Below are 56574 nucleotides of genomic sequence, written 5' to 3' on the forward strand. Positions count from 1 at the left end.
CCCGCCGACAGCATCGACGAGTCCGACGTCTCCCGGTACGGCATGGTGCGGCTCACCCCGCTCGGCCTGTACGGCGTCCGGGCCCGCATGCTGGAGGCCGGGGTGGACGCGCCGGCCGTCGGCGACCTCGTCGACAAGGGCGCGGACGTGCTCCTCGGCGCCACGTCCACGTTCCCGCAGGCGGCCGCGCAGGCCGAGATCGAGCAGTGGCTCGCCCGGCGTGAACCGCTGGCCGCCGCACGGGAGTTGCTCGCCGCCGCGCGCGGCGCGGACGAGGGTGCGCCGCTGCGCCGGCTCCGCTGCCAGCAGGCACTCTCGCTGGTCGGCCCGGAAGCCGAACCGGCCCTGCGCGAGGTCCTCGACGACGCCGAACTCGGTGGCCTCGCCCGGGTCTGGCTCGCCGAGCACGGCGCGGCGGACGTGCCCGCGCCCTCGGAGGACCTGGTCTTCTGGCTGACCGTCGACACGATCGCCGCGCAGCTCTCCCTCGAGGGCAACTCGGACGAGTTGCAGGCGCTGGTCGAGGGGCTTGCCGCGCAGCACAGCGGGTTCTTCTCTGCTGCGTGGCGCGTGGAGCACCCCGCCACGGCCGACGTGCTGGAGGCGATGGGCCGCCTGCACCCCGACAAGAAGGTGGCCAAGGAAGCACGTAAGGCAGCCTTCAAGGCCCGTTCGGCGCAGGGCTGACCCACGCGCGCGGATACCGAACTCCCGCTGTTGAAGCGGGAGTTCGGTACCGACTCATGCGTGAGTCAGCACAGGTACCGCGTCGTGTGCTTGAACGAGGACGTCGCCCCGTCGAAGCCGTACGTGCCCCGGTACGCCGGCGGGTTCTGGTACTCGCCGACCACGGTGATCGTGTTGGCGCAGGAACCCTGGCCCGACCGCTTCGCGTCGATGCGGAGCGTGTCGCCGATGAACCCGCCCGTGATGTCCCACGGGGCGCCGCAGATACCGGACGTGATCTGGCCGCCGGTCACCACGTAGGGGTGCGTGTTCGGATTGATCCTCGCCTTGATGGCGAAGGTGATCGAACCGTTGCTGAGCTCCAGCTTGCAGTCGACCGAGACGGCCTCCGCGGACGTGTCCTGCTGCGCGGCGAACGCCTCGTCGCGCGTCTTGACCTCCGCCCCCTGCGGATTGTGGAAGCGGTGCTCGCCGCGGGACTGGCCCTTCTGCTTGCGTGCCTGAGTGGTCATGGACCGGCCTCCCTTCGAAGGTTCGGGTGTCAGGCGAGCTGCTCGGAGAGCTCGACGCGCAGCAACGCGCGGACGTTCTCGACGTGGTTGGAGACCGTGACCTGCGACGAACCGGCGAACAGGAGACCGACCGCGACATCGTCGAGCGAGGTCACCAGGGACCCGGAGTCGCCGCCCGCCGACATGTTCGTGGTGAGGATCTGGTCCTTGAACCGGGCCGTGCCGGCCGTGCCGTAGTTGACGTCGATCGTCGTGTCGACGGCCATGATCCGGCCGAAGGACACGTTCGTCGTACGGCCCGACTTCTTCAACAGGTCGCCGACCGCGACATTCGCCTTACGACGCCAGGCGCGCGGCGCGCCGCTGAAGTACTGCTCGCGGGTCGCGTCCTGGAACTGGACCTCGCCGAGCGCGCAGTCGACCACGTTGTTCTGCTGGTCCAGCGGTGTCTGCGGGGCGAACTGGATGGTGATGAACCGGGACAGCGTCGCGATGCGGTCGGCGGGGTTCGTGCCGCCGTCGAACGTGCCCGGCTGCACGATCACACTGCCCAGCCGCGCCCGGTTGGAGTCGGCGAGGACGTGGTTGTTGGACAGGATGTAGAACTTCGCCGGGGTGCCGAGCCCGGGGCCCGGCGGGTCCACCGTCGCACCCGGCAGGAAGTCGTAGACCACGCTGCCCAGGGTGCCCGCGGTGACGGCCACGTTCCCGACGGAGAAGCCCGAGGGGCACGGCCGCATGCGGCGGACGAGGACCTGGGGCTCGAAGGCCGCCAGTCCGCCGAGCTCCTCGAGGCGCGGCTGGCCGAAGCCGGCGAACTGCTGGGAGGCGCCACCGTCGGGCAGGTAGGTGACGCCTTCCTCGGCGCGCGTGCCGGACGGCCTGGACTGCCGGCGCTGGGCGGAGATCTGGCCGACGGCCACGACGTCGGTCGGGGTGCCGTCATCCATCTGACGTGGAATCACATCCCGTTCGGGCAGCAGTGATTCGGGCACCTTCTGGGTCACGAGGACGAGGACGGCGGGCTCGCCCGTGGGCTCCCCGTCGATCCACTTCACGCCGTGGCCGAAGCCGACCACGTTCGCCAGCGGTGCCTCGCGCCGCAGGAAGTCACTGGTCGCCTGCTGACGGGAGCTGTCGCCGAGCTGGCCGCCGGCGGGTCCTCGCATCAATTCGGGCTGGCTCACGCCAGACCACCTCTTCCCCTGACTTTCGCCTGAGTGCGGGATCCCTACAGCTCGTCGTCCGCGCCGCTGGGGTCCTGCTGGGCGTGGATCCCGCCGATCGCGAGTACGCGTACCGGCACCCCGTCGAGCTCCTCGGGAACCGCGTCGTGTGCGCCGAGCCGGCTCCGGGGCACTTTCCGGGTGACGAAGACGACGATCACGTCCGCGCCCGAGTGCTCGTCCCTCCCGGTGCCGACTCCGGTGACATTGGCCAGCTTCATCAGCCGGCTCTCATGGAGATCGCGTGCCTGGCGTGCGTCCACTCGGCTCGCCACCCCCTTGGCGGGTGATGCGGTGATGCGGTGATGCACGTAGGGCCTTGTCTATTGCCGCGCGGCAGGGTGGTCAAGGCGTTCCGCGTGAAATATCGGTTTTGGTTACGAGGTGTACCTATTGATCTTCTTTACGAAGATTGGCCCGTCGTCTCCCGGCAGCGCTGTCCGGTGCTCTCAGGTGCGCAAGTACGAGGCGCCGTTGAGGTCCAGCACGGTTCCCGAGGCCCACTGTGCCCCGGGCGACGCCAGCCACAGCACGGCACCGGCGATCTCGTCCGCCGAGGCGACCCGGCCGAACGGACTCTGCGCGCGCACCTCGTCGGTGAGTCGGTGCGCCACCCGTTCCGTCTCGATGAACCCGGGCGCCACCGAGGCCACCCCGATCCCGTGCGGCGCGAGGGCGACGGCGAGGGACTGCCCGAGCGCGTGCACGGCGGCCTTCGTCGCCCCATAAGCGGGGTGGTCGGGCTCGCCCTTGAAGGCGCCGCGTGAGCCGACGTTGACGATCCGGCCGCCCGTGCCCTGCTCGATCATGCGGTGTGCGGCCAGGTGACTCAGGTTCGACGTACCGAGCAGATTGACCGCCACGTGCTTCTGCCACAGCTCCGACCACTCCTCGTACGAGGTGGTCGCGGGCGGGTGCGGCAGGTTCACGGCCGCGTTGTTCACGAGGACGTCGATGCCGCCGAGGCCCTCGGCCGCCCGCTCCGCGATGGACGCCGCGCCCGCCGCGTCGGAGACGTCGCCGCCGACCAGGACGTGCCCGTCGCCGTCGAGCGAGCCGAGCGTGGCCCGCGCCTCCTCCTCCCGCGACCCGAAGTGCACGGCGACCCGGTCCCCGTTGGCCGCGAAGGCCCGGGCCAGCGCCCGCCCGAGCCCCCGGGAGGCGCCGCTCACCAGAACCCGGCGGCCGGACTGCGGAAGGTTCACGGAAGTCATGGAAGCGGGCCCCTCGACGTCGGACGGTGTTCAACCGCCGTTTATACGCGAGCGAGAACGTGTGGCCGCAACAGGGTCCGCGACCCCTCCCCACCCGGCCCCGCCTCCGTCACACCGTCAGCAGGAGACAGCCACCATGTCACTCACTCGCAGGGACTTCAGCAGACGCTCCGCGGCCACCGGCGCGGGCATCGCCCTGGCCGGATCCGTCGGCGCCCTCGCCACCGCGCCGGGCGCGCTCGCCGCCACCGACGTCGCCACGGACGCCGCGGAGGACCGGCACGGGCACCACGGCGGACACCACGGCGCCGGCTACGGCCCGCTGAAGTCCGACCCCAAGGGCATCCTCGCGCTGCCCGCCGGATTCTCGTACAAGGTCATCACCTACAGCGGGAAGACCAAGCTGGAGTCCGGCGAGTTCACGCCGTCCAACCACGACGGCACCTCCACCTTCGAGGGCCCGCGCGGCACCACGCTCCTCGTCAACAACCACGAGCTGGCCGGCGCCCGCGCCGACTGGCCGCACCCGGTGCCGCTCACCGAGGGCCTCGTCTACGACCCCATGGCGGCCGGCGGCTGCACGGTCGTCGAGGTGCGCCGCGGCGGCGAGGTCGCCGAATGGGTCGGCATCGCCGGCACCGCCACCAACTGCGCGGGCGGCAACACCCCGTGGGACACCTGGCTGACCTGCGAGGAGACCGAGGACAAGGCCGGAAAGAACGGCTTCACCAAGGACCACGGCTACGTCTTCGAGGTCGACCCCGCCGACCGCCGGGCCAACCGCGCCCCCAAGCCGGTCAAGGCGCTGGGCCGGTACGCCCACGAGGCCGTCGTCGTCGACCCCAAGCGCGGCCACCTCCTGCTCACCGAGGACGCCTCGGGCCCCAACGGCCTGCTCTACCGCTGGGTCCCGCCGCACGGCTTCCACCACGGCCGCGGCAAGCTGCGCACCCTCGCCGACGACGCGGGAGTGCTGCAGGCCTTCAAGTGCTTCGACTCCGGCGGCCGGTTCGTCGACGACCTGTCCCGCGCCACGAAGACCGGCACGGTCTACGGCGTGGACTGGGTGGACGTCCCCGACCGCGACGCCAAGACGGTCTCCACGCGCAAGCAGTTCAAGGACGGCGAGGTCACCCGCGCCCGCAAGCTGGAAGGCATGTGGTGGGCCGACGGCGGCGCCTACGTCGTCGCCTCCTTCGCCCGTGACGAGAGCCCCGTCGCGCACGACGGACAGGTCTGGTTCTACGACCCCAAGCGCCGCACGCTGACCCTGAAGGTCCTCCTCGGCGTCAACGCCGACCCGGACGACGCGTCAGGGGACGGTGCCTTCGACGGACCCGACAACATCACCGTCTCCCCGTACGGCGGTCTGGTCATCGCCGAGGACGGCGAGGGCATCCAGCACCTGTTCGGCGCGACCGAGCGCGGCAACACCTACCCGATCGCGCGCAACGAACTGAACATCGGCACCGCGGAGGACCCTTCGTACAGCGAGTTCACCGGCGTCACGTTCTCGCCCGACGGACACACCCTGTACGCCAACATCCAGACGCCCGGCATCATGCTGGCGATCACCGGGCCCTGGAAGCGCCAGCGCTGACCACCGACGTACTGGGGGCCCTCACTGCCCCCAGTACGTCTTGATCGGCGTGCCCGTGCGCGCCGCCTCGGCCTCCTCCTGCGCCTCCGCGATCCGCTGCCGCACCGACTCCTCGTGCGTGTCGATCAGCGCGCCCGCATCCGGCCCCCGCCACCACGGCCGGTCGGCGGCGCGGGCGCCGCACCAGGCCAGGACATCGGGGACGGTCGGGCGCGCGCCGGGCTCCTTCGCGAGACACAGTGCGAGGAAACCGGCCCACTCCGCGTCCGGCAGGCCGACCAGGTCGGGCTGCTCGTGCAGCGTCCGGTGCACGATCTTCGGCGCGGTGCCCGCGCCGTGCGGGTTGCGGCCCGTCGCCGCGAGCACGAGCAGGGCGCCGAGTGCGAACACGTCGCAGGGGGCGGCGGGCTCGGTCGCGTACGTGATCTGCTCGGGCGCCAGGAACCCGGGGGAGCCGACCAGCTCACCGTGGCCCGGGGCGGGCCTGCCGAAGTCGAGGACGCGGGGGCCCTCCCGGGTGACGAGGACGTTCGCGGGCTTCAGGCCCCGGTGCACCAGACCCGCCGTGTGGATGGCGGTGAGCGCCAGGGCGAGGGCCGCGCCGAGCGCCGCGAGGTCGTCGGACGCGAGCGGGCCGAGACCGGCCACCGCCTCCGAGACGGACGGCCCCGCGCAGTACTCGGCGGCCAGCCACGGCGGCTCCGCGTCCGGGCCGGCGTCGAGCACCGCCGCCGTGAACGGGCCGTGCACGGTGCGCGCCGCCCGCCCCTCGTGCCGCAGCCGCTCCCGGAGCGCGGGCTCGTCGGGGAGCCCGGGGTCCAGCGTCTTCACCACGACGAGGGGCCCCGAGCCCGCGCGCGCCAGGTAGGCCCGGCCCGCGCCGTTCTCCCCGAGCAGCGCGACCGCCCGGTACTCCCCGAACTCGAACCGGTCCATCGAACTCCTCCCGCCGCACGCTCTCGTCCTGATGATCTCCGCGACACGGGCGCGCCGCGCAGGGTTCCGGAGAATCCGACCGGGATCCGCCGAGAGCCAGTGAACAGGATCGCAGGGAGGAGTCACCCCAGCGGGTCCACCGGCGGCGCCTCCCGCTCGGCGGCGATCCGGTGCACCCGGCGCCGGACCACGAGCCAGCCGCCCGCCAGGGCGAGCGCGACGGGCACGAGCAGCAGCACGGTGTCGCGGCCCGCGCCGTCCGTGTCGAACCACATCATCACGATCACCGCGAGCAGGAACGCGATCGTCGTCAGCTCGATCCACGGCGAGGCCCACAGCCGGAACGCGGGCCGCTGGACGAGTCCCTGCTTGGCCCGCCGCACGAACACCAGATGGCAGATCATGATCATGGACCAGGTGGAGATGACGCCGAGGGAGGCGACGTTCGTGACGATCCCGAACGCGTCCTCGGGCAGCCACGCGTTCAGCGCGACGCCGAGCAGCGCCACCGTCGACGTCAACAGGATGCCCGCGTACGGGACATGACTGCGGCTCATCCGCGCGGTGAAGGAGGGCGCCGAGCCCGCCATCGCCATGGAGCGCAGGATGCGGCCGGTCGTGTACAGGCCGGAGTTGAGGGACGACATCGCGGCCGTGAGCACGACCAGGTTCATGATGCCGCCCGCCGCCGGCACCCCGATCTTCGACAGGACCGTCACGAACGGGCTCTGGTCGGCCGAGTACGCCGTCCACGGCAGCAGCAGCGTCAGCATCACGATCGACCCGACGTAGAAGATGCCCACCCGCCACATGATCGAGTTCACGGCCTTCGGCACGACCGTCGCCGGATCGGCCGTCTCGCCCGCCGTCACGCCGACCATCTCCACCGCCGAGTACGCGAAGAGCACCGTCTGCGTGATGAGGACGACGGGCAGCACGCCCATCGGGAACCAGCCCCCGTGGTCGCTGATGAGCGAGGGGCCCGGAGTGAGGCCCGCGATCTCCTCGCGCGAGGCGAGGAAGAAGACGCCGATCAGCAGGAACGCCACGATCGCGGTGACCTTGACGATGGCGAACCAGAACTCCATCTCGCCGAAGCTCTTCACGGAGATCAGGTTCACGGTGAGCACGATCGCGAGCGCGATCGCCGCGAGCACCCACTGCGGGACCGACGAGAACATCGACCAGTAGTGCACGTACAGCGCGATCGCCGTGATGTCGGCCATGCCGGTGGTCGCCCAGTTCAGTACGTACATCCACCCCGCGACGTACGCGCCCTGCTCGCCCAGGAACTCACGCGCGTAGCTCACGAAGGAGCCCGACGAGGGGCGGTGCACGACGAGTTCGCCGAGGGCCCGCACCACGAAGAACGCGAAGACCCCGCACACCGCGTACGCGATCGCCAGCGCGGGACCCGCCTTGGCGAGATTCCCGCCCGCCCCGAGGAAGAGCCCCGTACCGATCGCGCCACCGATCGCGATCATGCTGATGTGACGTGGTTTGAGGGCCTTGCTGTATCCGAGGTCGCCCGCGTCGGCGACGCCCTCGGCGGTCGTGGGATCGTCCGACGGGGAGCCGTTATAGGAGCTTTTGTGCAGGTTCACGCCAGAAACTCTCGCATTGCGTGCCGCCTAACCGGTGGCGCCGCAAGCGAGGCCCGTAAGAAAAAGTCTTGGGTAAGGGAACGGTAAAGCGGAGCCGCTCGTTACCTCTGGCATGACAGCCATGACCCCAGGTTCGAACATCCCGCTCACGGCGCAGCGTGTGGCGGTCGACGTCTCGGCGCCCGTGCGGCTCGACGTATCGGGCCTGCTGCTCACCGCCGACGGCAAGGTGCGCTCGGACGACGACTTCATCTTCTACAACCAGCCCGCGGGACCCGGCGTGACGTACACGTCGGGCGGGGGCGCGAGCCCCGACTCGATCACGGTGGACACGGCTGCCGTGCCGCCGGGCATCGAGAAGATCGTCGTCACGGCGAGCCCGGACGCCGACGGCCAGTCGTTCCAGGGCATCGAGCCCACGGCCACGGTGCGCAACGCGGACGACGGCTCGGTCCTGGCCACGTTCACGCCGCCGCAGCTCGGCACGGAGACGGCGCTGGTCATCATCGAGGTCTACCTGCGCAACGGCGCGTGGAAGGCCCGCGCGGTCGGCCAGGGCTATGCGAACGGGCTGGCCGGTATCGCCACCGACTTCGGCGTCTCGGTCGAGGAACCGGCCGCGCCCGCCGCAGCCCCTGCCGCGCCGCCCGTCGCGGCCCCGGCGGCCACCCCGGCCGCCGCGATGCCCGCGCCCACCACCCCGCCGGTCGACCCGCGCCTCGCCCCGCCCCCGCCGCCGGTCGCGTCCCCGGCCGCCGCTCCGGCGGCGCCCGCGCCCGGCGCCGGAAAGATCAACCTCGACAAGGGCCGCGTCTCCCTCCAGAAGAACCAGACGGTGTCCCTGGTCAAGGGCGGCAAGCCGCTGCTGAGCCAGGTCAAGATGGGTCTCGGCTGGGAGCCCGCCTTCCGCGGCAAGGACATCGACCTGGACGCCTCGGTCATCGCGTACGGGCCGCAGCGCAATCACGTCGACAGCTGCTACTTCGGCAAGCTCTCGATCGTGAACGGCGCGATCAAGCACTCCGGTGACAACCTCACGGGCGAGGGCGCGGGCGACGACGAGGTGATCGTCGTCGACCTGGGCCGCCTGCCGCAGGACGTCACGGGCCTGGTCTTCACGGTGAACTCGTTCTCGGGCCAGAAGTTCACCGAGGTCGCCAAGGCGTACTGCCGCCTCATCGACGCGGCGTCCGGCGAGGAGCTGGTCCGCTTCGACCTGACGAGCGCGGAGCCGCAGACCGGCGTGATGATGGCGAAGCTCATCAAGCAGTTCTCGGGCGAGTGGGAGATGACGGCGCTGGGCGACTTCGTGAAGTCGCGCACGGTACGCGGCATGGTGAAGCCGGCGGCGCAGGCGCTCTGACCCTGCTGCGGCGCTTCGTCAGTGCTGGTTGCGCGGGTGGGCGCGGGCTCGGCGTTCGTTGCCCCGGCGGTAGTTGCCGGTCCAGCGGGCCATGACCAACTGGGCGTCCCCTGACGTCACTTCGGCCAGGAACCGCTCCGCCCGCGCACCCCGCAGCACCCCGGCGTCGCGTCCCGCGTGGCTGATCGTGACGCTGCCGTCGGCGCGCTGCGTGTAACTGAATCCCTGTGGTCTCGGCACGGTCGGGAGAATAGGCCCGACCGTGCCGGGGCCGACACCGAATTACGGCACGACGACGATCTTGCGGCCCACACCGGACGCGAACTGGTCGAGCGCCTCCGGGTACGCGTCCAGAGGCAGCCGGTCGCTGATGAAGACGTCCGGGTCGAGGACCCCGCCCGCGAACAGCTCCGCCGCCCGCTCGTAGCTGTGCAGGACCGCCATCGAACCGGTGATGGTGATCTCCTGGTTGTAGATGCGGTACGGGTCGATCGTCACGCGGGTCGCGTAGTCCGCGACGCCGAACTGCAGGAACGTGCCCGCCTTGGCGACCCGGCCGAGGCCGTCCTGGATCGCCGCCGCGTTGCCCGTCGCGTCGATCACCACGTCCCAGCCCTCGGGGCGGTCGAGCTCGTCCGGCCCGGCGGCGGACGCCGAGACACCCAGGCGCCGGGCCGTCGCGAGGCGCTCCGCGTTCAGGTCCACCACGTCGACGCTCGCCGCGCCGGTGCGCTTGGCCAGCTCCAGCATCATCAGGCCCATCGTCCCCGAGCCGTAGATCAGGACGTGCGAGCCGAGGCGCGACTGCAGCACGTCATAGCCCCGCACCGCGCAGGACAGCGGTTCGATGAGGGCCGCGTCCTGGGTGCGTACGTGGTCGGGGAGGCGGACGCAGTTGGCGACGGGGGCCAGCGCGTACTGGGCCGCGCCGCCCGCCGTGGTCACGCCGATCGCCGCCCAGCGCTCACAGAGGTTGCCGCGTCCGGCGCGGCAGAAGCGGCACTCGTGGCAGTGCAGTGAGGGGTCGACGGCGACACGGTCACCGACCCGCACCTCCGTGACGGCGCTGCCGACCTCGGCCACCGTGCCGGCGAACTCGTGGCCCGGCACCACCGGCAGCGTAGGGGCGAACTCGCCCTGCCGGATGTGCAGATCCGTGCCGCACAGGCCGCAGGCCGCCACCTCCACGACGACGTCCCGGGGGCCCGGCGTGGGGTCGGGCACCTCGCCGACGACGACCTTGCCCACTGACTCGACGATCGCGGCCTTCATTTCACAGCTCCCAACGACAGGCCCTGGACCAGCTTGTCCTGGGCGGCGAACCCTGCGGCGAGCACCGGCAGGGAGATCACGAGCGACGCGGCGCACACCTTCGCCAGGAACAGGCCCTGGCTGGTGATGAAGCCGGTCAGGAAGACGGGCGCGGTCTGGGCGACGACGCCCGTGAGCACCCGCGCGAAGAGGAGTTCGTTCCAGCTGAAGATGAAGCAGATGAGCGCGGTCGCCGCGATGCCGGGCAGCGCGATCGGGGCCACCACCCGGGTGAGGACCGTGGGCAGGCGCGCGCCGTCGATCTGGGCGGCCTCGATGACCGCGATCGGCACCTCCGCGAGGAACGAGTGCATCATCCACACCGCGATCGGCAGGTTCATCGAGGTGTAGAGGATGACGAGCAGCCAGATGTTGTCGAGGAAGTCCGTGTTCTTCGCGAAGAGGTAGATGGGGAGCAGGCCCGCCACCACGGGGAGCATCTTCGTGGAGAGGAAGAAGAACAGGACGTCCGTCCACTTCTTCACCGGGCGGATCGACAGGGCGTACGCCGCCGGGAGGGCGAGGACCAGGACGAAGAGCGTCGAGGCGAGCGAGGCCACCGTCGAGTTGATGAGCGCGGGCCAGGGGCTCGCGCCGCCGCCCGCGCCGAAGAAGTCGCGGTAGCCGTCGAGGGTGAGCGAGGCGGCGAAGGACGGCGGGTTGGTCGCCGCGTCCTCCTCCGAGTGGAAGGACGTCAGCACCATCCACGCGATGGGCAGGAAGAAGACGATGCCGGCCAGCCAGGCGACGAGGCCGAGTCCCTTGCTCTTGAAGAACGCCGAGAGAGTCATCAGCGCGACCCCTCCTCGCGGAACAGTGACGACACGACGCGCAGCGCGAAGGTCGCGATGATGATCGAACCGATGACGACCAGGACGCCGGCGGCCGAGGCGAGGCCGTTCTCGTGGGCCTGGTAGAAGCTCTGGTAGACGGTGTAGGGCAGGTTCGCGGTGCCCAGGCCGCCGGAGGTGAGCGTGAAGACCGCGTCGAAGTTCTGCACGATGTAGATCGAGCCGAGGAGCGCGCCGAGTTCGAGGTAGCGGCGCAGATGCGGCAGCGTGAGGTGGCGGAAGACCTGCCAGGGACCCGCGCCGTCCATCCGGGCCGCCTCGATGAGTTCGGGGGAGCGCGACTGCAGTCCGGCGAGCAGGATCAGCATCATGAACGGGGTCCACTGCCAGATCAGCGCCACCTCGACCGCGATCAGCGGGGTGTTGGAGATCCAGTCGGGCTGCGGACCGCCGACGTAGTGCAACAGGCCGTTGAGAAGGCCGTATTCGGGGTTGTAGAGGACGTGCTTCCAGAGCAGGGCCGCCGCCACCGGTACCACCAGGAACGGCGCGATCAGGAGCGTACGGACCAGGCCGCGCCCCTTGAACTTGCGGTCCAGGAGCAGTGCCAGACCGAGCCCGACGACCAGGCTCACCACGACGACCGTGACGGTCAGGACGATCGTGGTCAGGACGGACTTGCGCAGATCGGGGTCGGTGAGGACCTCCGAGTAGTTCCCGAACCAGGTGAAGTGCCGGGCGTCGGGGTACAGCGCGTTCCAGTCGAAGAGGGAGATCACCAGCGTGGCCACGAACGGCAGTTGGGTCACGATGATCATGAAGACGAGTGCGGGCAGGAGCGGCGCTCTGGTGGCCCAGGCGCGGAGCTTCTGGGGCGCGGGCCGCGAGGCGGGTGCGCGGGTGCGGGCCACGGGGGCCGGGGTGGCGGTCGGTGTGGTCATCGGCCCTCGTACTCCTTCGCGATCTCGGAGGCGAGTTTCTGGGACTTCTTCAGGGCCGAGTCGACGGACTGGCGCCCGGCGACGGCCGCGCTGATCTCCTGGGAGACCTTGGTGCCGAGGTCGGTGAACTCGGGGATGCCGACGAACTGGATGCCGGGCGCGGGCCGTTTCTGCACGCCCGGATCACGCGGCCTGGCACCCTCGATGGCGGTGCGCGTCACGTCCACGAAGGCGGCGGCCTCGGAGCGGTACGCGGGGATCTCGTACGTCGAGGCGCGCTTGCCGGCGGGGACGTCGGACCAGCCGACCTTCTCGCCGACGAGCTTCTCGTACTCCTTGCCCGACGCCCAGGAGATGAACTTCCAGGCGTTGTCGGGGTTGTGGGACGCCTTCTGCAGACCCCACGCCCAGGTGTAGAGCCAGCCGCTGTTCTCCGTCTTCTCGACGGGCGCGGACACATAGCCGATCTTGCCCTTGACCGGGGAGTTGGCGGATTCCAGCGAGCCCGCGGCGGAGGTCGCGTCGTACCACATGGCGGTCTTGCCCTGGGTGAGGTTGTTGAGGCACTCGGCGAAGCCGGACTGGGCGGCGCCCGCCTCGCCGTGCTTGCGGACGAGGTCGACGTAGAACTTCGTGGCGTCCTTGAAGCCCTTGTCGTCGAGGCGCGCGGTCCAGTCCTTGTCGAACCAGGTGCCGCCGAAGGTGTTCACGACGGTCGTCAGCGGCGCCATCAGCTCGCCCCAGCCGGGCAGGCCGCGCAGACAGATGCCCTTCATGCCCGACTGCGCGCCGTCGGCCTTCGCCGCGAGGTCCGCGACCTGCTGCCAGGTCGGGTGCGCGGGCATCTTCAGACCCTTCTTCGCGAACACGTCCTTGCGGTACATGAGGAAGGACGACTCGCCGTAGAAGGGCTCCCCGTAGAGCTTGCCGTCGTCGCCGGTGAGCGATTCCCGCATGGGCTGCAGGATGTCCTGCTGGTCGAAGCCGGTGTCCTTCTTCACGTACGGATCCAGGTCGTGCAGCCAGCCGTTGCGGGCGTAGATCGGTATCTCGTAGTTGCTGAGCGTCGCCACGTCGTACTGGCCCGCCTGGTTGGCGAAGTCCTGGCTGATCTTGTCGCGGACGTCGTTCTCCGGCAGGACGGTGAAGTTCACCTTGATGCCGGTCTCGCGGGTGAAGTAGCGGGCGGTGAGTTTCTGCAACTCGGTCATCTGCGGGTTGTTCACCATCAGTACGTTGATGGCGTCGCCGCCCGTACCGAGCCCGCCCGCGCCGGCCCAGCAGCCGGACAGGAGGGGGATGAGCAGCGTCCCTGCGGCGGCCGTCGCGAGCAGGGCGCCCGGTGGCCTCCGTCGGCTCTGGGTTCGCATGGATGCTCCTGGACTTCTATCGCGTATGGGGATGAAAAGGGCATGCTCGGGCAGGGGAGTGCCCGGCAGGTGGTGCGATGGCGGTGCGGGGTCGGGGGATCAGACGCGGATGACCTGTGGGCCCATCAGCGAGTACCGGTGTGCTTCGGAAGCGGGCAGCTGACTGCCCGTGACGATCGTCTCCAGCGCGCCCACCGGCGCGAACCGGCAGAAGCTGACCGCGCCGAACTTGGTGTGCACGCCCGCGAAGACCGTGCGCCGCGCGGCCCTGATGGCCTGTGCCTTCACCTCGCTGACCGCGGGATCGGGGGTGGTCAGGCCGTGGTCGCGGGAGATGCCGTTCGCGCCGATGTAGGCGAGGTCGAGGACGAAGCCCGCCAGCATCTTCGTCGTCCAGTGGTCGACGGTGGCGAGCGTGCCCGCGCGCACCCGGCCGCCGAGCAGCAGCACGGTGGTGTTGTCGGCCTCGGCGAGCGCGCCTGCCGTGGCCAGCGACGCGGTGACCACGGTCAGCGGCCGGTCACGGGGGAGCGCCTCGGCGATCAGCTGCGGCGTGAACCCCTCGTCGACGAAGACGGTCTCGGCGTCCCCGAGCAGATCCGCGGCGGCCGTGGCGATCCGCCGCTTCTCCGGCACGTGCATCGTCGTACGGAACGCGAGCGTCGTCTCGAACCCGGCGCTCTCCACCGGGTACGCCCCGCCGTGCGTGCGCCGGACCAGCCCGTGGTCCTCCAGGGCGCGCAGATCGCGGCGGACGGTCTCCTTGGCGACGCCCAGCTCGGTCGCTAGTTCCGTGACGTCGACGGATCCGGTGCGGCGTGCCGTGCGCACGATCTCCCGCTGCCGTTCCTCCGCGCTCATCCCGCCACCTCCGCGCCGTGCTGCCCGTTCGGGCCCGGAAGGGCCCGCACCGGAAGTTCTACCGGCGTCGTGCGGCGGTGACCAGGTCTGTTGCGGACTTGATGCTGCCCGTTCATGCCCGTTACGTGAGACGGCCGGCCGCCGTGGACCTGCGAAGGAGCCGGGGAGCATGTGGGTTCGGGCGGCACGGATGCCCGGACAAGAGGGCGGGCGGGCCCGTTCGGTGCCCGCCCGCCGTGTTGACCGTTCGATCAGGCCATGTTCAGTGGGGCCAGATCGGCGGGTCGTTGATGAAGCGGCCGCCCATGTACAGATGGGCGGGGTTCTCGTCGGAGAGGGGGCCGAACTCGGCGAGCAGGTTCGGCGCGTACTCCTCCGAGTTGTCCTGCGGCTCGTAGCCGAGGGCGCGGGCGCTCGACAGGTCCCACCACAGGCGGGTGTTGGCGGAGGATCCGTAGACGACGGTGTGGCCGACGTTCTCGGCGGTCAGCGCCGCGTGGAACAGGCGCGCCCCGTCCGCCGGGCTCATCCACACGGACATCATGCGGACGTCGGTCGGCTCCTTGAAGCAGGACCCGATGCGCACGGACACCGTCTCCTGGCCGTACTTGTCCCAGTAGAACTGCGCGAGGTCCTCGCCGAACGACTTCGACAGGCCGTAGTACGTGTCGGGGCGGCGCAGCGTCTCCACCGGGACCACGGGGGCGCCGTCCTCGGTGTGCGGGCGCGGCGTGAAGCCGATCGCGTGGTTGGACGACGCGAAGACGATGCGGGGGGCGACACCGTCCGGCCGGTTCTCGCCCTCCGCGCGCACCGCCTCATAGAGGTGGTAGGTGCCCTTGATGTTCGAGTCGAGGATCTTCTCGAAGGTCGACTCCAGGGAGATCCCGGCCAGGTGCAGCACTCCGTCGACACCGCGCACCGCTTCACGCAGCGCCTCCGTGTCGTTCAGGTCCGCGACGATCGCGTCCGGCGCGTCCGCGACCGGGCGCACGTCGAGCAGCCGGAGGTCGTAGCCGTGCTCGGGCAGCAGCTCCCGCATCAGGGTGCCGAGTCCGCCGGCGGCGCCGGTGAGCAGGATCGTGCGGGGCCCGGCGGGACCCGACGGTACTGACGGCGATGACGGCGATGACGGTACTGACGGCTCTGGCGGCACTGGCATGCGCGTGATCTCCGTATGTGTGAGCGGCATTCACATTCGTGGACACGCTAAGGAGGGGCGTCGTGCTCCGTCAAGGGTCGCACGGGCCCGTACGGGCGCGCTCGGTGTTATCCGTAAGGGGAAGTTCCGCTAGTTCCGGGCGAGTTCGAGTGCTTGACCGTCCCCTTTGGGGCGGCTTACGGTGAGCGCGTTCAGAAATGTAGACGCGGATCAGAGACATGCACATGTTCAGGGAGAGCCCGTGACGACGCCCGCTTTTGGCCCCCTCGCCGCTCGACTCGGCATCCCCAGTGGGCCGCTGTTCTTCCCCGTCACCGCGTACGGACCGGACGGCGCTGTCGATCTCGACACCTACCGCACCCATGTGCGGCGCGGCGTCGAGGCCGGGGCCGCCGCCGTGTTCGCCTGCTGTGGCACCGGAGAGTTCCATGCGCTCGCCCCCGAGGAGTTCGAGGCCTGCGTCGCGGCCGCGGTCGAGGCGACCGAGGGCCGGGTGCCCGTCATCGCCGGCGCGGGATACGGCACGGCGCTCGCCGTCCAGTACGCGCGCCTGGCCGAACGGGCGGGCGCCGACGGCCTGTTGGCGATGCCGCCCTATCTCGTGGTGGCCGGCCAGGAAGGCCTGCTGCGGCACTACACCGAGCTGGCCGAGGCGACCTCCCTCTCCCTCATCGTCTACCAGCGCGACAACGCCGTCTTCACCCCGGAGACCGTCGTCGCGTTCGCCCGCCACCCCAAGATCCTCGGTCTCAAGGACGGCCTCGGCGACCTCGACCTGATGCAGCGCATCGTCAGCGCCGTACGCGCGGAAGTCCCGCGGGAATTCCTCTACTTCAACGGTCTGCCGACCGCCGAACTCACCGGCCTCGCCTACCGCGGCATCGGGATCACCCTCTACTCCTCCGCCGTCTTCTGCTTCGCGCCCGACATCGCGCAGGCCTTCCACAAGGCGCTGAACACGGGCGACGACGCCACCGTGAACAAGCTGCTCGACGGCTTCTACCGGCCGCTCGTCGAACTGCGCAACCAGGGCCGGGGCTACGCCGTGTCCCTGGTGAAGGCCGGGGTACGGTTGCGCGGGCTCGACGTCGGTGGGGTGCGCCCGCCGCTGCAGGAGCCCACCGAGGAACACGTCAAGCAGCTGACCGAACTCATCGAGCGCGGCCAGGCGTTGCTGGAAGGAGCCGGCGAGTGAAGGTCTCCACGTTCGTCTACCCCTGGGACGTCGTCGGCGACCCGGACGCCGCCCGCCGCATCGCCGGCCTCGGCGTCCAGCAGGTCACCCTCGCCGCCGCCTACCACTCCACCCGCGCCCTCACCCCGCGCCACCCGCACCACCGCGTCGTCACCGCCGAACACGCCGCCGTGCTCTACCCGGCCGACGAACAGCGCTGGCAGGGAAGGGAGTTGAAGCCGTACGCGGCCGGGGACTGGGCTCCCGGTGACGCGTACGGGGAAGCGGCCGCCGCCCTCGCGGAGGCCGGCCTCTCCGTCCACACCTGGGTCGTCCTCGCCCACAACTCCCGCCTCGGCGCGGAACACCCCGACACCTCGGTCCGCAACGCCTACGGCGACCGCTACCCCTGGGCCCCCTGCATCGCACAGCCAGCCACCCGCGCCTACCTCGTCGACCTCGCCGCCGAGGCCGCCACCCGGCCCGGCGCCGACGGCACCGAACTGGAGTCGCTCGGCTGGTACGGCCTCGCCCATCTGCACGCCCACGACAAGACGGCCGGCGTCGGACTCGGCGAGGCCGGGCAGTACCTGATGTCGCTGTGCTTCTGCCCCGACTGCCGCGCGGGGTACGCACAACACGGCCTGGACGCCGATGAGTTGGCGCGCTCCGTACGGGCCGCCCTCGAACCCGTCTGGCGCGGAGCGGCGGACGACGACGGCTGGGCCACGGTGGAGAAGCTGCTCGGTGCCGACACGGCCACGGCCACCCGCGCCTACCGCGACGCGACCGCCCGCAGCCTCCAGGAAGCCGCGGTGGTGGCGGTCAGGGAAGCGGCCCCCGCCGGATTCCAGGTGCTGCTGCACGCCGACCCGGTCTCCTACCACTGCGGCGCCAACGTCGGCGTCGACCCGGCCCACATCCTGTCCGTCGCCGACGGTGTCGTCGTGCCGTGCACGGGCGGCGCGGGCCTGGTGCGGCCCTTCGCCGCACAGGGCAAGGGCGTCGTCGCCGCCAACCTGACCGTCGTGCGCGGCATGGGCGGCAGCCCCGACACCCTCGCCGAGGACGCCCGCGCCGCCCGTGACCTGGGCGCGGACCAGCTGCGGCTCTACCACGCGGGGCTCGCGTCGGACGCGGACCTGGAGACGGTCGCGGGGGCGCTCGCGGGGCTCTGACGCGCGGCACCGATGAGTTCCGGGCCGCGGGGCGGTCCCTCCACCATGAGTGACATCACAGTGGACATCGCCCCGCAGGCCCGCATCGTCGCGCGCCTCGCCCACAGCGTCCGCGAGGACCAGCTCGACCTGCCCACCCCGTGCCCCGACTACGCCGTGCGCGAGCTGCTCGGCCACCTCCTCGGCCTGTCCGTCGGGCTGCGCGCCGCCGGGCGCAAGGAAACCGGGGGCACCGACCCCGGCTCCGCGCTCCCCGCACTCGACCCCGGCTGGCGGGCCGCCCTGCCCAAGGCGCTGGACGACCTCGTCGAGACCTGGCGGGACCCCGCCGCCTGGCAGGGCATGACGCAGGCGGGCGGCCTCGACCTGCCCGGCGCCGTCGCCGGACTGGTCACCGTGGACGAACTGGTCGTGCACGGCTGGGACGTGGCCCGGGCCACGGTCAGGAGTACGTCCCCGACGAGGCGGCGCTGCGGGCCGCCCGGGACCTGCTCGCGCCGGACGAGGGCGGCCGCGACGGCCTGTTCGGCCCGGTCGTCCCCGTGCCCGACGACGCCCCGCTCCTGGACCGCGTCATCGGCCTGAGCGGCCGCGACCCGTCCTGGAAGCCGTGACGGCACCAGGCAAGTGCCGCGCGCCACTGGGTAGTTGAGGGTCGAAAAGTCAGCCGAACTTCTTTTGATAGAAGCGTTGACGAAACACCGCGCTGCTTCTAGCTTCAACGCGTCGTACTTCGTACGTCATATATGAGACGCGATACGAGATACGAGAACAGCCGGACATCAGACCCGAGAGGCGCGCATGACCTCAGTGCCCACTCCGATCCCCTCCCGCACGCAGTACGTTCAGGACGAGATCAAGAACCGCATCCTGACCGGGCAGTTGAGACCGGGTCAGGCCCTGGTGGAGACCGACCTCGCCGCGCAGTTCGGCGTCTCCAAGACTCCGGTGCGCGAGGCGCTCAAGACGCTGGCCGGGACCGGGCTCGTCGTGATGAACCAGTACAAGGGCGTCACGGTGCGCATGGTGGACGCGGACATGGCCCGCGAGGTCTACGACGTACGGCTGCTGCTCGAACCGGAGGCGCTGCGCCGCACCGTGCACCGCCGCGCCTCCCTCGACGCCGCCCGCGAGGCCTTGGAGCGCGCCGCCACCGCGGCCGACACGGCCCAACGCTCCCTCGCCAACCGGGAGTTCCACCGGGCTCTCTACGTCCCGTGCGGCAACCCGCTGCTCGGCAAGATGCTCGACGAGGTCCGCGACCAGGCCGCCCTGGTCTCCGCGGTGGCCTGGGCCGCCCACCCGTCCTGGGAACGCGAGGCCGCCGAGCACCGCGAGATCCTGGAGCTCGCCCTCGCCGGTGACGCCCAGGGTGCCTCGCGCGCGCTGCGGGACCACATCGCGTCGTTCGTACAGCGGGCCTTCCCCGAGGCCCGGGAAGCAGAGGGTGAGCAGCACTCATGACAGCGCCGTACTCGTTCCAGAGCCAGCGGGCCGCGCTGGCCGATGTCGTCGCGATCCCCGTGACCCCGTTCGCCGAGGACGGATCGGTCGACGAGGCCACGTACAAGAGCCTGCTGCGGCGGCTGCTCGACGCGGGGGTGCGCACGCTCACGCCGAACGGGAACACCGGCGAGTTCTACGCGCTGACCCTGCAAGAGCGCACCAGGGTCACCGAGTTGACCGTCGCGGAGGCGGGGGAGCGGTCCGCGGTCCTGGTCGGCGTCGGCCATGACGTGCCGACCGCCGTCGACGCGGCGCGCCACGCCCGCGACCTCGGCGCCCACATGGTGATGGTGCACCAGCCCGTGCACCCGTACGTCTCCGAAGGCGGCTGGGTCGACTACCACCGCGCCATCGCCGACGCCGTGCCCGAGATCGGCGTCGTCCCGTACCTCAAGAGCGCCGCGCTGCCCGGCTCCCGCCTCGCCGAACTCGGCGCGGCCTGCCCGAACGTGATCGGCGTGAAGTACGCCGTGCCGGACGCCGCGCGGTTCGCCGCGTTCGCCCGGGACGCGGGTCTGGACCGGTTCGTGTGGGTCGCGGGCCTCGCCGAGCCCTACGCGCCGTCCTACTTCTCGGCCGGCGCCACCGGCTTCACCTCGGGTCTGGTGAACGTCGCACCCGGCATCTCGCTGTCCATGATCGAAGCGCTTCGATCGGGTGACTATCCGGGCGCCATGAAGGTCTGGGAACAGATCCGCCGCTTCGAGGAGCTGCGCGGCGCCGACGCCTCCGCGAACAACGTCACCGTCGTCAAGGAGGCCCTCGCCTCGCTCGGCCTGTGCCGCCGTGAAGTGCGCCCGCCCAGCCAGGAGTTGCCCGAGTCGGAGCGCGCCGAGGTCGCCGGTATCGCGGCGGGGTGGTCCCTATGACCGCCGGCCGTCCAAGACTGACCCCGGAGGAGTTCCGCTCCCACCAGTGGTACGGCACCGAGGGCACCCTGCGCACCTGGTCGCACAACGCCCGGATGCGCCAACTCGGGTACGAGGCAGAGGAGTACAAGGGCCGCCCGGTGATCGCGGTCCTCAACACCTGGTCCGACATCAACCCCTGCCACGTCCATCTGCGCGAGCGCGCCGAGGCGGTCAAGCGGGGCGTGTGGCAGGCCGGCGGCTTCCCCCTGGAGTTCCCCGTCTCCACGCTCTCGGAGACGTACCAGAAGCCGACCCCGATGCTCTACCGCAACCTGCTCGCCATGGAGACCGAGGAGCTGCTGCGCTCCTACCCCGTCGACGCGGCCGTGCTGCTCGGCGGCTGCGACAAGTCGACCCCGGCGCTGCTCATGGGCGCCACCTCCGCCGACGTGCCGTCGCTCTTCGTGCCCGCCGGGCCGATGCTCCCCGGGCACTGGCGCGGCGAGACCCTCGGCTCCGGCACCGACATGTGGAAGTACTGGGACGAGCACCGCGCCGGCAACCTCACCGACTGCGAACTGCGGGAACTGCAGGGCGGGTTGGCCCGCTCCCCGGGCCACTGCATGACGATGGGGACCGCCTCCACGATGACTGCGGCGGCCGAGGCGCTCGGTATGACGCTGCCCGGCGCCTCGTCGATCCCCGCGGTCGACTCGGCGCACGAGCGGATGGCCGCCGCGTCCGGGCGGCGCGCCGTCGAACTCGCCCGGACCGCGCTGAGACCGTCCGAGATCCTCACCGAAGAGGCCTTCGAGGACGCCGTCACCACCGTGCTCGGACTCGGCGGCTCCACCAACGCCGTGATCCATCTGATCGCCATGGCGGGCCGGGCCGGGGTCCGCCTCACGCTCGACGACTTCGACCGCGTCGCGCGCACCGTGCCGGTGCTCGCGAACGTGCGGCCCGGCGGACAGACGTATCTGATGGAGGACTTCTACTTCGCCGGCGGCCTGCCCGCCTTCCTCTCCCGCATCACCGACCTGCTCCACCTGGACCGGCCGACCGTCAACGGCCGCTTCGGCGACCAGATCGAGGACGCCGTCGTGCACGCCGACGACGTCATCCGCACCCGCGAGAACCCGGTCGCGCCCGAGGGCGGTGTCGCCGTGCTGCGCGGCAACCTCTGTCCCGACGGCGCCGTCATCAAGCACATATCCGCCGAGCCGCATCTGCTCAAGCACACCGGCCCCGCCGTGGTCTTCGACGACTACAAAACCATGCAACGGACCATCAACGACCCGGAGTTGGGCATCACCGCCGACAGCGTGCTGGTACTGCGCAACTCCGGGCCCAAGGGCGGCCCCGGCATGCCCGAGTACGGGATGCTGCCCATCCCCGACCACCTGCTGAAGCAGGGCGTACGCGACATGGTGCGGATCTCCGACGCCCGGATGAGCGGCACGAGCTACGGGGCGTGCGTGCTGCACGTCGCCCCGGAGTCGTATATCGGCGGGCCCCTGGCGCTGGTGCGCACCGGCGACAGCATCACCCTCGACGTCGCTGCCCGGGCGCTGCAACTCAACGTAGAAGACGAAGAGCTGGAGCGGCGCCGCTGCGAGTGGACCGCGCCGCCCGAGCGCTACGAGCGCGGGTACGGGGCGCTCTACAACGAGCAGATCACGCAGGCCGACACCGGCTGCGACTTCGCCTTCCTGGCCAAGCCGGGCAAGGTCCCTGATCCGTACGCGGGCTGACCCGCCGCGCCGTCCGCCCCCCATTGGCCGAGATACCGAACAGCGCCGAGATACCGAACAACGTCTGCGAAGCGCTTCGAAGAACGGAGTCCAGTCATGGCCCAAGCCACTGCCGTGGCGAAAGCCCCGCCCACCCGGCGCCGCAAGTCGGCCACCCCGCGCAGGCTCCCCTACCTGCTGATCGCCCCCGCCGGGCTGCTGATGCTGGGCTTCATCGCGTACCCCGTGATCAGCGTCTTCTACTACAGCCTGCAGAACTACAACCCCACCAAACCGTGGCGCAACGGCTTCGCGGGCCTGGACAACTTCGTCACCGCGTTCACCGACGACCCCGACTTCTGGAGCACGCTCGGCTTCAGCCTCCAATGGGTCGTCGTGCAGGTGGTGCTCCAACTGCTGCTCGGCCTCGGCCTCGCGCTCGTCGTCAACCAGACGTTCGTGGGCCGCGCGATGGCCCGCGCGCTGGTCTTCTCGCCGTGGGCCGTCTCGGGCGTGCTCACCTCCGCCGTCTGGATGCTGCTCTACAACTCCCAGACCGGTATCACCCGTTACCTCGCCGACATGGGCGTGGGCACGTACGGCACCTCCTGGCTGTCGGACACCGCGACGGTCTTCCCGGCCGTCGTCACCGCCGAACTCTGGCGCGGCGTCCCCTTCTTCGCGATCCTCATCCTCGCCGACCTGCAGTCCGTCTCCAAGGACCTGTACGAGGCCGCCGAGGTCGACGGCGCCAGCCGCTTCCGGCAGTTCCTGCACATCACGCTGCCGCACCTGAAGGACGCGATCATCCTGTCCACACTGCTGCGCGCGGTGTGGGAGTTCAACAACGTCGACCTGCTCTACACCCTCACCGGCGGCGGGCCCGCGGGTGAGACGACCACCCTGCCGCTGCGCATCGCCTCCATCGCCGTCGACTCGCACGACTTCGGCTACGCGTCCGCGCTGACCTCCATCGCCTTCGTGATCCTCCTGTTCTGCTCGATGGTCTATCTGCGCCTGAGCAAGTTCGGGGGCGAGGAGAAGTGACCGTCAAGGAAGCCCAGTTGACCGCCACCACCGCACCCGCCGCCACCACGTCCGGCGGCCGGCACCGGCTCGACGCCGTCCCGCCCAAGAAGGGCCGCTCCTACGACGACGTGCCGCGCTGGCAGATCTACGTGCCGCTCGGCGTCTACCTCCTCTTCACGCTCATCCCGTTCTACTGGATGCTGCTGTTCGCGTTCCGGCCCACCGGCTCCACGTCCCTGGTGCCGTGGCCGCTGACCTTCGAGCACTTCGACAAGGTCTGGAACGAACGGTCCTTCGCCGTCTTCTTCCAGAACAGCCTGCTCGTCGGCGTCGCCTCCATGCTGATGACCACCGTCGTCGCGCTGGCCGGCGGTTACGCCCTCGCCCGCTTCAACTTCAAGATCAAGCAGGGCTTCATGCTGGCGCTGCTCTGTTCACAGTTCATCCCGGGCGCCCTGATGCTGGTGCCGCTGTTCCAGATCTTCGCCAACCTGCAGATGATCAACTCGCTCGGCAGCGTCATCATCGCCGAGACCGTCTTCCAGCTGCCGCTCACGATGATCCTCATCAGCGGCTTCATCAAGAACGTGCCGTACTCCCTGGAAGAGGCCGCCTGGGTCGACGGCTGCGGACGCTTCCGCGCCTTCTGCGCCGTCGTCCTGCCGCTGCTGCGGCCGGGCCTGATCGCGGTCGGCTCCTTCGCCTTCGTGCACAGCTGGAACCACTTCCTGTTCGCCCTGATGTTCCTCTCCGACCAGGACAAGCAGACGATCCCCGTCGGCCTCTCGACCCTCATGGGCGCCGACTCCGTCGACCTGGGCGCGCTCGCCGCCGGCGGTGTCGTCGCGGCCGTACCCGTCGTCATCGTCTTCGCCTTCATCCAGAAGTGGCTCGTCACGGGCTTCAGCGCCGGGGCGGTGAAGGGATGAGCGCCCCGCACGCGACGCGGCCGGTCCCCACGGAGCCCCTCCCCGTCGTCCTCGCCGGAGCGCGCGGTCACGGCCGCTGGCACCTGAACAACCTGCGGCGCCTCGCCGACGCGGGCCGCGTCACGCTCGCCGGCGTGTGCGAGCTGAAGCCGCTGGACGAGGAGGAGCTGGCGGGGTTCGCCGCCCAGCACCCCCCGGTCGCGCAGGGCGACGACTTCGGGGCGCTCCTCGACGCGACCGGCGCCCGGATCGCGATCATCTGCACCCCGATCCCCACCCACACCGACCTGGCCCTGACCGCGGCGCGGCGGGGCGTGCACCTCCTCCTGGAGAAGCCGCCCGCGCCGTCGTACACGGAGTACGAGCGGATGGCCCGGGGCGTGGCCGAGGCGGGCATCGCCTGCCAGGTCGGGTTCCAGTCGCTGGGCTCGCACGCCGTGGCCCATATACGGGATCTCGTCCGCGACGGCCTCATCGGCGAACCGCTCGGCATCGGCGCCGCCGGGGCCTGGGCGCGCGACGAGGCGTACTTCCGGCGCGCGCCGTGGGCCGGGCGCCGCCGCCTCGACGACGGCGCGGGCGGGCAGGCCGACGTCGTCGACGGCGTCCTCACCAACCCCCTCGCGCACGCCGTCTCCACCGCCCTCGCGCTCGACGGCGCGACCGGCGCCGACGATCTCACCGGCATCCGCACCGAACTCTTCCGCGCCAACGCCATCGAGGCCGACGACACCTCCTGCGTCGAACTCACCACACGCCACGGCTCCCGCGTCACCGTCGCCGCGACCCTCTGCGCCGAGCGGCCCGACGAGCCGTACGTCATCGTGCACGGCAGCCGCGGCCGCATCACCTTCTGGTACAAGCAGGACCGCGTCCTCGTGCAGCGCGCCGGACACGGCCCGCAGGAGACCGTGCACGGGCGCACGGACCTCCTGGAGAACCTCCTCGACCATCTGAGCGGCGGCGCGGAACTCCTCGTCCCGCCCGCCTCGACGGGGGCCTTCATGCGGGTCGTCGAAGCGATCCGCAGCGCCCCCGACCCGCGCGCCCTGCCCGCCGGGGCGTGGCGCACCGCGCCCGGCATCGGCGCCGGTGACGACGCCGTCCGCCGTGTCGTGCACGGCATCGACGCCCTCGTCGCCGCCAGTGCCGACTCCCTCACCGGATACGCCGGGCTCGGAGCGGACTGGGCCCGGCCAGGACTGGAGGCAGCATCGTGACCCACCTCGTGCGACAGGCCACCGCACCCCTGACGCTGAGCTGCGCGGGCCGCCCCGTCGCCCGCTACGAACTGCGTCCCGACGTCGGGCACCGTCTCGCGCCGCGCCCCTGCCTGCACCCGGTGAGCACGCTCGGCGGCACCCCGGTCACCGAGTTCGCCCCGGCCGACCACGTCCACCACCTCGGGGTGAGCGTCGCCGTGCCCGACGTCGCCGGGTACAACTTCTGGGGCGGGCGCACCTACGTCCGCGACCAGGGACCCACCGCCCTGGACAACCACGGCGAGCAGCGGCACCGCGAGTTCAAGCTGTGCGACCCGGACGGCTTCGTCGAGGACCTGGAATGGACCGCCGACGGCTGCCTCGTACTGCGCGAGCGGCGGACCGTCGCCGTCGCCCAACTGGCGCAGGACGCCTGGGCGTTGGACCTCACCTTCACGCTGACGAACCCGGCCGCCGAGGAGCTGACCATCGGCAGCCCCGCCACCAACGGCCGCCCCGGCGCCGCCTACGGAGGGTTCTTCTGGCGCGCGCCCAAGGAACCCGCCGCGCCCGCCGTGTTCACCGCCACCGACGAGGGCGAGTCCGCCGTGCACGGTCGCGCCGCCGCCTGGCTGGCCCTGGCCGGCGACGGCTGGACCCTGGTGTTCGCCGGAGCCACCGCCGAGACCCGCCGTGATCCCTGGTTCGTGCGCACGGGGGAGTACCCGGGCGTCGGCTCCTCGCTCGCCTCCGACGCGCGGCTGCGGATCGCCGCGGGGGACACCGCCGTGCGCCGCGTCGTCACGGTCGTCGCCGACGGCCGCCTCGACCGGGCCCGCGCCGCCGCACTGGTCCGCAAGGCGGTGGCCGCGTGAGGGGGGCGCTGCGCACGGGCGACCTGGGCGACGGGACCTACCGCAACCCGGTGCTGGCCGCCGACTGGTCCGACCCCGACGTGGTCCGTGTCGGCGACGACCACTACCTCACGGCGTCCAGCTTCGGCCGCGCCCCTGGCCTGCCGCTGCTGCACTCCCGCGACCTCGTCAACTGGACCCTTGTCGGGCACGCGCTCGACCGGCTCGAACCCGCCGAGGCGTTCGCTACACCCCGCCACGACTGCGGCGTCTGGGCACCGTCGCTGCGCCACCATGCGGGCCGCTTCTGGATCTTCTGGGGCGACCCCGACCACGGCGTGCTGCAGATCAACTCCCCTTCCATCAGGGGGCCGTGGACCACACCGCACCTCCTCAAGGCGGGCAAGGGCCTGATCGACGCCTGCCCGCTGTGGGACGAGGAGAGCGGCGAGGCGTTCCTCGTGCACGCCTGGGCCCGGTCCCGGTCCGGGGTCAAGAACCGGCTCACCGGGCACCGGATGAGCCCCGACGGCCGCGAACTCCTGGACGAGGGAAGGCTGTTGATCGACGGTGACCTGCTCCCGGGCTGGTTCACCATCGAGGGCCCGAAGGTGTACCGGCACGACGGCTGGTACTGGATCTTCGCCCCGGCCGGGAGTGTGGAGACGGGCTGGCAGGGCGCGTTCCGCTCCCGCTCCTTCTTCGGGCCCTACGAGGAGCGCGTCGTCCTCGAACAGGGTGACACCGGCGTCAACGGCCCCCACCAGGGCGGCTGGGTGCGCACCGGCGCCGGCGAGGACTGGTTCCTGCACTTCCAGCAGCGCGGCCCGTACGGACGGGTCGTGCACTTGCAGCCGATGCGCTGGGACGCGTCCGGCTGGCCGGTGCTCGGCGACGACGGCGCCCCCGTGCTCGTACACAAGAAGCCCGCGCTGCCCCCGCAGCCCGTGACCGCGCCCGCCACCGACGACGACTTCCCCGGCGGCCGCTTCGGACGGCAGTGGCAGTGGACCGCCAACCCCCGTGACGGCTGGTCCAGTTCGCACGCCGGGGACGGGCTGCGGCTCGCCTGTGTGCGGTCCGCGGACGGCGTGCGCGACCTGCGCCGCGTACCGCATCTGCTCACTCAGCGGCTGCCGTTGCTGCCGTCCCGCGTCGAGGTCGGCCTCCGGCTCACCAGCACAACACCCGGCGCCAGGGCGGGACTCGCCGTACTCGGCGACTCCTACTCCTGGATCGGTCTGGAGCGCGCCGAGGACGGCACCGCCCGCGTCGCGCACCGCTTCGCCGAGGCCGTCACCGACGCGGAGCGCGACGCCGCCGCCCCGCTCGCGGCGCCGGACGGGACGGCGCGGCTGCGCGTCGACATCGCCGACGGGGCACGCTGCCGCTTCTCCGTCGACACGGGCGACGGCGCCGGCTACCGGCCCTCGGGCCAGGTGTTCGCCGCCGCGCCGTGGCGCTGGGTCGGCGCACTGCTCGGCCTGTTCGCGGCGGCGCCGCCCGGACCGGGACCCGCCGGGACGGCCCTGTTCACGCACTTCCGCATCACCGGCCAGGCGTCACCCGCCGGCCACCACCCTCAGTTGGATCCAGAAGAAGAGAGCCGATCATGAACATCCGTACGCGCAGACGCGCCCTCCGCACCGGCACCGCCCTCGCCCTGACCACCGTCCTCGCGCTCACCGCCACCGCCTGCGGCGACGACGGCAGCGGCGCGGGCGGGGACAAGGGCGACGAGGGTTCCGGCAAGGGCGAGATCACCTTCTGGGACAACAACACGGCCGTGCGCCGCGACGTCTGGATGGAGATCATCAAGGACTTCGAGAAGGCGAACCCCGACATCAAGGTGAAGTACGTCGGCATCCCCGCGGAGAGCGTGCAGTCCAAGTACGACACCGCGATCCAGGGCGGCGGCCTGCCCGACGTCGGCGGCGTGGGCACCGCGATGCTGGCCGGGATCGCCGCGCAGAACGCCCTCGAACCGCTCGACGACCGCCTCGCCACCAGCTCCCTCAACGGCAAGCTCAACGACGCCTTCCTGGAGTCGGTGAAGGCCGCCGGCGGCTCGGGCTCGGACATGTTCACCGTCCCGACCTCGGCCAACAACGGCGTCCTGTACTACCGCACGGACATGTTCAAGACGGCCGGACTGGACGCCCCGACGACGTGGACGAAGTTCTTCGACGCCGCGGGCAAGCTCACCGACACCGGCAAGAACCGGTTCGGCTACACCATCCGCGGCGGCGAGGGCTCCATCGCCCAGGCCCTCGACGTGATGTACGGGCAGAGCGGCATCACCTCGTTCTGGGACGCCAACAACACCAGGACGACGGTCAACGACCCCAAGAACGTCGCCGCGTTGGAGAAGTACGTCGGGCTCTACAAGAAGGCCACCCCGTCCGCCGACGTCAACAACGACTTCACCAAGATGGTCGCGCAGTTCGACAGCGGCCAGATCGGCATGCTCAGCCACAACCTGGGCTCCTACGGCGACCACGTGAAGGCGTTCGGCGACAAGTTCCGCGGCCTGCCCAACCCGACCGGCGACGACGGCACCCGCGTCCAGGTCTCCAACCCCGTCGACGGGCTCGGCCTCTTCAAGTCCAGCAAGAACAAGCAGGCCGCCTGGAAGTTCATCGAGTTCGCCGCCTCCCACGCGCAGAACAGCAAGTGGAACGAGTCGGCCAAGCAGATCCCGGCCAACAGCGACGCAGCCAAGGACGCCTGGGTCCAGAAGTCGGAGCCGACCCGGCTCGCCGCCGACGCCCTGGCCTCCGGCTCGACCAAGATCGTGCAGCTGCCGTACTACCTGCCCGACTGGAACACCATCTCCAAGGCCGACAACGAGGACGACCTGCAGAAGGTCATGCTCGGCAAGGAGTCGGCGAAGAAGTTCCTCGACACGCTCGCCGAGCAGCTGAACAAGGCGCAGGACGAGTGGAAGGCGCAGGCCAAGTAAGGCCGCCACGCGCCCGAACGACCGGTCCGGCGGCGGGATGAACCAGGCCCCGCCGCTCCCGCCGCCGGATCCACCACCCTCCCGTACATCCAGGAAAGGACGGCACATCGTCGTGTCGACCACCCGAAGAGCGACCCTGGCCGCGCTCGCCGGACTGCCGCTGGCCGCGGCCGTCGCGCCCCCGGCGGCCGCCGCCCGCTCCCCGCACGGCAGCCGGACCCTGTTCATCGCGGGCGACTCCACCGCCGCCCAGAAGTACGCGGACGCCGCGCCGGAGACCGGCTGGGGCATGGCCCTGCCGTTCTTCCTCACTCCGTCGGTCGAGGTCGCCAACCACGCCGTCAACGGACGCAGTTCGAAGAGCTTCGTCGACGAGGGCCGTCTCTCCGCGCTCCTCGCCGAGCTCCGCCGTGGCGACCTCCTGCTGATCCAGTTCGCGCACAACGACGAGAAGACCGCCGACCCCACGCGCTACACCGAGCCCTGGTCGACGTACCAGGAGTACCTGAAGCTCTACGTCGACGGGGCGCGGGCCAGGGGCGCCCGGCCGGTGCTCGCCACCTCCGTCGAGCGCAGGAAGTTCGACGCCGACGGCAACGCGCTGCCCACCCACGGCGACTACCCGGCGGCGATGCGGGCCCTCGCCCGGCAGGAGGGCGTCGCGCTCCTCGACATCCAGGCGCTGTCGCTCGCGCTGTGGCAGCGGCTCGGCGTCGAGGAGACGAAGGTCTACTTCAACTGGACCGCCACGGAACAGGACAACACGCACGCCAACCCGCCCGGCGCGATCGCCGTGGCCCGGCTCGTCGCCACCGAACTGCTGCGCCGCCGGGTGCTGCCCGCGCACGGCGTGCGCCGCCTCGGCGACGAGATCGACGAGCTGTCCGAGCGCTGGCGGTCGCGCCTGACCTGGCTGCCCGGCACGACCCCGGCCTGAGCCCGGTGCCCGGTCCCCGCCCGATGCCCCGCCCGAAATCCCGCCTGAATTCCCGCAAGGAGCGCACAGTGATCACACAGAGATGTCATGGCCGCGTCATAGCTGGACTCGTGGGCTGCACCGCCCTCGTCCTCGCCGTCACCGGTACGGGTGCCGCCCAGGCGCACGGCCGCGACGCGGCCCGGCAGACGCTCGCCGCGCACGACGGCTGGGCCTCGGCGACGACCGGCACCACGGGCGGCGCCGCCGCCGACCGGGTCCGCACGGTCACCACCTGGGCCGAGTTCAAGGCGGCCCTCGCCGAGAGCGGCACCGCCCCGCGGATCATCAAGGTCAAGGGCACCCTCGACGCGGACGGCGCGGACTGCTCCGGGTTCGCCGTCGACGGATACGACTTCGACCGGTACCTCGCCGACTACGACCCCGCCGTGTGGGGCTACGACGAGGACCTGGAGCAGCAGAAGGCGACCACCGGCACCCAGGAGTACCTGCGCAACCAGTCGGCCCTCGCGCAGGCCAAGGCCATCAAGGCGGCCGTCCCCGCCAACACGACGATCATCGGCGTCGGCAAGGGCGCGGGCATCGTCGGCGGCAGCCTCCAGATCAACGGCGTCGACAACGTCATCGTGCGCGGCCTCACCATGGAGTCCCCGCTCGACTGCTTCCCGCAGTGGGACCCGACCGACGGCGACACCGGCAACTGGAACTCCGAGTACGACGCGGCCGTCGTCTACAACTCCACGCACGTCTGGCTCGACCACAACACGTTTACCGACGGCGACCACCCCGACTCGACCCTGCCCACCTACTACGGGCGGATCTTCCAGCAGCACGACGGCGAGCTCGACGTCGTCAAGGGCGCCGACTACGTGACCGCGTCCTGGAACGTCTTCGAGGACCACGACAAGACGTTCATGATCGGCAACAGTGACAGCGCGGCCGCCACCGACGAGGGCAAGCTGCGGGTCACCCTGCACCACAACCTGTTCAAGAACCTCGTCGAGCGCGCGCCGCGCGTCCGCTTCGGGCAGGTCGACGCCTACAACAACTCGTACGTCGCGAACGGCGACTACGGATACTCCTTCGGTATCGGCTACAAGTCCCAACTCGTCGCCGAGAAGAACGCGTTCACGCTCCCCGAGGGCATCACCGCCTCGTCGGTCCTCTACCGCTGGAACGACTCCCCGCTCACCGCCGAGGGCAACGTGGTGAACGGCGCGAGGACCGACCTCATCGCCGCCTACAACGCGGCGAACGCGGCCACCCCGCTGACCCCCGGAGCCGGGTGGAAGCCGACGCTGCGCACGCATGTGGACCCGGCGAAGGCCGTGTCCCGGATCGTCGGGCGGGGCGCCGGAGCGGACCGGCTCCGCTGACTCGATGTCGTCGTCCGGGTGCGGGGTCGCGCGCGGTAGCCCGCGCCCCGCGCCCGTGGCCGGGCGTAACCCGCCCTCCCTCTGAAGGAGCACCGGTATGTCGCCGCATCACCCTCGACCAGCTCTGCCCCGACGCGGGTTCCTCGCCGCCGGCGCCGGAGCCGCCCTCGCGCTCGGTCTCGCCGCCACCCCCGCCGAGGCCGGGGCCCGCCCCTTCGGGCCCTACGGTTCGCCCGCGCGCCGGCTGAACGAACGCACCCTGTACGTCGACCGGAACGGCGCGGGCGACCACACCACCGTGCAGGCCGCCGTGACCGCCGCGACCGGTGCCGGCCACACCCTCGTCATCGCACCCGGCGTCTACCGCGAGACGGTCTCCGCCGCCCTCGCCTCGACCGGGATGACCTGGATCGGAGCCGCCCGCGACCCGCGCCGCACGGTCATCGTGTACGACAACGCGGCGGGCACCGCCAAGCCCGACGGGTCGGGCACGTACGGCACCACGGGCTCGGCGACCGTGACCCTGCGCGCCGACGGATTCACGGCGCGGGGCATCACCTTCGCCAACGACTGGCTGCGCGCCGACCACCCGGACATCACCGGCACCCAGGCCGTCGCGCTCAAGGTCATGGGCGACCGCTCGGCCTTCTTCGGCTGCCGCTTCCTCGGCCACCAGGACACCCTGTACGCGGATTCGTCCGCGCTGACCACGTTCGCCCGCCAGTACTTCCGCGACTGCTACGTGGAAGGGGACGTGGACTTCGTCTTCGGGCGCGGCACGGCCGTCTTCGACCAGTGCCACTTCCGTACGCTCGACCGCACGGACCTCGCGGGGGCCCCGTACGGATTCGTCTTCGCGCCGTCCACGGCCGGCGCCAACCCGCGGGGCTACCTGGTCACACGCTCCCGGATCAGCTCCACGGCCCCGGACGGCTACTACAAGCTGGCCCGCCCGTGGGTGCCCAGCTCCGACACCACCGCCCGCCCGATGCTCACCGTCCGCGACACCCGCCTGGGCCCCGGCACCGACGCGGTCGCTCCCTACACGAACATGTCGGACGCCTACCCGTGGCAGAGCCAGCGGTTCGCCGAGTACCGCAACTCCGGTGCGGGCGCGGTCGTGTCAGTGCCCGCGAACCGGCCGCAGCTCACCCGCGAAGAGGCCGTGCGGCACACCCGCGAGAGCTACCTCGGCACGTGGCGGCCCTATGCGTGAGGTACCCCTCCGATGCCCGGCTGTCCGGCGAAAGGACCCGCACATCATGTTCCGTCGCAGTACGTGCGCCGCCCTGGTGGCGCTCGTCTCGGCCGCGCTCCTCGCGGCCGCCGTCCCCGCCCGGGCCTCCGCCGCCGCGCCGCCGGTCGAAGGCTGGGCGGGCGCCGACGGTGGCACCGTCACCGGTGGCGCGGGCGCCGACACCGCCTCCGTCTGGACGGTCCGCACCCGCGCCGAACTCAAAGAGGCCCTCGCCAACCACGGCGATCCGACCGCCCCCAAAGTCATCCGCGTGGCCGGGGCCGTCGCCGGCGCGGAAGCCGAGGACGGCAGCGGCCGGCTCCTCGGCGAGCAGGACTACGCGCCCGGCTACGACCTCGGCCGTTACATGTCCTGCTTCGGCCCCGACGGCACCACCTGGTCGGACACCCGCTACGACTACTGCAAGCAGCAGCGCACCCTGCGCCAGACCGGCTCGAACAACGAGAAGGCGCAGATCCAGCTGACCGTGCCGAGCAACACGACGGTCGAAGGCGTGCCCGGGACCGGCGCCCGCCTGCTCGGCGTCTTCGTCACCGTCAACACCGGCACCAACATCGTCGTCCGCGACCTCCGACTGGAGGCGCCCGTCGACCACTTCACCACCTGGTCCCCGGACGACGGCGACAGCGGCAACTGGAACGCCCGCTTCGACGCCATGACCGTCATCACCGGCAGCCGCGTCCTCGTGGCGCACTGCACGTTCACCGACGGCCGGTACCCGGACCGCGAAGCCCCCGTCGGCTTCCACGGAAAGCCCGTCCAGCGGCACGACGGACTGCTCGACATCGAGGACGGCTCCGACTACCTCACCGTCGCCGACAGCCGGTTCACCGACCACGACAAGGCGCTGCTGATCGGCTCGGGCGACGGTCGCGGCGACCGGGACCGGGGCCACCTGAAGGTGACCTTCGCCCGGAACTGGTTCCAGGACATCGTGCAGCGCTCCCCGCGGGTCCGCTTCGGCCAGGTCCACTCGTACAACAACTACTTCACGGGTGCCGCCCCCGAATACGCCCTCGGCATCGGCCTGGAGTCCGCCATCGTCTCCGAGCGCAACGTCTTCGCGTACGACCGCGGCGCCGACCCGGCGGTGGCCGTGGCGAACTACGGCGGCACCCGGTTCCGCGACACCGGCTCCTGGTTCGCGGGCCGCCGCGTCGACCTGAACGCCGTCGCCGCGGCCGAGGCACCCGGCGAATTCAGCACCGACACCGGCTGGGACCCGGCGACCGTCCCCGGATACCACCACCGGACGCTTCCCACGGCACGTTCGATCGAGCAGTACGTACGTCACCAGGCGGGGCCGCGTCCCCCAGGGAGGCAGTGACGCCCGCGGGCACGCGGGGTCGTCACCCCAGATGCCACAGGGCGTACACGATGACCAGCAGGACGATTCCGGTGAAGGCCAGCATCACGCCGAGGAAGCGCAGATAACCCACGCTCCCGAACATGTTCGCCGGAGGGGCGCCGAGCCGCTCCGGGCCGCCCCAGCGGTCCGCGGTGCGCTGCCGGATCCGCTGGGAGCGCCGGACGGTGATCCCGCGTATGTCGAGCGCCCAGCTCAGACCCGCCCAGAGGGCGACGACGCCGCCGAATGCGAACACGACGAGGAGCACGGGGGACGGCCCGTGCGTCGAGGCGGCGGCGGTGAACTGCTCAGGCACTGGGTGTCCTTTGCGCGGGCCGGACGCCCGGCTCCGCGGTCTTGTCGTTGGCATGTGCGACCAACGAGCCTATGGCGGGCCGCTCCAAGGCGAGGTCAAGCCGCCGCCATAGCTGAGCAATGGATCAACGGCCCCCGGCCCGGCGCCCCGATTCCGATTCTTGTGAATCGTGTATCGATCGGATAAAGCCCCTCGCGGGATCCGTGTGATGCGCGTAGACAAGCGGTGACCTGGCGCGGACGATCACCCCCACGAAGCGCCCGCGGACCAGGGACCTCCTGAACCGACGGCCGTTGCGGGCCAGATCCGGAGTCACCACACATGCGGAAGTCCATCAGAGTCGCGGGTATCGCCGCCGCCTGCGCCCTCGCCGGCGGAGCCCTCTACGGCACCGGCACGGCGGGCGCCGGCGCCCCCACCGCGAAGACCACGGCCGAGCCCTACAACATCGGCAAGCTGGTCGGCGACATCAAGACGTACTACGGCGCCACCCAGGACGCCGACGGCACCTGGCAGGCCGCGCCCGACAGCGCCTACGCCGACGACCTGGCCCGCGTCGAGGCGGGCGCCAAGAAGGACATCGCCAAGGCGGTGCAGAAGGCGAAGCACCACCACGCCAGGCCGGCGATCGTCTTCGACATCGACGACACCCTGCTGCTCAGCCTCGACTACGAGGTCTCCACCAACTACGTCTACAACAGCGCCACCTGGGCCGCCTACGTGGCCGAGGCCGACCGCCCGGCGGTCTTCGGCACCCCCGCCCTCATCAAGTACGCCAAGAGCAAGGGCGTCGAGGTCTTCTACAACTCGGGGCTGAGCGAGTCACAGCGCGCCGGTGCCGTCGAGAACCTGAAGAAGGTCGGCATCGACACGAACCTCGACGCCGGCCACGTCTTCCTGAAGAACGCCGACAACCCGCCCGCCTACCTCAGCGGCTGCGCCACCGCCGGTGCCTGGAAGTGCACGACCGTGCAGTACAAGTCCGGCACCCGCAAGCACATCGAGTCGCTCGGCTACGACATCGTCGGCAACTTCGGCGACCAGCAGTCCGACCTCGACGGCGGCTACGCGAACAAGACGTACAAGTTCCCGAACCCGACGTACTTCGTCGGCTAGCCGGGGCCCGCCCGGGAACGCCCCGCCGGTCCCGCCGGCGGGGCGTCCCGTTCCCGCTTCCCGCGCGACGGCTCAGTCGTAGGTCAGGTCGGAGGCGGTGTACTGGCAGTACGTGCCGTCGGGGCCGCTGCCGACCTCGGTGGGCTCGGCGCCGGTGCTGTTGCCGTTGTAGCGGACGCACGGCTTGATCTTCTTGCTGCTGTCGCCGTGGATCCGCACGTTGCGCAGGGCGGCCGTGTCGCCGTAGTTGGAGTTGATACCGACGATCGACTTGCCCGGCGAGGTCACGTCGACGTCGTTGATGATGATGTTCCGGTTCTTGTACTGCGTCGAGCAGTTGCCGCAGGAGCGGACCAGCTTGCCGAAGTCCGACACCTGGAACTTGGTGACGACGAGCTTGCCCGCGCCGTTGAACTGGAACACCTTGTCGTCGGCCTTCTTCGCGCCGCCGCCGTACACGGTGTACACCGACGAGGTGGACTTGCCCTTGAAGGTCGCGGCGTCCTCGCCGACATCCTCCCACCAGACGTTCTGCAGCGTGCAGCTGCCCGCACAGTGCACGCCGTCGGCGGCGGGGGAGCCGATGATGACGTTCTTCAGCGTGGCGCCGTCCTTCAGGTTGAAGATCGGGTCCTGTCCCTCGTCCTGGCCGTCGCCGCCGAGGTCACCGGAGCCGTAGAACCGCTTGTAGCTGCCGTCGTAGGTGCCCGAGACCGAGATGCTGCTGCTCACGGCCTGGGTGCCGGTGGCCGTCGGCCAGGCGGTCGCGGCCCCGGCCGGGGTGAGCATGCCGGTCGTGGCGAGGGCGGCGCCCGTGAGGGTCAGGGCGGCGAGCCCGCCGAGGGTGGCCCTGCGGCGGGTGACGCGACGCCGGTGGTTGCGGGGGGATCGATTGGCTTTCTTCGTCATGCCCAGTAGTCGCCGGGCCCGGTGCGAAGGTTGCCGCCCTGTTTCCGGCGGCCGGTTACGCGAAGTCGCCGCCCACGGCCGCCTGTTCGCCGTCCGCCGTCCGCCCCGACACGGAGTACCTGTCACGGCCCGCGTCCCGCCCGCCCCGCGCGTGGTCGAACTGCCCGGCGAACACATACTCCCCGGCCGGCACCGTACGGCCGTCCTTGAGGACCCACCGGTACACCAGGAACCCGCCCCGCTCGGCGACGGACACCGTGAAGTCGTCGGCGGGCAGGGTCCGCCAGTTGCCGGTGTCGGCGACGTTCCCGGTCTGCGCTACACGCAACTCCACCGTGAGCGCCGTCAGTTGTCGTTTCGTCTTGAACTTGACGTCGCTCTGCGCCCAGTAGTCGTTCGAGCCGGGGTCGACGGACCCGTCCGACCACAGTGGCCCGTCGACCGTGGCGGTGGCTGTGGAGTCCGCCGTCGGCGTCCGCGCCGCGGTGGGCGTCGGTGTCACGGCGACGTTCTGCCGCGGGCCGTCGTCCTGCTGCAGCGCGGCGCCGACCGTGAACCCGCCCACGGCGAGCGCCCCGGCGACCCCGGCGGTGGCCCCGGCGATCCGCACCCAGCCGACGGCGGGCCCCTGCCGCTGCGGTACCGCCGCGCGCGGACCGGACATGCCCCGCTCGATCCGGGCGAGCATCCGCTCCCGGTCGGGACGGTGCGCGTCGGCGGACTCGCGCAGCCGCCGCCGCAGTTCGTCGTTCACCGCCGGCCTCCCTCCGCCGTCGCCCCGATCGCCCGGACGCGTCGTGGCGCCGGCCCGTCCCGCTCGCCCGACCCGAGCCGTCGCTCCAGCTCGGCCATGCCCTTGGACGTCTGGCTCTTCACCGTACCCACCGAGATCCCGAGGGTGAGCGCGGTGTCCTTCTCCGACAGGTCGAACGCGTGCCGCAGCACCACGCACGCCCGCTTGCGGAACGGGAGTTCGCGCAGCGCACCCTGGACGTCGACCACGGCCGGCACGTCCGGATCCTCGGCGCGCTCCTGCCGGCCCGACCAGAACAGGGCCACGCGCCGCCGCTCGCGGACCGCGCTGCGGATCCGGGTGCGGGCGAGATTGGCGACGACGCCGCGGGCGTATGCGGCCGGGTGATCGGCGTTCCTGACCCGGTCCCAGCGGTGCCAGAGCGCGAGCAGGGCGTCCGCCGCGAGGTCGTCGGCGGCGTCCGGTTCGCCCGTCAACAGGTGGGCCAGTCGGGCGAGTTCGGCGTGGTGCCGTTCGAAGAAGGCCTGGAATTCGGCGGAGTCGTCGTCGTCCACGACGGTGCTCACGCGCATCCCTCCCTCACTGTGCGGCCGGTCGGGATGCGAGAGCGTACCAGCGTTGCGTACGGCGATTCGAAGGACGTGCGAGATTTCGGACATGCCTGGCTGATCTACGCTTGCCGCACGCGCTGTGCCGGTGTCGGCGAAAGGAGGAGCCCGATGACGGACGCCCCGCCCGGCTCCTCGGACTACTTCGACGAACTGGGCCGCCTCCTGCTCGCCCACGGGCTGCCGCCGGACCATGTCACGGCCACGGTCGCCGACCTCGCGGCGCACCTGGCCGGGTCCGGGCCGGCCGACCCCGTCGAGGAGTTCGGCCCGGTGGAGGACTTCGCGCGGCAACTGGCCCCGGGGGGCAAGGACGGGGCCGCCGCCCCCGACGAACACGTGGAGACCTGGCGCTGGGCGGCCGACACCTACGCGGACGAGGCACTCCTCGACCGCTTCGGCGACGAGGGCTGGGAGGTCGAACGCGTCGACGCCCTCGGCCGCTTCGTCAGCCACCGGGATCCCGAGCGGCCCCAACGCTGGGAGTATCGGAGGGAGTTGGTGACCCGGGGCCGTGCGGCCCTGGACGGGAAGCCGGCTCCCGAGGGCTGGGAGCCGTGCGGCACCTGGGCCGTCTACGGCTGGTACAAGCGCCCGAAGGCGGCGACGCCGGGCCCGGCGTCGCAGTTCACCGTCCCGCCGCCCGTGGCCCCCGCTCGCCCCGCGTTCTTCAGCCGCCGCTTCTACGTGACGCCGGCGGTGGCGGCCCTCGCGCTGACCGTGGCGGCGATCGCCGTGGCCGTCCCGGACGGCGAAGCGAGTACGGGAGCGGGCTTTGTCACCGGAGCCCTGGTGGGAGCGGCGGTGCCCCTCCTGGTGATCTGGGCGCTGGTGGCCCGGAGGGGGCGCCGCCGCTAGGACCTGTCTTCACACTCCCCTCGTCGCCCGGAGGGCGGCCCGGGTGCGGGGCCTCGTACGGGGCGTACTGGGCGTACTCGGCTTTGCGCCCGGTGCGGCGAGGGTGCGTGCCGGGCGCCGCCGGGCAGAGGGGAGTGTGAAAACAGACCCTAGCCGCAATGCCGTTGCGTTAGCCGCGATCTTGGTGCGTGCACCCCCGAGTGCAGGCGCGGCGCGCATCCTGGTGACATTCTCAAGAACCGCAGGAGTCCACCGTGTCACGGCGGTTCATGAGCCTGGGGCGACGAAGGGCAAGATCGCCCGTAACGCAACGGCATTGGCCCTAGCCGCGGCTAATCCTTCAGCGCCGCCGTCATCATCGCCTTCGCGATCGGCGCCGCCAGACCGTTGCCGCTGACCTCGGATCGGGCCGCGTTCGACTGCTCCACGACCACCGCCACCGCGACCTTCTTGCCGGTCGAGTCGTCCTTCGCGTACGAGGTGAACCAGGCGTACGGCGTCTGGCTGTTGTTCTCGCCGTGCTGCGCCGTACCCGTCTTGCCGCCCACGGTCGCCCCGGAGATCTGTGCGTTCGTGCCGGTGCCCTTCGTCACGACGGTCTCCATCGCCGACTGCAGCTGCGACGCGGTCGACGCGCTGACGACGCGCTCGGTGTCGGAGTCCGGGTAGCTCTTGATCGTGTCGCCGTCTGCGTTCGTCACCTCGGAGACCATGTGCGGCGAGGCCTGCTCGCCGCCGTTGGCGATCGTCGCGGACACCATCGCCATCTGCAGCGGGGTGGCCGTCACGTCGAACTGGCCGATGGCGGAGAGCGCGGTCTGCGCCTTGTCCATGCCGGACGGGTAGACGCTCTTGGCGGCCCGCACGGGCACGTCCTGCTTCTCGTCGTTGAAGCCGAACTTCTCGGCCATTGCCCTGACCTTGTCCTGCCCGAGCTCGACGGCCAGCTTGCCGAAGACGTTGTTGCAGGAGTACTGGAGAGCGGTGCGGATGGAGGCGTCCTCGCACGGCGCGCTCGCGCTCTCGTTCTTCAGATACGTGCTGGTCCCGGGCAGCAGATAGGGGTTCGGGGAGTCGGTCTTGTCGTCGACCGACGCGTACAGCCCGTCCTCCAGGGCGGCCGCGGCGACCACCAGCTTGAACGTCGAGCCCGGCGGCAGCGCCTGCTTCAGCGCCCGGTTCATGGTGGGCACGTCCTCGTCGGCGGACAGCTTCTTCCACGCCTTGGCGTCCGACGAGCCCGAGCCGCTGATCTCCGACGGGTCGTACGAGGGCGACGACACCATGCCGAGGACCTTCCCGGTATCCGGGTCGATCGCGACGGCGGCGCCCTTCGTGTCGCCGAGCGCCTTGGCCGCGGCCTTCTGCACGGCCGGGTCGATCGTCGTGACCACGTCACCGGGGTCGGCGTGCTTGCCGGTGACCGTGTCGACCGGGTTCTTCAACTGGTTGTCGCTGCCGTCCAGGACGTCCTGGTACAGGGACTCCAGCTGTGTCGAGCCGTACACCTGTGAGGTGAAGCCGGTCACCGCCGAGTACAGGGAGCCGTCCTTGTAGGTCCGCTTGTACTTCAGGTCGCTTCCGCCACCTGTCTTCTGTGAGCCCGTCACCGCCTCTCCGCCCACGATGATGTCGCCGAGCGGATACGCGTACTGCGCGATCGTCTTCCGCCGGTTCTTGTCGTTGTCCGCGAGGGCCTGACCGTCGTAGAACTGCACCCATGTCGCCCTGACCAGCAGAGCGAACACGAGCAGCAGACTGAAGACGGAGGCGCGCCTGATCGTCTTGTTCATCCCGCAGGTAAGACGAGCGGCCCGGAGCGAATCGTTCCAATAGGCCCGCTTTTCTCAGAAACCTCTCACGAGCCCAGAGGTCAGAGCCGGCGCGTGGCGAGCGTCAGCCGGTCCCTGGCGTCGAACAGCGCGTCCTTCACCGTCTGCTCGTGCGCGGGCGTGAGCCGCGCCACCGGCACCGAGCAGGAGATCGCGTCCCTGGCCGGTGTCCGGTACGGGACGGCGACACCGAAGCAGCGCAGGCCCAGGGTGTTCTCCTCGCGGTCCACCGCGAACCCCTGCTCCCGCACCACGTGCAGCTCCTCGATGAGCTTCTCGCGGTCGGTGATCGTGTGCTCGGTCAGCGCGGGCAGTGTCTCGGGGAGCATCTTGCGGACCTGCTCGTCGGTGTGCGTGGCGAGCAGCGCCTTGCCCAGCGACGTGGAGTGCGCGGGAAGCCGCCGTCCCACGCGCGTGAAGGGCCGCAGGTAGTGCTGCGACTGGCGGGTGGCCAGGTAGACCACGTTCGTGCCGTCGAGCCGCGCCAGGTGGATGGTCTCCGTGGTGTCGTCGGAGAGCCGGTCGAGCGTGGGCCGCGCCGCGGCCACCACCTCGTCGCCGTCGATGTACGACGTCCCGACGAGCAGCGCCCGCACCCCGATCCCGTACCGCGTCCCGGTCGCGTCCGTCTCCACCCAGCCGAGCTCGACGAGCGTGCGCAGCAGCATGTACAGGCTCGACTTCGGGTACCCGACCGCTTCCTGGACCGCGGCCAGGGAGTGCATGCCGGGGCGTCCGGCGAAGTATTCGAGCAGTTCGACCGTGCGCACCGCCGACTTGACCTGTGCGCCACCCTGCGCGCCCCCCGTTGCAGTGCCCGCAACAGCCCCCGTCTCGCCAGCCGACATCGCCCTTGACCCCTTCGTTCGACGAGAAATAGTCTCGATACAGTTCATCATCAGAGACAGCGTTCAGTATATCGAACGACCCTCGCGGCTCGTCCGGCGAGCCGCGAGAAAAGCTGGAGGAATTCGCCGTGGCAGCAGCACCAGTCTGGAGTGTCGACCCCCGAACCGGGAAGCAGCGGGAGCAGGTCGCGGTCGAGGCCACGGCCGACGAGGTGGACCAGGCGGTCCGCGCGGCCCACGCGGCCCGCCCCGCGCTCGCCGACCGCGCCGTACGCGCCGCCTTCCTGCGCACCGCGGCCGACCTCCTCGACGAGGCCAAGGACCACCTGGTCGAGGCCGCCGACGCGGAGTCCGCGCTCGGCCCGGTCCGTCTCACCGGTGAACTCGCCCGTACCGGCTTCCAGTTGAGGGCGTTCGCGAAGGTCGTCGACGAGGGCGCCTTCCTCGGCGTCGTCATCGACCACCCCGACGACACCGCGACCCCGCCCATCCCGGACCTGCGCCGCTACAAGATCCCGCTGGGCGTCGTCGCCGTCTACTCGGCGTCGAACTTCCCCTTCGCCTTCTCCGTGCCCGGCGGCGACACCGCGAGCGCGCTCGCCGCGGGCTGCCCCGTCGTCGTCAAGGCGCACCCCGACCACCCCGCCACCTCCGAGCTGGTCGCGTCCGTCATCCGCCGGGCCGCCGTTCAGCACGGTGTCCCCGAGGGCGTGCTCGGTCTCGTGCACGGCTTCGAGGCGGGCGTCGAGCTGGTCAGGCACCCGCTCGTCGCGGCGGCCGGCTTCACCGGTTCCGTACGCGGCGGACGCGCGCTCTTCGACGCGGCCGCGGCCCGTCCGGTGCCGATCCCGTTCCACGGCGAGCTGGGCTCCCTCAACCCGGTCGTGATCACCGAGGCGGCCGCCGCCGAGCGTCCCGAGCAGATCGGTACGGGCCTGGCGGGCTCCATGACCCTGGGCGTCGGCCAGTTCTGCGTGAAGCCGGGCCTGGTCTTCGCGCCGAGCGGCGAGGCGGGCGACGCGCTCGTCAAGACCCTCACGGCCGCCGTCAGCGACACCGCGGCCGGCGTCCTGCTCGACCACCGCATGCGGGACAACTTCGTCGCGGGCGTCGCCGAGCGGGCGCAGCTCCCGGACGTGGACGCCCCGGTGACCCCCGGCGCGGGCGGCGAGCACACCGTCAGCCCCGGCTTCCTCACGGTCCCGGCCACGAAGCTCGCCGTCGAGGGCGGGGCGCACGACCTGCTCCTGGAGGAGTGCTTCGGCCCGGTCACCGTGGTCGCCCGCTACGAGTCGGCGGACGAGATCACGTCCGTCCTCTCGCGGCTGCCCGGCAACCTCACGGCCACCGTCCAGCTCTCCGCCGAGGAGGCCGCAGGCGAGGGCCGCGGCACCGAGATCCTCGCCGAGCTGACCCCGATCGCCGGCCGCGTCCTGGTCAACGGCTGGCCGACCGGCGTCGCCGTCGCCCCCGCCCAGCACCACGGCGGCCCGTACCCGGCGACGACGTCCACCTCGACCTCGGTCGGCGGCACGGCGATCGAACGCTGGCTGCGCCCGGTCTCGTACCAGACGACCCCCGAGGCACTGCTGCCCCCGGAGCTGCGCGACGGCAACCCGCTGGGTCTGCCGCGCCGCTACAACGGCCGCCTGGAGAACTGACCCCATGGAGAACATGGAGAACGGCGAACTCCACCTGCCCGAACTGCCCTTCCCGCTGCGCGCCCACGGCCCCGACGGGCACTGGTCGTACGAGGACGGGGTGCTCACCGGCCGGGCGGACGCCCGCCAGGACCGCTTCGTGGCGCCGACCGGCGATGCGCTGGAACCCGCCTCCGACGCGCCCCGCCTGATCGGGGCGCCGGACGGCGACTTCCAGCTGATCGCCCGGGTCACGGTCGGCTTCGCGGCGGCGTTCGACGCGGGTGTCCTCTACCTCCACGTAGGGGAGCGGGAGTGGGCGAAGCTCTGCTACGAGCGCTCCCCGGACGAGCCGACGATCTGCACGGTCGTCACCCGCGGGCACTCCGACGACGCGAACGCCTTCGTGGTACCCGGGTCCACGGTGTGGCTGCGGGTCAGCCGCACCGGTTCCGCCTTCGCGTTCCATGCCTCGACGGACGGCGAGAAGTGGACGTTCGTCCGGATCTTCTCCCTCGGTGACGAGAAGTCAGCGGCGGCTGCCCAGGTCGGCTTCCTCGCACAGTCACCGACGGGCGAGGGCTGCGAGGTCCGCTACGACCACATCGAGTTCCGCCCGGCGTGGCCGAAGGACATGCGCGACGGTTCCTGACGGCTGCCGCCGTCTCCGGCCGCCGGGAATGAGCGGAGGCGGCATCCGGTTGACGTACGGCGCAGGGGCACCCCCTGTGCCGTACGAAACTGGAGCGAGAGACCCCATGCGCGTCGAGATCTGGACCGACATCAACTGCCCGTTCTGCTACATCGGCAAGTCCCGGTTCGAGCAGGCCCTCGACGCGTTCCCGCACAAGGACGCGGTCGAGGTCGTGCACCGCTCCTTCGAACTCGACCCGGCCGCCGCCAAGGGCGACACCGGCCTCGTCGTCCCGCACATCGCCCAGAAGTACGGCATCAGCGAGGCCCAGGCCGCCGCCAACGAGCGGGGCCTCGGCCAGCAGGCCGAGGCGCTCGGCCTGCCCTACCTCACCGAGGGCCGCGACTACGGCAACAGCTTCGACCTGCACCGCCTGCTCCACCTCGCCACGGCCAAGGGCGTCCAGGACGCCATGATCGACGCCCTGTACCGCGGGAACTTCGCCGAGGCGGACTCCGTCTTCGCCGACGAGGAGAACGTGGTGCGGCTCGCCGTCGAGGCCGGACTCGACGAGACCGAGGTCCGCGAGGTGCTCGCCGACCCGGACCGGTACGCCGACGAGGTGCGCGCCGACGAGCGCGAGGCCGCCGAGCTGGGCGCGACCGGCGTGCCCTTCTTCGTGCTCGACCGCCAGTACGGCGTCTCCGGCGCCCAGCCCGCCGAGGTCTTCACCCAGGCGCTGACCCAGGCCTGGGGCAGCCGCTCGCCGCTCACCGTGATCGACGGCGCCGGGGGCGGCGACGCCTGCGGCCCCGACGGCTGCGCGGTCCCCCAGGCCTGACCCCTCCCGCGGCGGGGCAGAGTGGAGCCATGCAGACCACCGGTGAGCACCCGCCCGTCGCCCCCGCCCTGGACCTCGCTCTCGTCCGCGCGCAGTACACCCCGGCCACCGCCTACCTGAACACCGCCAGCTCGGGGCTGCTGCCCGTCCGGGCGGCGGAGGCGATGCGCGAGGCGATCGACGCCATGGCGCGGGGCCGTTCCCTCGACTCCCTGTTCAACGACGTCGAGGAGGCCCGCGCCGCGTTCGCCCGGATCGTAGGGGTTCCGGCGGCCCGGGTGGCGACGGGCGCGTCCGTCGCCGTGTACACCGGGCTGATCGCCGCGTCGCTGCCCGAAGGCGCCGAAGTCGTGGTGGCCGAGGGCGAGTTCAGCTCCACGATCAACCCCTTCCACGTACGCGGGGACCTCAAGGTCCGCACCGTCCCGCTGGAGGCGCTCGCCGATTCCGTCCGGCCCGGCACCGCGCTGGTCGCCGTGAGCGCGGCCCAGTCCGCGGACGGCCGGGTCGCCGATCTGGCGGCACTGCGCGCCGCCACCCGCGCCCACGACGCCCGCCTCTACGTCGACGCCTCGCAGGCCGCGGGCTGGTTCCCGCTCGCCGAACACGCCGCGGCGGCCGACTACGTGGCCGCCGTCGCCTTCAAGTGGCTCACCTGCCCGCGCGGCGCGGTCTTCTTCGTCGGCCCCGAGGACCCGGAGCAGCTGACGCCCGTCTTCGGCGGCTGGGTCGCGGGGGAGAAACCATGGGACAGCTGCTACGGCCCCGTCACCGAACTGGCCCGGTCCGCCCGCCGGTTCGACGAGTCGCCGGGCCTCATCGCGTACGCGGGCGCACGCCACTCCCTCGCCCTGATCGAGGAGTTGGGGCCCGACGCCGTCCGCGCCCACGACCTGGCGCTCGCCGGCCGCTTCCGCGCGGGCCTGGCGTCCCTCGGCCGGGAACCGCTCCCGGCGCCCGGCTCCCCGATCGTCTCCGTACCAGAACTCGGCGTACTACAGCCCGAGTTGCATGCAGCGGGTCTCGAACTCTCCAACCGGGCAGGCAACTTGCGTGCCTCCTTCCACCTCTACAACACACCCGAGGATGTCGACCGCCTGCTGGACGCCCTCTCCCGCTGATCCACCCGGCCGGACCCTGGCGCCGAGGCCCGCCGGACGCTAGGAAGGCACTACGAGGTGGTGGTGCCGGTGGCCCGTACGGACGGGACAGGACCGACGGCCGACGCCGAGCTGCACCGGCGGCTGGTCTACGGCGACGAGAGCGCGCTCTCCGAGGCGTACGACACCTATGGCGGGCTCGTCCGCGGCGTCGCCGCCCGGGTGACCCGCCAGGCCGGCGCCGCCGACGACGTCGCGCAGGAGGTCTTCGCCCACCTCTGGGCGCGGCCGTACGCGTACGACGAGCGGCGCGGCACGCTCCGCACCTGGCTCACCATGCTGGCGCACCGCCGGGCCGTCGACTGGGTGCGCGGCGAGGCCCGGCACCGCAAGGCGGGCGGCGCGGACGACGAGGCCCTGCACGCGATCCCGGCCCCGGACCCCGGCCCCGACGAACGCGTCGTGGACCGGGAGCGCGCCCTCCTGCTCCACTCGGCCCTCGCCGAACTCCCCCTGCCGCAACGGCAGGTGGTGCACTTGGCGTACTTCGCGGGGCGGACGTACCGTCAAGCGGCGGCGGAACTCGGGATCCCCGAGGGCACGGCGAAGAGCCGGCTGCGCACGGCCCTGCACCGGCTGGCCGAAACGCTGGCGGAGCCGCCCGACCCGGCCAGGGAGAGGAGCGCGTGATGACGACCGACGAGTACGACCACGCGGCGATCCGTGACCTCCTCGGTGCCTGGGCCGTGCACGCCCTGACCCCGGCCGAACAGCGCTGTCTGCCCGCGCACTTGGCGGAGTGCGAACCGTGTGCGGCGGAGGCGGCGCGGCTGCGGGAGACGGTGCGGCTCCTCGACGGCCCGGCCGGCGACCCGGCCCCGCCCGCGCCCGGCGCCCGGGACGGCATCCTGGCCCGCGCCCTCGCCGCCCGCCCGCCCGCGCCCCGCACCGCGCCGCACGCGGAGCCCTACGCCGCCGCGGTGGCCGCGCTCCGGGCCCTCCTCACCGAACTCGACCCGGAACCGGACGCCGCCCCGGACGTCGCCGCCTGGCGCACCCCGGTGATCCACGACTGGACCGTGCAGGACACCGTCGCCCATCTCGTCGCCGCCGACGAGCACCTCGCCACCCACCTGGGCCTCCCGGCCCAGGCCCCGGCCACCCCGAGCGGCGTACCGGCCGGGCGGGACACCGGCTGGCGCACGGCCTGGGAGGCCCGCACCCACCGCGTCATCGCCCACGAGCGCGCCCGCGCCCCGCAGGCCACCGCCGCCACCTGGCGCGCCCAGGCGGCCGCGCTGCTCAACAGCCCGGCCGCCCGCGACCCCGAAATCGCCGCGCGCGCCACCACGTTGGTGGGCGTGCGGCTCCCTGTCGCCGAGCACTTCCTGATCCGGGCCTTCGAGACCTGGATCCACGCCGACGACATCGGCCGTGCCGTGGGACGTCCGGTGCCCCCGCCGCCCGCCGCGCATCTGTGGCGCCTGGTCCGCCTCGCCGTCCGTATCCTCGGTCAGGCGCTGGGTCCCGAGGCCGAGCCGGTCGCCCTCACCGTCACCGACGACACCCGCAGCACGGAGTGGATCCTCGGCGCTGAGGGCGCACCGGTACGCGCCGAACTCGCCCTGGAACCGGTCGACTTCTGTCTGCTGATCGGTGGCCGGGCCACTCCGCGGACGGTCCCCATGGGCGCCCTCGGCGACGAGGACGCGGTGCGTGCCGTCCTCGACCGGGCGGCGGAGCTGGCCTGGCTGTGATCCGCGTCCGCCGGACGCGGCGCCGCGCGCCGACTACTCGGAGCTCTTGGGGCACGCCTCCGGCTCCGTGCAGAGATTCCTCTCCACCAGGGCGAGCAGCCGCGTGAACTCGTCCCTGTCACGCGCCGAGAGGCCGGACAGGGTCTGCTCCTCCAGGGCGCCCCACGCCCCGGCCACGTCATACCAGAGCCCGCTGCTCTCCTCCGTGGCCTCGACGAGCACCGCGCGCCGGTCGCACGGGTCGGGGGAGCGGCGCACATGCCCGGCCTGTTCCAGGCGCTGCAGCGTCTTGGTGACCGTCGAGGGGTCGAGCTCGACGGCCTTGATCAGCTCCGACTGCCGCACCGGCCCCTTGTCCCACAGCTGCATCATCACGAATTCCTGGCCCGGGTAGAGGCCGAGCGCGCGCAGGTGCCGGCCCGCCGCGGTGCGGTGCAGCCGTGCGACGCGTGACAGGGCCAGACTGACGGGCCCGGTGAGGTCGGCGGGGCCGCCACAGGCGGCGTGGTCCGCGGACCCGGCGGTCCGGGCCGGCAGCGCGTTCGCCGAGTTGGCTGAGTTCGCAGGGGTCGAGGACATGGGGCACTCCTGATTCCGGGCTTCTCCACGAGATTACCTTGGTCGGCCAAGCAATGCGTTACAGTGGCTGCAGGCCGATTGCTTGGCCGACCAATTATTTTGGCCGGCGGCTGCCGTTCCGTCGCCGGTGCCTTGTTGAACGGAGTAGCCATGACCACCGCCTTCGACCCGCTCGACCTTTCCGGCACCCGTCTCGCCAACCGCATAGCCATGGCGCCCATGACCCGCAGCCGGGCCGGCGACGGCGCCACCGCCACCGCCCTGACCGCCGAGTACTACGCGCAGCGCGCCTCCGCGGGCCTGATCATCACCGAGGGCATCCAGCCCTCGGCCGTGGGTCAGGGCTACGCCTGGACCCCGGGGCTGCACACCCCCGAGCAGATCACCTCCTGGCGCCAGGTCACCGACGCGGTGCACGCCAAGGGCGGCGTGATCTTCGCCCAGCTCATGCACGCGGGCCGGATCAGCCACCCGTCGCTGCAGCCCGGGGGAGCGGCGCCCGTCGCCCCGTCCGCCGTGGCGCCCGAGGGGAAGGCCTTCACGAACGAGGGCTTGCAGGACTTCACCACCCCGCGCGAGCTGACCGCGGACGAGATCCGCGCGACCATCGCCGACTACGCCACGGCTGCCCGCGGCGCGATCGAGGCGGGCTTCGACGGGGTCGAACTGCACGGCGCCAACGGCTACTTGATCCACCAGTTCCTCGGCTCGGGTGCCAACCTCCGCGCCGACGAGTGGGGCGGCAGCGTGCAGAACCGCATCCGGTTCGCGGTCGAGGCGGTCAAGGCCGTCGCCGAGGCGATCGGCCCGGAGCGTACCGCGCTGCGCATCTCGCCCGCCAACCCGTACAACTCGATGCAGGAGAGCGACTCGGCCCAGACGCACGCCGCGCTGGTCGACGCGATCGATCCGCTCGGACTCGCGTACCTCCACGTCCTGGAGGCCGCCGACATCCGCGACGTGACCGCGGATCTGCGCAAGCGGTTCAGCGGCACCTTCGTCCTCAACGCGCTCACCGAGGGTCCCACCGACCACGCGGCCCTGAAGCTGATCGAGGACGGCCTCGCCGACGTCGTCTCCTTCGGCGCGCTGTTCCTCGCCAACCCGGACCTGCCGGCCCGACTGAAGGGCGAGGGGCCGTACAACACCCCCGACCCCGCCTCCTTCTTCGGCGGCGACGCGAAGGGCTACACGGACTACCCGGCGCTGTAGGCGCACGCACGCATGAGCGGGGGCGGGGCCGTTTCCGGTCCCGCCCCCGCTCATGCGCGTACGTACGACGTCACTTCACCGGGGTGAAGTCCCGCGCCCCGATGAACTCGGGGCGGCGGATGGGCGCCGCGAACGGCTCCACCGCCGTGTTCTCCACGCTGTTGAACACGATGAACACGTTCGAGCGCGGGTACGGGGTGATGTTGTCGCCCGAGCCGTGCATGGCGTTGCAGTCGAACCAGGTCGCCGAACCGGCCTTGCCGGTGAACAGCCTGATGCCGTGGCTGTCGGCGAACTTGGTGAGGGCCTCGTCCGAGGGGATGCCCGCGTCCTGCATCTGCAGCGACTTCTTGTAGTTGTCCTCCGGCGTCTCACCGGCGCAGCCCAGGAACGTCTTGTGCGAACCCGGCATGATCATGAGGCCGCCGTTGGTGTCGTAGTTCTCCGTCAGCGCGATGGAGACGGACACCGTCCGCATGTTCGCCAGGCCGTCCTCGGCGTGCCAGGTCTCGAAGTCCGAGTGCCAGTAGAAGCCACTCGCCCCGAAGCCGGGCTTGACGTTGATCCGCGACTGGTGGACGTAGACGTCCGAGCCGAGGATCTGGCGGGCCCGGCCCACGATGCGCTCGTCACGCACCAGGTTCGCGAACACCTCGCTGATCCGGTGAATCTCGAAGACGGACCGTACGTCCTGTGTCTTCTTCTCGACGATCGAGCGCTCGTCGGCCTTGATCGCCGGGTCGGTGATGAGACGGTTCAACTCGGCCTGATAGATACCGATCTCGTCCGGGCCGATCAGCTCCTCGATCGCGAGGAAACCGTCCCGTTCGAAGCCCGCGAGGTCCGATTCACGGATCGGGCCCCGCGCCCCCGGCGGCGACCAGACGACCGGGTCGACGCGCGGAGTGGCCACTTCGGCGGCCCCGCGGGTCGGATACAGATCGGCGATGTCGTGGTCCGCAGACAGGGTGGTCATGGGGATCAGGCCTCCTCGGGCTCGGTCAGCAGCGGGTAGACGCCGTTCTCGTCGTGGTCCTCCCGCCCGGTCACGGGCGGGTTGAACACGCACACACAGCGGAAGTCCGTCTTGGGCCGCAGCGTGTGGTGCTCATGGCCGTTCAGGAGGTACATGGTGCCCGGCTCGATCCAGTGCTTCTCGCCGGTCTCCTCGTTGGTGAGCTCGGCCTCGCCCTCGACACAGAGCACGGCTTCGATGTGGTTTGCATACCACATCTTCGTCTCCGTACCCGCGTAGAGGATCGTCTCGTGAAGAGAGAATCCGACCCTCTCCTTGGCGAGAACGATGCGCTTGCTCTCCCACGTGCCGGACGCCGATTTCACGTGCCGGTCGGTGTTCTCGATCTCCTTGAACGAACGGACAATCACGGTGAGTTGCTGCCTCTCTCTTCTGCGTTCCTGAGGGGTGTCAGGCGGTCTCGCGCACGGCCCTGGTGAGCGTGCGCAGCCCCTCTTCCAGCTCCTCGGGCGAGATCGTCAGCGCCGGAAGCAGCTTGACGACCTCGCTCTGGGGGCCGGAGGTCTCGATGAGCAGGCCGAGTTCGAAAGCTCGCCTGGCGACCTTTCCGGCCCGCTCCTTGTCGCGGAATTCAAGTCCCCACACCAGCCCGCGTCCGCGGTACTGGACGGTGTCGTCGCGGAACTCGTCGCGCAGCGCGCCGAGTGCCTCGTTGATCTGCTGGCCGCGGGCGAGTGTCTGCTTCTCCATGGCCGGTCCGTCGGTCCAGTACGTCTCCAGGGCGGCGGCGGCCGTCACGAACGCGGGGTTGTTGCCGCGGAACGTGCCGTTGTGCTCGCCCGGCTCCCAGACATCGAGCTCCGGCTTGAACAGGCAGAGGGACATGGGGAGTCCGTACCCGCTGATGGACTTCGAAACAGTCACGATGTCCGGTGTGATGCCCGCCTCCTCGAAGGAGAAGAAGGCACCGGTACGGCCGCAGCCCATCTGGATGTCGTCGACGATGAGCAGCATGTCCCAGCGCTTGCACACGTCGGCGAGCTTGCGCAGCCACTCGGCGCGGGCCACGTTGATGCCGCCCTCGCCCTGCACCGTCTCGACGATCACGGCGGCGGGCTGGTTGAGGCCGGAGCCCTGGTCCTCGAGCAGCCGCTCGAACCAGATGAAGTCCGGCGTCCGGCCGTCGAGGTAGTTGTCGAACGGCATCGGGGTGCCGTGCACCAGCGGGATGCCGGCGCCGGCCCGCTTGAAGGCGTTGCCGGTGACGGCGAGCGAGCCGAGCGACATGCCGTGGAAGGCGTTCGTGAACGACACGATCGACTCGCGGCCCTTGACCTTACGGGCCAGCTTCAGCGCGGACTCGACGGCGTTGGTGCCCGTCGGGCCCGGGAACATGACCTTGTACGGCAGGTCGCGCGGGCGCAGGATGATGTTCTGGAAGGATTCCAGGAAGTTGCGCTTCGCCGACGTCGACATGTCGAGGCCGTGCGTGACGCCGTCCCGCTCCAGGTAGTCGATGAGGGCGCGTTTCAGCACCGGGTTGTTGTGGCCGTAGTTGAGTGAGCCGGCGCCCGAGAAGAAGTCCAGGTACTCGTGGCCGTCCTCGTCGTACATGCGGCTGCCCTGGGCCCGGTCGAAGACGGTGGGCCACGCGCGGCAGTAGCTGCGCACCTCCGACTCAAGGGTCTCGAAGACGCTCAGGTCCGGCTGGGTGATGGTCACAGCAAATGCTCCTCTTGAAAGGGGAGTTGAGGGGGGTTCACGGTGGGCTTGGGGGCCGGCTAGACGGCCGGTGCGAGCGGTCCGATGCGGTACAGCTCCTCGGGCAGGTGCCCGTCGTCGGGGAACAGCCCGGCGTCGAACAGCACCTGGCGCTCCACCCCGGCCCCGTGCCTGCGGGCGTAGGAGAGGAACAGCGCCTGGGACGCCGCGTTGTCCGGCGTGATCGTCGTCTCGACGGTGGTGACCTGCCGCGTGGCGGCGACCTTGGCGGTCAGACCGTCCAGGAGCTCTCCGGCCAGACCGTGCCCGCGGTGGGTGTCGTCCACGGCGATCTGCCACACGACCAGGGTGTCCGGCCGCTCCGGCCGGACGTAGCCGGTGACGAATCCGGCCACCTCGCCGACCTCGTCGCGGGCCACCGCCGAGGTGGCGGCGAAGTCGCGGCACCACAGCAGATAGCTGTACGAGGAGTTGAGGTCGAGCACCTTGGAGTCACGTGCGATACGCCAGATCGCGGCGCCGTCGGCCACGCTTGGCTGGTCGAGCTGGAATTGCGCTTGTGCGGCGGTCATGCGAATTGAATTTACCGAGCAATTTCTGGAATTGCATCTGGGGCAGGGGTTACGTGATCGCGGGATCTGTGTTAACGCGCGCGGGTGGGTACGCGCACGAGCCGTCGGCGTAATATGGCGATTTGAGGTGAATAAAACGGGCAAAATTTGAAGCGTGTGGAGTACGTCACAACGATGTAACCGGTCGGACACGCGTCCGGATTACGTCGGTTCCCGTTGTTGAAACCTTAGTGTTTACGTCACGGAAAAGCGGGCAGAAGCACTACTGGAAGCTGTTCCAATAATTACCTGAAGAATGCCTGAAAGAAGAATTAGAAAAGCGCCGCCCTAAAACGGAAAAGGGCGGCGCCACTGTGTGAAGGACGGGAAGGGTTATGCCCAGGCGGCCGCGACAGCCCTGCGCGCGCCCTCCAGGTCCACCTCGAATCCGGCCTCCGCGAGCGCCCCGCCCAGGGCCGCCAGCGAGGACTGCACGACACCACGGGTGGCCTGCGGGCCGTAGTGGTTGACCCGGATCATCTCCGCGGCCAGCGCGCCGCCGCCCGCGACCAGCGGCAGCACCGGGTCACCGGCGAGGGCCTTCGCCACCAGCTCACGGGCGTCGGTCCCGGCGGGCGCGCGCAGCGTCGTGGCGACCGGAGCGGCGTCCCGCGCCTCATGGACGTACGGCTGGAGCCCCCCGCCCAGAGCGAGCGTCCCGGCGCGGGTCGCCGCGGCGGCACTCGCGTGCCGGGCCATCAGGGCGTCGAGCCCCTCGCTCTCGATCCGCTCCACGCACGCCTCCAGGGCGAGCATCTCCAACTGCGCCGGAGCGTGCAGCAGCGCCTTGCGGCCGCCGTCGATCCAGCGCTGCTTCCAGTCGAGGAGCGACAGGTACGAGTGGCGCGGCGCCTGCGGGTTGGCGGCCATCCGCTCCCAGGCCCGCGCGCTCACCGACACGGCGGAGACCCCGGCAGGACCGCCCATCGCCTTCTGGGCGCCGATCACGCACAGGTCCACGCCCCACGCGTCCGGGAGCACCGGCTCGGCGGCGATGGACGCCACCGCGTCGAGGTAGAACAGCGCACCGTGCTCCCGCACCACGGCGCCGATCTCGGCGACGGGGTTGGTGTTGCCGGTCGCTGCCTCCGCGTGCACCAGCGAGACGAAGTCGATGTCCGGGTGCTCGGCGAACGCCGCCCGCACCTGATCGGCGGTGACGGCCGCGTGGAAGGGGACCGCCAGATCGTGCACGGCGGCCCCGCAGTCGCGCAGCCAGTCGCCGAAGGTCTGCCCGTACGGGCCGGTGATCACGTTGAGGGCGACGGTGCCGGGCCCCGCCGCCGCGCGGATCGCGCCCTCCAGCGGCAGCAGCGCCTCACCTTGCATGATCACGACGTCCTGGGTGGCCGAGGTGTTCATGAGACGGGCCACGCGGTCCTCGATGGAGGCGAAGTGCTCCGCGCTCAGGGGGGTCAGATCGAGAAACGGATGCGTCACGGTGCTGCTCTCTTCGCTCACGGGTTCGGACGGGATGCCGTTGTCGAGCGTACCCACCCCCCTCATAGGCTTCGCGCATGAGTGAGCCGAGCCCATCGGGGGCGCTGCACGTGACGGGACGGGTCCTGGCCGGACCCGAGGACGTACGCGACGAACTGTGGGTGATCGGCGGCCGGATCACCTACGACCGCCCGGTCACCGCGGGCCTGGACGTGACGACGGTGCGGGGCTGGGCGCTGCCGGGACTCGTCGACGCGCACTGCCACGTCGGCCTCGACGCCCACGGCCCGGTCCCCGCCGAGACCGCCGAGAAGCAGGCCCTGACCGACCGCGACCACGGCACCCTGCTGCTGCGCGACGCGGGCTCGCCCTCCGACACCCGCTGGATCGACGACCGCGAGGACCTCCCGAAGATCATCCGCGCGGGCCGGCACATCGCCCGCACCCGCCGCTACATCCGCAACTACGCCCACGAGATCGAGCCCGAGGACCTCGTCGCGTACGTCGCCCGGGAAGCCCGGCGCGGCGACGGCTGGGTCAAGCTGGTCGGCGACTGGATCGACCGCGGCCTCGGCGACCTCAGCGCCTGCTGGCCGCGCGAGGCCGTCGAGGCGGCGATCGCCGAGGCCCACCGGCTCGGCGCCCGCGTCACCGCCCACTGCTTCGCCGAGGACTCGCTGCGCGACCTCGTCGAGGCGGGCATCGACTGCGTCGAGCACGCCACCGGACTCACCGACGACACCATCCCGCTCTTCGCGGAGCGGGGCGTCGCGATCGTCCCCACCCTCGTCAACATCGCCACGTTCCCGCAGCTCGCGAAGGGCGGCGAGGAGAAGTTCCCGCGCTGGTCGTCGCACCTGCGCCGGCTCCACGACCGCCGCTACGACACGGTCCGCGCCGCCTACGACGCCGGAATCCCGGTCTACGTAGGCACCGACGCGGGCGGCTCCCTCGCCCACGGTCTGGTCGCGGGCGAGGTCGCCGAACTCGTGAAGGCGGGCATCCCCCCGGTCGAGGCGCTCTCGGCCACCACCTGGGGAGCCCGCGCATGGCTCGGCCGCCCGGCACTCGACGAGGGCGCCCCCGCCGACCTCGTCGTCTACGAGACGGACCCGCGCGCCGAGGTGGGCGTGCTGGCGGCACCGCGCCGCATCGTGCTGCGGGGGAACGTGGTCGGCTAGCCGGCCGGCCCGCTGCGTTCAGGCCGCCGCCAGCACCACCGGCACCGCAGCCCCCGCCACCATGTACGTCATCGCCCGCCCGAAGGCCGCCAGCGAGCGCAGGAACCGGCCGAACCCGGACAGCGGCCGCACCCCGAGCGCGTCGAGGGCGAGGCGTGAGCAGCGGACCGCGGACGTGCCGGAAGCCCGTCGGCGCACCTGGGCCGCCACCGCCCGCTTCACGTGCCGCATGGCGTCGTCCTCCGCGTAGAAGCCGATCCGGGTGCCCGCCGAGTCGGTGACCACCAGGCACGTGTCGAAGAGGCCCGAGCGCCGGGTCTCGCGCCACGCCGTCACGCGCCGCACCTCCGCGACGGTCAGCGTGCGGAGCCCTGTCACCGTGCGGCAGCGCAGCGTGTTCCCGTCCGCCTGCGCAGGCGCGCTGATCTTCACGCAGAGGTTCCGCGTCAGCCACAGGAGAATGCCCCCGAAGAGCCCGGCGACGGCGCCGGCCACGAACGCCTCGTCGCCGGAGCCCAGCACCGGCACCGGCAGCAGAACGAGCCCGGCCGCCACCGCGACCAGCACCGCCGTCGCCCGACGCGCCCGCGCCGGCCCCTGAGCGACCTCCACCGCCGTCGTCACACCCGTACCGCCTTCGTCATCCTCGTGCCGCGTCCGCCCAGCCGCCCGGCAACTGCTCCAACGGCATTCTGCCCGCGACCAGTTCACCGTCCGCCACATACCCCTCGGGCCGCCCCGCCAGCTCGGCGACGAGCCGCGCCCGCCACCCGGCGACCTCCTGCGGCGCCCCCGGCGCCAGATCGTGCAGCTCCCGCGGATCGGCGTCCAGGTCGAAGAGCTGCTCGCGCCCGCCGCCCGAGAACCACACGTACTTCGCCCGGCCGTCCGTCAGCCAGTGCATCGACTCCCCGAACAGGGCGTGCTCGCCGTGCAGGTACGGGCGCGGCGAGGCGAGCCGTCCGCCCCGGGCCACCGGCAGCAGACTGTGCCCGTCGAGTCCGTCCGGCACCGGCAGGCCCGCGCACTCCAGCAACGTAGGCATGACATCGCGGAGTTCGGCCACCGTGTCGGAGCCGACGACGGTCCCGCCGGGCAGCGTCCCGCGCGGCCCCGAAAGGATCAGCGGCACCCGCGCCGACCCCTCGTACGGATACGCCTTGCGCCACAGCCGGTGCTCGCCGAGCATCTCGCCGTGGTCCGAGGTGAAGCAGATCCAGGTGTCGTCGGCGAGCCGGAACTCGTCGAGCGCCTGCACGAACCGGTTGATCTGCTGGTCGATATGGGACATGTGGCCGTAGTAACCGGCCCGCGCGCGATGGACCGTACGGCCGTCGTACGAGGCGTAGTTGGCATCGGCGCGGGTGTCGTCCCGCCACCCCTCCAGACCCTCGGCCCAGTCACCCACCACCGGCTCGTAATCGGGCGCCTCCAGGTACTGCTCGAACGCCCAGCGCGGCGGATCGTACGGCGGATGCGGCCGGTGGAAGGAGAGATGGAGCAGGAAGGGGGCGGTCGGGTCCCGCCGGTAAAGGAAGTCGACCGCCTCCGTGACCACCCAGTTCGTCGGATGCAGCCGCTCCGGGCGGTCCCACGGCCGTGCCACCACACTGTTGCAGTCGAGGCCGTGGTCCGTGTACTCACCGCCGCCGGGCTGCCGCTCGAACCACGCCTGATAGTCGTCATGGAAGCGCGGATCGGTCCGCCGGTCCCGGGCGAAGTGCA

Annotated in this window: 55 protein-coding genes and 1 pseudogene (2 of these 56 running past the window's edge); 29 read left to right on the forward strand and 27 right to left on the reverse strand. The window is 71.3% G+C overall.

The annotated features are described in order from the left end of the window. A protein-coding gene (locus AB0J02_RS15300) for a hypothetical protein (RefSeq protein ID WP_363194121.1) crosses the window boundary here: on the forward strand, window positions 1-687 show its 3' portion. 750 nt of this gene lie to the left of the window's left edge; 687 of the gene's 1437 nt are visible here — the last part of the coding sequence; its start codon lies off the left edge, out of view; the stop codon is at window positions 685-687. 65 nt (window positions 688-752) lie between these two features. On the opposite strand, the gene AB0J02_RS15305 is transcribed toward AB0J02_RS15300, so the two are convergent. From AB0J02_RS15305 to AB0J02_RS15320, 4 genes are all read right to left on the reverse strand, one after another. Continuing rightward, the gene (locus AB0J02_RS15305) at window positions 753-1199 is read right to left on the reverse strand and encodes a hypothetical protein (protein ID WP_363194122.1); all 447 of its coding nucleotides are present in this window, start codon (window positions 1197-1199) and stop codon (window positions 753-755) included. 29 nt (window positions 1200-1228) lie between these two features. Further along, entirely contained in the window at window positions 1229-2386 is a 1158-nt protein-coding gene (locus AB0J02_RS15310; protein ID WP_363194123.1) for a hypothetical protein, read from the reverse strand. Between the two features lie 44 nt (window positions 2387-2430). Then, entirely contained in the window at window positions 2431-2646 is a 216-nt protein-coding gene (locus tag AB0J02_RS15315; RefSeq protein WP_363194124.1) for a hypothetical protein, read from the reverse strand. 228 nt (window positions 2647-2874) lie between these two features. Beyond that, window positions 2875-3639: an SDR family oxidoreductase gene (locus tag AB0J02_RS15320; protein ID WP_363194125.1), complete on the reverse strand. Its 765-nt coding sequence runs from the start codon at window positions 3637-3639 to the stop codon at window positions 2875-2877. Between the two features lie 136 nt (window positions 3640-3775). On the opposite strand from AB0J02_RS15320, the gene AB0J02_RS15325 reads away from it, so the two are divergent. Continuing rightward, entirely contained in the window at window positions 3776-5239 is a 1464-nt protein-coding gene (locus tag AB0J02_RS15325; RefSeq protein WP_363194126.1) for an alkaline phosphatase PhoX, read from the forward strand. 21 nt (window positions 5240-5260) lie between these two features. Here AB0J02_RS15325 and AB0J02_RS15330 read toward each other — a convergent pair whose 3' ends face one another. Both AB0J02_RS15330 and AB0J02_RS15335 read right to left on the reverse strand, forming a co-directional pair. Next, entirely contained in the window at window positions 5261-6175 is a 915-nt protein-coding gene (locus AB0J02_RS15330; protein ID WP_363194127.1) for a protein kinase, read from the reverse strand. 122 nt (window positions 6176-6297) lie between these two features. Next, complete coding sequence (locus AB0J02_RS15335) at window positions 6298-7773, reverse strand: amino acid permease (RefSeq protein WP_363194255.1); 1476 nt, start codon at window positions 7771-7773, stop codon at window positions 6298-6300. Window positions 7774-7900: 127 nt separating this feature from the next. Here AB0J02_RS15335 and AB0J02_RS15340 point away from each other — a divergent pair, with 127 nt between their 5' ends. Further along, a complete protein-coding gene (locus AB0J02_RS15340) occupies window positions 7901-9142 on the forward strand; it encodes a TerD family protein (RefSeq protein WP_363194128.1) in 1242 nt (413 codons plus the stop codon). Window positions 9143-9160: 18 nt separating this feature from the next. Here AB0J02_RS15340 and AB0J02_RS15345 read toward each other — a convergent pair whose 3' ends face one another. The 7 genes from AB0J02_RS15345 to AB0J02_RS15375 form a co-directional block, all read right to left on the reverse strand. Further along, window positions 9161-9382 (reverse strand): hypothetical protein, encoded by a 222-nt coding sequence (locus AB0J02_RS15345; protein WP_363194129.1) that lies wholly within the window; start codon window positions 9380-9382, stop codon window positions 9161-9163. Window positions 9383-9424: 42 nt separating this feature from the next. Beyond that, entirely contained in the window at window positions 9425-10414 is a 990-nt protein-coding gene (locus AB0J02_RS15350) for a zinc-dependent alcohol dehydrogenase family protein (protein WP_363194130.1), read from the reverse strand. Next, a complete protein-coding gene (locus tag AB0J02_RS15355; RefSeq protein WP_363194131.1) occupies window positions 10411-11244 on the reverse strand; it encodes a carbohydrate ABC transporter permease in 834 nt (277 codons plus the stop codon). Before AB0J02_RS15355 ends, AB0J02_RS15350 begins: the two co-directional genes overlap by 4 nt. Then, on the reverse strand, window positions 11244-12185 hold the full coding sequence (locus tag AB0J02_RS15360) for a sugar ABC transporter permease (RefSeq protein ID WP_363194132.1): 942 nt from the start codon (window positions 12183-12185) through the stop codon (window positions 11244-11246). Before AB0J02_RS15360 ends, AB0J02_RS15355 begins: the two co-directional genes overlap by 1 nt. Next, window positions 12182-13555 (reverse strand): sugar ABC transporter substrate-binding protein, encoded by a 1374-nt coding sequence (locus AB0J02_RS15365; protein WP_363194133.1) that lies wholly within the window; start codon window positions 13553-13555, stop codon window positions 12182-12184. Before AB0J02_RS15365 ends, AB0J02_RS15360 begins: the two co-directional genes overlap by 4 nt. A gap of 99 nt (window positions 13556-13654) precedes the next feature. Next, window positions 13655-14416 carry a DeoR/GlpR family DNA-binding transcription regulator gene (locus AB0J02_RS15370; protein WP_363194134.1) on the reverse strand — a complete coding sequence of 254 codons (762 nt, stop codon included), beginning with the start codon at window positions 14414-14416 and terminating at the stop codon, window positions 13655-13657. A 262-nt stretch (window positions 14417-14678) separates the two neighbouring features. Next, window positions 14679-15578 (reverse strand): NAD(P)-dependent oxidoreductase, encoded by a 900-nt coding sequence (locus tag AB0J02_RS15375; protein WP_363194135.1) that lies wholly within the window; start codon window positions 15576-15578, stop codon window positions 14679-14681. A 241-nt stretch (window positions 15579-15819) separates the two neighbouring features. Here AB0J02_RS15375 and AB0J02_RS15380 point away from each other — a divergent pair, with 241 nt between their 5' ends. The 16 genes and pseudogenes from AB0J02_RS15380 to AB0J02_RS15455 all read left to right on the forward strand — a co-directional run bounded on the left by AB0J02_RS15380 (window position 15820) and on the right by AB0J02_RS15455 (window position 33894). Next, the gene (locus tag AB0J02_RS15380) at window positions 15820-16773 is read left to right on the forward strand and encodes a 5-dehydro-4-deoxyglucarate dehydratase (RefSeq protein WP_363194136.1); all 954 of its coding nucleotides are present in this window, start codon (window positions 15820-15822) and stop codon (window positions 16771-16773) included. Next, window positions 16770-17930: a hypothetical protein gene (locus AB0J02_RS15385; RefSeq protein WP_363194137.1), complete on the forward strand. Its 1161-nt coding sequence runs from the start codon at window positions 16770-16772 to the stop codon at window positions 17928-17930. Before AB0J02_RS15380 ends, AB0J02_RS15385 begins: the two co-directional genes overlap by 4 nt. 45 nt (window positions 17931-17975) lie before the next feature. Further along, window positions 17976-18544, forward strand: a pseudogene (locus AB0J02_RS15390) (TIGR03086 family metal-binding protein). A gap of 187 nt (window positions 18545-18731) precedes the next feature. Then, window positions 18732-19394, forward strand: coding sequence for a GntR family transcriptional regulator (locus AB0J02_RS15395; RefSeq protein ID WP_363194138.1), 663 nt, complete (start codon window positions 18732-18734; stop codon window positions 19392-19394). After that, the gene (locus AB0J02_RS15400) at window positions 19391-20305 is read left to right on the forward strand and encodes a dihydrodipicolinate synthase family protein (protein ID WP_363194139.1); all 915 of its coding nucleotides are present in this window, start codon (window positions 19391-19393) and stop codon (window positions 20303-20305) included. The genes AB0J02_RS15395 and AB0J02_RS15400 overlap by 4 nt, the downstream gene beginning before the upstream one ends. Then, window positions 20302-22041, forward strand: a complete 1740-nt coding sequence (gene araD, locus AB0J02_RS15405; protein ID WP_363194140.1) for an L-arabinonate dehydratase — start codon at window positions 20302-20304, stop codon at window positions 22039-22041. The genes AB0J02_RS15400 and araD overlap by 4 nt, the downstream gene beginning before the upstream one ends. A gap of 96 nt (window positions 22042-22137) precedes the next feature. After that, entirely contained in the window at window positions 22138-23067 is a 930-nt protein-coding gene (locus AB0J02_RS15410; protein WP_363194141.1) for a sugar ABC transporter permease, read from the forward strand. Window positions 23068-23177: 110 nt separating this feature from the next. Continuing rightward, window positions 23178-23978 (forward strand): carbohydrate ABC transporter permease, encoded by an 801-nt coding sequence (locus AB0J02_RS15415; protein ID WP_363194256.1) that lies wholly within the window; start codon window positions 23178-23180, stop codon window positions 23976-23978. Continuing rightward, window positions 23975-25198 (forward strand): Gfo/Idh/MocA family oxidoreductase, encoded by a 1224-nt coding sequence (locus AB0J02_RS15420; RefSeq protein WP_363194142.1) that lies wholly within the window; start codon window positions 23975-23977, stop codon window positions 25196-25198. Before AB0J02_RS15415 ends, AB0J02_RS15420 begins: the two co-directional genes overlap by 4 nt. Next, entirely contained in the window at window positions 25195-26055 is an 861-nt protein-coding gene (locus AB0J02_RS15425) for a PmoA family protein (RefSeq protein ID WP_363194143.1), read from the forward strand. Before AB0J02_RS15420 ends, AB0J02_RS15425 begins: the two co-directional genes overlap by 4 nt. Beyond that, window positions 26052-27650: a family 43 glycosylhydrolase gene (locus tag AB0J02_RS15430; protein ID WP_363194144.1), complete on the forward strand. Its 1599-nt coding sequence runs from the start codon at window positions 26052-26054 to the stop codon at window positions 27648-27650. The genes AB0J02_RS15425 and AB0J02_RS15430 overlap by 4 nt, the downstream gene beginning before the upstream one ends. Then, window positions 27647-28996: a sugar ABC transporter substrate-binding protein gene (locus tag AB0J02_RS15435; protein WP_363194145.1), complete on the forward strand. Its 1350-nt coding sequence runs from the start codon at window positions 27647-27649 to the stop codon at window positions 28994-28996. Before AB0J02_RS15430 ends, AB0J02_RS15435 begins: the two co-directional genes overlap by 4 nt. Window positions 28997-29108: 112 nt before the next feature. Beyond that, window positions 29109-29933: a rhamnogalacturonan acetylesterase gene (locus tag AB0J02_RS15440; protein ID WP_363194146.1), complete on the forward strand. Its 825-nt coding sequence runs from the start codon at window positions 29109-29111 to the stop codon at window positions 29931-29933. 68 nt (window positions 29934-30001) lie between these two features. Further along, the gene (locus AB0J02_RS15445; RefSeq protein WP_363194147.1) at window positions 30002-31309 is read left to right on the forward strand and encodes a pectate lyase; all 1308 of its coding nucleotides are present in this window, start codon (window positions 30002-30004) and stop codon (window positions 31307-31309) included. A gap of 97 nt (window positions 31310-31406) precedes the next feature. Continuing rightward, window positions 31407-32525 carry a pectinesterase family protein gene (locus tag AB0J02_RS15450; protein ID WP_363194148.1) on the forward strand — a complete coding sequence of 373 codons (1119 nt, stop codon included), beginning with the start codon at window positions 31407-31409 and terminating at the stop codon, window positions 32523-32525. A 46-nt stretch (window positions 32526-32571) separates the two neighbouring features. Then, the gene (locus AB0J02_RS15455; RefSeq protein WP_363194149.1) at window positions 32572-33894 is read left to right on the forward strand and encodes a pectate lyase; all 1323 of its coding nucleotides are present in this window, start codon (window positions 32572-32574) and stop codon (window positions 33892-33894) included. Window positions 33895-33916: 22 nt separating this feature from the next. Here AB0J02_RS15455 and AB0J02_RS15460 read toward each other — a convergent pair whose 3' ends face one another. Then, window positions 33917-34231 (reverse strand): hypothetical protein, encoded by a 315-nt coding sequence (locus AB0J02_RS15460; RefSeq protein ID WP_363194150.1) that lies wholly within the window; start codon window positions 34229-34231, stop codon window positions 33917-33919. 321 nt (window positions 34232-34552) lie between these two features. On the opposite strand from AB0J02_RS15460, the gene AB0J02_RS15465 reads away from it, so the two are divergent. Further along, window positions 34553-35347 carry an HAD family acid phosphatase gene (locus AB0J02_RS15465; RefSeq protein WP_363194151.1) on the forward strand — a complete coding sequence of 265 codons (795 nt, stop codon included), beginning with the start codon at window positions 34553-34555 and terminating at the stop codon, window positions 35345-35347. A 72-nt stretch (window positions 35348-35419) separates the two neighbouring features. Here AB0J02_RS15465 and AB0J02_RS15470 read toward each other — a convergent pair whose 3' ends face one another. From AB0J02_RS15470 to AB0J02_RS15480, 3 genes are read right to left on the reverse strand one after another with little or no spacing between them, the layout of a single operon-like run. Then, complete coding sequence (locus tag AB0J02_RS15470) at window positions 35420-36256, reverse strand: pectate lyase (protein WP_363194152.1); 837 nt, start codon at window positions 36254-36256, stop codon at window positions 35420-35422. Between the two features lie 55 nt (window positions 36257-36311). Next, entirely contained in the window at window positions 36312-37010 is a 699-nt protein-coding gene (locus AB0J02_RS15475; protein WP_363194153.1) for a hypothetical protein, read from the reverse strand. After that, entirely contained in the window at window positions 37007-37576 is a 570-nt protein-coding gene (locus AB0J02_RS15480; protein ID WP_363194154.1) for a SigE family RNA polymerase sigma factor, read from the reverse strand. Before AB0J02_RS15480 ends, AB0J02_RS15475 begins: the two co-directional genes overlap by 4 nt. A 153-nt stretch (window positions 37577-37729) precedes the next feature. Here AB0J02_RS15480 and AB0J02_RS15485 point away from each other — a divergent pair, with 153 nt between their 5' ends. Then, window positions 37730-38476: a hypothetical protein gene (locus AB0J02_RS15485; protein ID WP_363194155.1), complete on the forward strand. Its 747-nt coding sequence runs from the start codon at window positions 37730-37732 to the stop codon at window positions 38474-38476. A gap of 332 nt (window positions 38477-38808) precedes the next feature. Here the strand turns inward: AB0J02_RS15485 and AB0J02_RS15490 are convergent, their stop codons facing one another. Next, window positions 38809-40269, reverse strand: coding sequence for a penicillin-binding transpeptidase domain-containing protein (locus AB0J02_RS15490; protein ID WP_363194156.1), 1461 nt, complete (start codon window positions 40267-40269; stop codon window positions 38809-38811). An 80-nt stretch (window positions 40270-40349) separates the two neighbouring features. Then, a complete protein-coding gene (locus AB0J02_RS15495) occupies window positions 40350-41156 on the reverse strand; it encodes an IclR family transcriptional regulator (RefSeq protein ID WP_363194157.1) in 807 nt (268 codons plus the stop codon). A gap of 128 nt (window positions 41157-41284) precedes the next feature. On the opposite strand from AB0J02_RS15495, the gene AB0J02_RS15500 reads away from it, so the two are divergent. From AB0J02_RS15500 to AB0J02_RS15525, 6 genes are all read left to right on the forward strand, one after another. Continuing rightward, window positions 41285-42817 carry an aldehyde dehydrogenase (NADP(+)) gene (locus tag AB0J02_RS15500; RefSeq protein WP_363194158.1) on the forward strand — a complete coding sequence of 511 codons (1533 nt, stop codon included), beginning with the start codon at window positions 41285-41287 and terminating at the stop codon, window positions 42815-42817. A gap of 13 nt (window positions 42818-42830) precedes the next feature. Then, the gene (locus tag AB0J02_RS15505) at window positions 42831-43448 is read left to right on the forward strand and encodes a DUF1349 domain-containing protein (RefSeq protein ID WP_363194257.1); all 618 of its coding nucleotides are present in this window, start codon (window positions 42831-42833) and stop codon (window positions 43446-43448) included. Window positions 43449-43554: 106 nt separating this feature from the next. Then, window positions 43555-44271 carry a DsbA family oxidoreductase gene (locus AB0J02_RS15510; protein ID WP_363194159.1) on the forward strand — a complete coding sequence of 239 codons (717 nt, stop codon included), beginning with the start codon at window positions 43555-43557 and terminating at the stop codon, window positions 44269-44271. Window positions 44272-44300: 29 nt separating this feature from the next. Then, the gene (locus AB0J02_RS15515; RefSeq protein ID WP_363194160.1) at window positions 44301-45392 is read left to right on the forward strand and encodes an aminotransferase class V-fold PLP-dependent enzyme; all 1092 of its coding nucleotides are present in this window, start codon (window positions 44301-44303) and stop codon (window positions 45390-45392) included. Window positions 45393-45449: 57 nt separating this feature from the next. Then, window positions 45450-46061, forward strand: coding sequence for a sigma-70 family RNA polymerase sigma factor (locus tag AB0J02_RS15520; protein WP_363194161.1), 612 nt, complete (start codon window positions 45450-45452; stop codon window positions 46059-46061). Then, window positions 46061-47128: a maleylpyruvate isomerase family mycothiol-dependent enzyme gene (locus AB0J02_RS15525; protein ID WP_363194162.1), complete on the forward strand. Its 1068-nt coding sequence runs from the start codon at window positions 46061-46063 to the stop codon at window positions 47126-47128. The genes AB0J02_RS15520 and AB0J02_RS15525 overlap by 1 nt, the downstream gene beginning before the upstream one ends. A 33-nt stretch (window positions 47129-47161) precedes the next feature. Here AB0J02_RS15525 and AB0J02_RS15530 read toward each other — a convergent pair whose 3' ends face one another. Continuing rightward, window positions 47162-47707: a MarR family transcriptional regulator gene (locus AB0J02_RS15530; protein ID WP_363194163.1), complete on the reverse strand. Its 546-nt coding sequence runs from the start codon at window positions 47705-47707 to the stop codon at window positions 47162-47164. 150 nt (window positions 47708-47857) lie between these two features. On the opposite strand from AB0J02_RS15530, the gene AB0J02_RS15535 reads away from it, so the two are divergent. Then, on the forward strand, window positions 47858-48919 hold the full coding sequence (locus AB0J02_RS15535; protein WP_363194164.1) for an alkene reductase: 1062 nt from the start codon (window positions 47858-47860) through the stop codon (window positions 48917-48919). A 70-nt stretch (window positions 48920-48989) separates the two neighbouring features. Here AB0J02_RS15535 and thpD read toward each other — a convergent pair whose 3' ends face one another. From thpD to AB0J02_RS15560, 5 genes are all read right to left on the reverse strand, one after another. Continuing rightward, the gene (thpD, locus tag AB0J02_RS15540; RefSeq protein ID WP_363194165.1) at window positions 48990-49895 is read right to left on the reverse strand and encodes an ectoine hydroxylase; all 906 of its coding nucleotides are present in this window, start codon (window positions 49893-49895) and stop codon (window positions 48990-48992) included. A gap of 5 nt (window positions 49896-49900) precedes the next feature. After that, window positions 49901-50305 (reverse strand): ectoine synthase, encoded by a 405-nt coding sequence (locus AB0J02_RS15545; RefSeq protein WP_164559138.1) that lies wholly within the window; start codon window positions 50303-50305, stop codon window positions 49901-49903. Between the two features lie 40 nt (window positions 50306-50345). Beyond that, the gene (ectB, locus tag AB0J02_RS15550; RefSeq protein ID WP_363194166.1) at window positions 50346-51617 is read right to left on the reverse strand and encodes a diaminobutyrate--2-oxoglutarate transaminase; all 1272 of its coding nucleotides are present in this window, start codon (window positions 51615-51617) and stop codon (window positions 50346-50348) included. A 59-nt stretch (window positions 51618-51676) separates the two neighbouring features. After that, window positions 51677-52189 (reverse strand): diaminobutyrate acetyltransferase, encoded by a 513-nt coding sequence (ectA, locus tag AB0J02_RS15555; protein WP_363194167.1) that lies wholly within the window; start codon window positions 52187-52189, stop codon window positions 51677-51679. A 372-nt stretch (window positions 52190-52561) separates the two neighbouring features. Next, window positions 52562-53668: an aminotransferase class V-fold PLP-dependent enzyme gene (locus AB0J02_RS15560; protein ID WP_363194168.1), complete on the reverse strand. Its 1107-nt coding sequence runs from the start codon at window positions 53666-53668 to the stop codon at window positions 52562-52564. A 77-nt stretch (window positions 53669-53745) separates the two neighbouring features. On the opposite strand from AB0J02_RS15560, the gene AB0J02_RS15565 reads away from it, so the two are divergent. After that, window positions 53746-54849, forward strand: coding sequence for an amidohydrolase family protein (locus AB0J02_RS15565; protein WP_363194169.1), 1104 nt, complete (start codon window positions 53746-53748; stop codon window positions 54847-54849). A gap of 18 nt (window positions 54850-54867) precedes the next feature. Here AB0J02_RS15565 and AB0J02_RS15570 read toward each other — a convergent pair whose 3' ends face one another. Beyond that, complete coding sequence (locus AB0J02_RS15570; protein ID WP_363194170.1) at window positions 54868-55473, reverse strand: hypothetical protein; 606 nt, start codon at window positions 55471-55473, stop codon at window positions 54868-54870. A gap of 16 nt (window positions 55474-55489) precedes the next feature. Beyond that, window positions 55490-56574, reverse strand: partial view of an arylsulfatase gene (locus tag AB0J02_RS15575; protein ID WP_363194171.1) — the 3' portion only. It continues 364 nt past the right edge of the window; the window shows 1085 of its 1449 coding nt (coding positions 365-1449); its start codon lies beyond the right edge, outside the window — the gene reads right to left on this strand; its stop codon occupies window positions 55490-55492.

Source organism: Streptomyces sp. NPDC050264 (assembly GCF_040655895.1).
GTDB lineage: Bacteria > Actinomycetota > Actinomycetes > Streptomycetales > Streptomycetaceae > Streptomyces.

Bases quoted from the DNA above. Each gene is read 5' to 3' on its own strand.
- AB0J02_RS15305 (WP_363194122.1), bottom strand. From the start codon at position 1,199: ATGACCACTCAGGCACGCAAGCAGAAGGGCCAGTCCCGCGGCGAGCAC.
- AB0J02_RS15315 (WP_363194124.1), bottom strand. From the start codon at position 2,646: ATGAAGCTGGCCAATGTCACCGGAGTCGGCACCGGGAGGGACGAGCAC.
- AB0J02_RS15320 (WP_363194125.1), bottom strand. From the start codon at position 3,639: ATGACTTCCGTGAACCTTCCGCAGTCCGGCCGCCGGGTTCTGGTGAGC.
- AB0J02_RS15325 (WP_363194126.1), top strand. From the start codon at position 3,776: ATGTCACTCACTCGCAGGGACTTCAGCAGACGCTCCGCGGCCACCGGC.
- AB0J02_RS15330 (WP_363194127.1), bottom strand. From the start codon at position 6,175: ATGGACCGGTTCGAGTTCGGGGAGTACCGGGCGGTCGCGCTGCTCGGG.
- AB0J02_RS15340 (WP_363194128.1), top strand. From the start codon at position 7,901: ATGACCCCAGGTTCGAACATCCCGCTCACGGCGCAGCGTGTGGCGGTC.
- AB0J02_RS15350 (WP_363194130.1), bottom strand. From the start codon at position 10,414: ATGAAGGCCGCGATCGTCGAGTCAGTGGGCAAGGTCGTCGTCGGCGAG.
- AB0J02_RS15355 (WP_363194131.1), bottom strand. From the start codon at position 11,244: ATGACTCTCTCGGCGTTCTTCAAGAGCAAGGGACTCGGCCTCGTCGCC.
- AB0J02_RS15360 (WP_363194132.1), bottom strand. From the start codon at position 12,185: ATGACCACACCGACCGCCACCCCGGCCCCCGTGGCCCGCACCCGCGCA.
- AB0J02_RS15365 (WP_363194133.1), bottom strand. From the start codon at position 13,555: ATGCGAACCCAGAGCCGACGGAGGCCACCGGGCGCCCTGCTCGCGACG.
- AB0J02_RS15370 (WP_363194134.1), bottom strand. From the start codon at position 14,416: ATGAGCGCGGAGGAACGGCAGCGGGAGATCGTGCGCACGGCACGCCGC.
- AB0J02_RS15375 (WP_363194135.1), bottom strand. From the start codon at position 15,578: ATGCCAGTGCCGCCAGAGCCGTCAGTACCGTCATCGCCGTCATCGCCG.
- AB0J02_RS15395 (WP_363194138.1), top strand. From the start codon at position 18,732: ATGACCTCAGTGCCCACTCCGATCCCCTCCCGCACGCAGTACGTTCAG.
- AB0J02_RS15400 (WP_363194139.1), top strand. From the start codon at position 19,391: ATGACAGCGCCGTACTCGTTCCAGAGCCAGCGGGCCGCGCTGGCCGAT.
- araD (WP_363194140.1), top strand. From the start codon at position 20,302: ATGACCGCCGGCCGTCCAAGACTGACCCCGGAGGAGTTCCGCTCCCAC.
- AB0J02_RS15410 (WP_363194141.1), top strand. From the start codon at position 22,138: ATGGCCCAAGCCACTGCCGTGGCGAAAGCCCCGCCCACCCGGCGCCGC.
- AB0J02_RS15420 (WP_363194142.1), top strand. From the start codon at position 23,975: ATGAGCGCCCCGCACGCGACGCGGCCGGTCCCCACGGAGCCCCTCCCC.
- AB0J02_RS15435 (WP_363194145.1), top strand. From the start codon at position 27,647: ATGAACATCCGTACGCGCAGACGCGCCCTCCGCACCGGCACCGCCCTC.
- AB0J02_RS15450 (WP_363194148.1), top strand. From the start codon at position 31,407: ATGTCGCCGCATCACCCTCGACCAGCTCTGCCCCGACGCGGGTTCCTC.
- AB0J02_RS15455 (WP_363194149.1), top strand. From the start codon at position 32,572: ATGTTCCGTCGCAGTACGTGCGCCGCCCTGGTGGCGCTCGTCTCGGCC.
- AB0J02_RS15465 (WP_363194151.1), top strand. From the start codon at position 34,553: ATGCGGAAGTCCATCAGAGTCGCGGGTATCGCCGCCGCCTGCGCCCTC.
- AB0J02_RS15470 (WP_363194152.1), bottom strand. From the start codon at position 36,256: ATGACGAAGAAAGCCAATCGATCCCCCCGCAACCACCGGCGTCGCGTC.
- AB0J02_RS15485 (WP_363194155.1), top strand. From the start codon at position 37,730: ATGACGGACGCCCCGCCCGGCTCCTCGGACTACTTCGACGAACTGGGC.
- AB0J02_RS15490 (WP_363194156.1), bottom strand. From the start codon at position 40,269: ATGAACAAGACGATCAGGCGCGCCTCCGTCTTCAGTCTGCTGCTCGTG.
- AB0J02_RS15495 (WP_363194157.1), bottom strand. From the start codon at position 41,156: ATGTCGGCTGGCGAGACGGGGGCTGTTGCGGGCACTGCAACGGGGGGC.
- AB0J02_RS15505 (WP_363194257.1), top strand. From the start codon at position 42,831: ATGGAGAACGGCGAACTCCACCTGCCCGAACTGCCCTTCCCGCTGCGC.
- AB0J02_RS15510 (WP_363194159.1), top strand. From the start codon at position 43,555: ATGCGCGTCGAGATCTGGACCGACATCAACTGCCCGTTCTGCTACATC.
- AB0J02_RS15515 (WP_363194160.1), top strand. From the start codon at position 44,301: ATGCAGACCACCGGTGAGCACCCGCCCGTCGCCCCCGCCCTGGACCTC.
- AB0J02_RS15525 (WP_363194162.1), top strand. From the start codon at position 46,061: ATGACGACCGACGAGTACGACCACGCGGCGATCCGTGACCTCCTCGGT.
- AB0J02_RS15530 (WP_363194163.1), bottom strand. From the start codon at position 47,707: ATGTCCTCGACCCCTGCGAACTCAGCCAACTCGGCGAACGCGCTGCCG.
- AB0J02_RS15535 (WP_363194164.1), top strand. From the start codon at position 47,858: ATGACCACCGCCTTCGACCCGCTCGACCTTTCCGGCACCCGTCTCGCC.
- thpD (WP_363194165.1), bottom strand. From the start codon at position 49,895: ATGACCACCCTGTCTGCGGACCACGACATCGCCGATCTGTATCCGACC.
- ectA (WP_363194167.1), bottom strand. From the start codon at position 52,189: ATGACCGCCGCACAAGCGCAATTCCAGCTCGACCAGCCAAGCGTGGCC.
- AB0J02_RS15565 (WP_363194169.1), top strand. From the start codon at position 53,746: ATGAGTGAGCCGAGCCCATCGGGGGCGCTGCACGTGACGGGACGGGTC.